At 64.7% G+C, this 54,438-nt stretch carries 59 protein-coding genes and 1 tRNA gene (2 of these 60 running past the window's edge); 20 read left to right on the top strand and 40 right to left on the bottom strand.

Annotated elements, in window-relative coordinates; all coding sequences use genetic code 11:
* Positions 1–729, bottom strand: partial view of a zinc metalloprotease gene (locus HMPREF2550_RS03405; RefSeq protein WP_070789717.1) — the 5' end (the start) only. 1,590 nt of this gene lie to the left of the window's left edge; the window shows 729 of its 2,319 coding nt (coding positions 1–729); the start codon lies at positions 727–729; its stop codon lies beyond the left edge, outside the window.
* 13 nt (positions 730–742) lie between these two features.
* Positions 743–3,943 (bottom strand): Rib/alpha-like domain-containing protein, encoded by a 3,201-nt coding sequence (locus HMPREF2550_RS03410; protein ID WP_210400207.1) that lies wholly within the window; start codon positions 3,941–3,943, stop codon positions 743–745.
* 310 nt (positions 3,944–4,253) lie between these two features.
* Here HMPREF2550_RS03410 and HMPREF2550_RS03415 point away from each other — a divergent pair, with 310 nt between their 5' ends.
* Entirely contained in the window at positions 4,254–5,450 is a 1,197-nt protein-coding gene (locus HMPREF2550_RS03415) for an NAD-dependent epimerase/dehydratase family protein (RefSeq protein ID WP_070764730.1), read from the top strand.
* Entirely contained in the window at positions 5,450–6,568 is a 1,119-nt protein-coding gene (locus HMPREF2550_RS03420) for a glycosyltransferase family 4 protein (RefSeq protein ID WP_070764731.1), read from the top strand. The genes HMPREF2550_RS03415 and HMPREF2550_RS03420 overlap by 1 nt, the downstream gene beginning before the upstream one ends.
* On the opposite strand, the gene HMPREF2550_RS03425 is transcribed toward HMPREF2550_RS03420, so the two are convergent.
* Complete coding sequence (locus HMPREF2550_RS03425) at positions 6,546–6,962, bottom strand: hypothetical protein (protein WP_070789721.1); 417 nt, start codon at positions 6,960–6,962, stop codon at positions 6,546–6,548. The genes HMPREF2550_RS03420 and HMPREF2550_RS03425 overlap by 23 nt on opposite strands.
* A gap of 3 nt (positions 6,963–6,965) precedes the next feature.
* Positions 6,966–8,417: a glyceraldehyde-3-phosphate dehydrogenase gene (locus HMPREF2550_RS03430; protein WP_070764732.1), complete on the bottom strand. Its 1,452-nt coding sequence runs from the start codon at positions 8,415–8,417 to the stop codon at positions 6,966–6,968.
* A 177-nt stretch (positions 8,418–8,594) separates the two neighbouring features.
* Here HMPREF2550_RS03430 and HMPREF2550_RS12015 point away from each other — a divergent pair, with 177 nt between their 5' ends.
* Positions 8,595–8,780: a hypothetical protein gene (locus HMPREF2550_RS12015; RefSeq protein ID WP_141757909.1), complete on the top strand. Its 186-nt coding sequence runs from the start codon at positions 8,595–8,597 to the stop codon at positions 8,778–8,780.
* On the opposite strand, the gene HMPREF2550_RS03435 is transcribed toward HMPREF2550_RS12015, so the two are convergent.
* Positions 8,777–9,763 carry a 3-hydroxyisobutyryl-CoA hydrolase gene (locus tag HMPREF2550_RS03435; protein ID WP_070764733.1) on the bottom strand — a complete coding sequence of 329 codons (987 nt, stop codon included), beginning with the start codon at positions 9,761–9,763 and terminating at the stop codon, positions 8,777–8,779. The genes HMPREF2550_RS12015 and HMPREF2550_RS03435 overlap by 4 nt on opposite strands.
* A gap of 63 nt (positions 9,764–9,826) precedes the next feature.
* Between HMPREF2550_RS03435 and HMPREF2550_RS03440 the strand changes: the two genes are divergently transcribed.
* A complete protein-coding gene (locus tag HMPREF2550_RS03440) occupies positions 9,827–10,624 on the top strand; it encodes a Cof-type HAD-IIB family hydrolase (RefSeq protein ID WP_070764734.1) in 798 nt (265 codons plus the stop codon).
* The gene (locus HMPREF2550_RS03445; protein WP_070764735.1) at positions 10,621–11,184 is read left to right on the top strand and encodes a DNA-3-methyladenine glycosylase; all 564 of its coding nucleotides are present in this window, start codon (positions 10,621–10,623) and stop codon (positions 11,182–11,184) included. Before HMPREF2550_RS03440 ends, HMPREF2550_RS03445 begins: the two co-directional genes overlap by 4 nt.
* Position 11,185: 1 nt before the next feature.
* Here HMPREF2550_RS03445 and ppk2 read toward each other — a convergent pair whose 3' ends face one another.
* The 3 genes from ppk2 to HMPREF2550_RS03460 are packed head-to-tail and all read right to left on the bottom strand — an operon-like array spanning position 11,186 to position 13,070.
* Entirely contained in the window at positions 11,186–12,046 is an 861-nt protein-coding gene (gene ppk2, locus HMPREF2550_RS03450; protein ID WP_070789723.1) for a polyphosphate kinase 2, read from the bottom strand.
* A gap of 51 nt (positions 12,047–12,097) precedes the next feature.
* Positions 12,098–12,430, bottom strand: a complete 333-nt coding sequence (locus HMPREF2550_RS03455) for a putative quinol monooxygenase (protein ID WP_070789785.1) — start codon at positions 12,428–12,430, stop codon at positions 12,098–12,100.
* A 10-nt stretch (positions 12,431–12,440) separates the two neighbouring features.
* On the bottom strand, positions 12,441–13,070 hold the full coding sequence (locus HMPREF2550_RS03460; RefSeq protein WP_141760510.1) for a hypothetical protein: 630 nt from the start codon (positions 13,068–13,070) through the stop codon (positions 12,441–12,443).
* Positions 13,071–13,296: 226 nt separating this feature from the next.
* Here HMPREF2550_RS03460 and HMPREF2550_RS03465 point away from each other — a divergent pair, with 226 nt between their 5' ends.
* Positions 13,297–13,938, top strand: a complete 642-nt coding sequence (locus tag HMPREF2550_RS03465; protein WP_070764738.1) for a GntR family transcriptional regulator — start codon at positions 13,297–13,299, stop codon at positions 13,936–13,938.
* Here HMPREF2550_RS03465 and HMPREF2550_RS03470 read toward each other — a convergent pair whose 3' ends face one another.
* The 5 genes from HMPREF2550_RS03470 to HMPREF2550_RS03490 form a co-directional block, all read right to left on the bottom strand.
* Complete coding sequence (locus HMPREF2550_RS03470; protein ID WP_070789726.1) at positions 13,939–15,735, bottom strand: ABC-F family ATP-binding cassette domain-containing protein; 1,797 nt, start codon at positions 15,733–15,735, stop codon at positions 13,939–13,941. It abuts the gene before it with no gap.
* A gap of 12 nt (positions 15,736–15,747) precedes the next feature.
* Positions 15,748–16,713: a 4-(cytidine 5'-diphospho)-2-C-methyl-D-erythritol kinase gene (locus tag HMPREF2550_RS03475; RefSeq protein WP_070789728.1), complete on the bottom strand. Its 966-nt coding sequence runs from the start codon at positions 16,711–16,713 to the stop codon at positions 15,748–15,750.
* Positions 16,706–17,557 (bottom strand): 16S rRNA (adenine(1518)-N(6)/adenine(1519)-N(6))-dimethyltransferase RsmA, encoded by an 852-nt coding sequence (rsmA, locus tag HMPREF2550_RS12020; RefSeq protein WP_070789729.1) that lies wholly within the window; start codon positions 17,555–17,557, stop codon positions 16,706–16,708. Before rsmA ends, HMPREF2550_RS03475 begins: the two co-directional genes overlap by 8 nt.
* A 6-nt stretch (positions 17,558–17,563) precedes the next feature.
* The gene (locus tag HMPREF2550_RS12025; protein ID WP_070789732.1) at positions 17,564–18,694 is read right to left on the bottom strand and encodes a resuscitation-promoting factor; all 1,131 of its coding nucleotides are present in this window, start codon (positions 18,692–18,694) and stop codon (positions 17,564–17,566) included.
* Positions 18,695–18,851: 157 nt separating this feature from the next.
* Complete coding sequence (locus HMPREF2550_RS03490; protein WP_070789734.1) at positions 18,852–19,688, bottom strand: TatD family hydrolase; 837 nt, start codon at positions 19,686–19,688, stop codon at positions 18,852–18,854.
* A gap of 12 nt (positions 19,689–19,700) precedes the next feature.
* Between HMPREF2550_RS03490 and HMPREF2550_RS03495 the strand changes: the two genes are divergently transcribed.
* Positions 19,701–20,102, top strand: coding sequence for a DUF3806 domain-containing protein (locus HMPREF2550_RS03495; RefSeq protein ID WP_070764744.1), 402 nt, complete (start codon positions 19,701–19,703; stop codon positions 20,100–20,102).
* Here HMPREF2550_RS03495 and HMPREF2550_RS03500 read toward each other — a convergent pair.
* From HMPREF2550_RS03500 to rsmI, 4 genes are all read right to left on the bottom strand, one after another.
* Positions 20,099–20,875 (bottom strand): CE1 family esterase, encoded by a 777-nt coding sequence (locus tag HMPREF2550_RS03500; RefSeq protein WP_070789735.1) that lies wholly within the window; start codon positions 20,873–20,875, stop codon positions 20,099–20,101. The two genes, HMPREF2550_RS03495 and HMPREF2550_RS03500, sit on opposite strands and share 4 nt — an antisense overlap.
* Positions 20,876–20,879: 4 nt before the next feature.
* Positions 20,880–22,715: a methionine--tRNA ligase gene (gene metG, locus HMPREF2550_RS03505; RefSeq protein WP_070789737.1), complete on the bottom strand. Its 1,836-nt coding sequence runs from the start codon at positions 22,713–22,715 to the stop codon at positions 20,880–20,882.
* A 112-nt stretch (positions 22,716–22,827) separates the two neighbouring features.
* Positions 22,828–24,642 carry a BCCT family transporter gene (locus HMPREF2550_RS03510; RefSeq protein WP_070789739.1) on the bottom strand — a complete coding sequence of 605 codons (1,815 nt, stop codon included), beginning with the start codon at positions 24,640–24,642 and terminating at the stop codon, positions 22,828–22,830.
* A gap of 116 nt (positions 24,643–24,758) precedes the next feature.
* Complete coding sequence (gene rsmI, locus HMPREF2550_RS03515; protein ID WP_070789741.1) at positions 24,759–25,622, bottom strand: 16S rRNA (cytidine(1402)-2'-O)-methyltransferase; 864 nt, start codon at positions 25,620–25,622, stop codon at positions 24,759–24,761.
* A gap of 40 nt (positions 25,623–25,662) precedes the next feature.
* Here rsmI and HMPREF2550_RS03520 point away from each other — a divergent pair, with 40 nt between their 5' ends.
* Entirely contained in the window at positions 25,663–27,267 is a 1,605-nt protein-coding gene (locus tag HMPREF2550_RS03520) for a dolichyl-phosphate-mannose--protein mannosyltransferase (RefSeq protein ID WP_371441167.1), read from the top strand.
* 4 nt (positions 27,268–27,271) lie between these two features.
* On the opposite strand, the gene HMPREF2550_RS03525 is transcribed toward HMPREF2550_RS03520, so the two are convergent.
* Together HMPREF2550_RS03525 and HMPREF2550_RS03530 are read right to left on the bottom strand one after the other, a co-directional pair.
* Positions 27,272–27,913 carry a zf-HC2 domain-containing protein gene (locus tag HMPREF2550_RS03525; RefSeq protein WP_070789745.1) on the bottom strand — a complete coding sequence of 214 codons (642 nt, stop codon included), beginning with the start codon at positions 27,911–27,913 and terminating at the stop codon, positions 27,272–27,274.
* Positions 27,906–28,313, bottom strand: a complete 408-nt coding sequence (locus HMPREF2550_RS03530; RefSeq protein WP_070789746.1) for a DoxX family protein — start codon at positions 28,311–28,313, stop codon at positions 27,906–27,908. Before HMPREF2550_RS03530 ends, HMPREF2550_RS03525 begins: the two co-directional genes overlap by 8 nt.
* Positions 28,314–28,365: 52 nt before the next feature.
* Here HMPREF2550_RS03530 and HMPREF2550_RS03535 point away from each other — a divergent pair, with 52 nt between their 5' ends.
* Complete coding sequence (locus HMPREF2550_RS03535) at positions 28,366–28,980, top strand: DNA-3-methyladenine glycosylase I (RefSeq protein ID WP_070789747.1); 615 nt, start codon at positions 28,366–28,368, stop codon at positions 28,978–28,980.
* Here the strand turns inward: HMPREF2550_RS03535 and HMPREF2550_RS03540 are convergent.
* From HMPREF2550_RS03540 to HMPREF2550_RS03565, 6 genes are all read right to left on the bottom strand, one after another.
* Entirely contained in the window at positions 28,977–29,585 is a 609-nt protein-coding gene (locus tag HMPREF2550_RS03540) for a cation efflux transmembrane domain-containing protein (protein WP_070789749.1), read from the bottom strand. The genes HMPREF2550_RS03535 and HMPREF2550_RS03540 overlap by 4 nt on opposite strands.
* A 431-nt stretch (positions 29,586–30,016) precedes the next feature.
* A tRNA-Ala gene (locus tag HMPREF2550_RS03545) sits at positions 30,017–30,089 on the bottom strand.
* Positions 30,090–30,166: 77 nt separating this feature from the next.
* A complete protein-coding gene (gene glpR / locus HMPREF2550_RS03550; RefSeq protein WP_070789751.1) occupies positions 30,167–31,276 on the bottom strand; it encodes a divisome protein SepX/GlpR in 1,110 nt (369 codons plus the stop codon).
* A gap of 116 nt (positions 31,277–31,392) precedes the next feature.
* Positions 31,393–32,046, bottom strand: a complete 654-nt coding sequence (locus HMPREF2550_RS03555) for a GNAT family N-acetyltransferase (protein WP_070764753.1) — start codon at positions 32,044–32,046, stop codon at positions 31,393–31,395.
* 3 nt (positions 32,047–32,049) lie between these two features.
* Positions 32,050–33,327 carry a molybdotransferase-like divisome protein Glp gene (gene glp / locus HMPREF2550_RS03560; RefSeq protein ID WP_070789753.1) on the bottom strand — a complete coding sequence of 426 codons (1,278 nt, stop codon included), beginning with the start codon at positions 33,325–33,327 and terminating at the stop codon, positions 32,050–32,052.
* 20 nt (positions 33,328–33,347) lie between these two features.
* Entirely contained in the window at positions 33,348–34,304 is a 957-nt protein-coding gene (locus tag HMPREF2550_RS03565) for a UTP--glucose-1-phosphate uridylyltransferase (protein WP_070789754.1), read from the bottom strand.
* Between the two features lie 118 nt (positions 34,305–34,422).
* On the opposite strand from HMPREF2550_RS03565, the gene HMPREF2550_RS03570 reads away from it, so the two are divergent.
* From HMPREF2550_RS03570 to mscL, 3 genes are all read left to right on the top strand, one after another.
* Complete coding sequence (locus HMPREF2550_RS03570; protein WP_070764756.1) at positions 34,423–35,016, top strand: 5-formyltetrahydrofolate cyclo-ligase; 594 nt, start codon at positions 34,423–34,425, stop codon at positions 35,014–35,016.
* A gap of 44 nt (positions 35,017–35,060) precedes the next feature.
* Positions 35,061–35,684: an SAF domain-containing protein gene (locus HMPREF2550_RS03575; RefSeq protein WP_070764757.1), complete on the top strand. Its 624-nt coding sequence runs from the start codon at positions 35,061–35,063 to the stop codon at positions 35,682–35,684.
* A gap of 90 nt (positions 35,685–35,774) precedes the next feature.
* On the top strand, positions 35,775–36,230 hold the full coding sequence (gene mscL / locus HMPREF2550_RS03580) for a large conductance mechanosensitive channel protein MscL (protein ID WP_070764758.1): 456 nt from the start codon (positions 35,775–35,777) through the stop codon (positions 36,228–36,230).
* Positions 36,231–36,262: 32 nt separating this feature from the next.
* Here mscL and HMPREF2550_RS03585 read toward each other — a convergent pair whose 3' ends face one another.
* The 7 genes from HMPREF2550_RS03585 to HMPREF2550_RS03615 form a co-directional block, all read right to left on the bottom strand.
* Positions 36,263–36,463 (bottom strand): hypothetical protein, encoded by a 201-nt coding sequence (locus tag HMPREF2550_RS03585; RefSeq protein WP_070764759.1) that lies wholly within the window; start codon positions 36,461–36,463, stop codon positions 36,263–36,265.
* Between the two features lie 2 nt (positions 36,464–36,465).
* Positions 36,466–37,056, bottom strand: a complete 591-nt coding sequence (locus HMPREF2550_RS03590; protein WP_070764760.1) for a MogA/MoaB family molybdenum cofactor biosynthesis protein — start codon at positions 37,054–37,056, stop codon at positions 36,466–36,468.
* Positions 37,057–37,122: 66 nt separating this feature from the next.
* A complete protein-coding gene (locus tag HMPREF2550_RS03595; protein WP_083319761.1) occupies positions 37,123–38,328 on the bottom strand; it encodes a S1C family serine protease in 1,206 nt (401 codons plus the stop codon).
* Between the two features lie 106 nt (positions 38,329–38,434).
* Positions 38,435–39,898: a sensor histidine kinase gene (locus HMPREF2550_RS03600; protein WP_246819740.1), complete on the bottom strand. Its 1,464-nt coding sequence runs from the start codon at positions 39,896–39,898 to the stop codon at positions 38,435–38,437.
* Positions 39,895–40,593 carry a response regulator transcription factor gene (locus HMPREF2550_RS03605; RefSeq protein WP_038589215.1) on the bottom strand — a complete coding sequence of 233 codons (699 nt, stop codon included), beginning with the start codon at positions 40,591–40,593 and terminating at the stop codon, positions 39,895–39,897. The genes HMPREF2550_RS03600 and HMPREF2550_RS03605 overlap by 4 nt, the downstream gene beginning before the upstream one ends.
* Positions 40,594–40,708: 115 nt before the next feature.
* Positions 40,709–40,882, bottom strand: a complete 174-nt coding sequence (gene rpmF / locus HMPREF2550_RS03610; protein WP_038589212.1) for a 50S ribosomal protein L32 — start codon at positions 40,880–40,882, stop codon at positions 40,709–40,711.
* Positions 40,883–40,905: 23 nt separating this feature from the next.
* Entirely contained in the window at positions 40,906–41,178 is a 273-nt protein-coding gene (locus HMPREF2550_RS03615; protein ID WP_038589209.1) for a type B 50S ribosomal protein L31, read from the bottom strand.
* A 185-nt stretch (positions 41,179–41,363) separates the two neighbouring features.
* Between HMPREF2550_RS03615 and HMPREF2550_RS03620 the strand changes: the two genes are divergently transcribed.
* The 6 genes from HMPREF2550_RS03620 to HMPREF2550_RS03645 all read left to right on the top strand — a co-directional run bounded on the left by HMPREF2550_RS03620 (position 41,364) and on the right by HMPREF2550_RS03645 (position 44,416).
* Positions 41,364–42,395, top strand: coding sequence for an SLC13 family permease (locus HMPREF2550_RS03620; RefSeq protein ID WP_070789757.1), 1,032 nt, complete (start codon positions 41,364–41,366; stop codon positions 42,393–42,395).
* 180 nt (positions 42,396–42,575) lie between these two features.
* Positions 42,576–42,812, top strand: coding sequence for a 50S ribosomal protein L28 (rpmB, locus tag HMPREF2550_RS03625; protein ID WP_038589200.1), 237 nt, complete (start codon positions 42,576–42,578; stop codon positions 42,810–42,812).
* Entirely contained in the window at positions 42,812–42,976 is a 165-nt protein-coding gene (gene rpmG, locus HMPREF2550_RS03630) for a 50S ribosomal protein L33 (protein WP_006841072.1), read from the top strand. Before rpmB ends, rpmG begins: the two co-directional genes overlap by 1 nt.
* Before the next feature lie 3 nt (positions 42,977–42,979).
* Positions 42,980–43,285 carry a 30S ribosomal protein S14 gene (rpsN, locus tag HMPREF2550_RS03635; protein WP_038589196.1) on the top strand — a complete coding sequence of 102 codons (306 nt, stop codon included), beginning with the start codon at positions 42,980–42,982 and terminating at the stop codon, positions 43,283–43,285.
* Positions 43,286–43,299: 14 nt separating this feature from the next.
* Positions 43,300–43,548, top strand: coding sequence for a 30S ribosomal protein S18 (gene rpsR / locus HMPREF2550_RS03640; RefSeq protein ID WP_038589193.1), 249 nt, complete (start codon positions 43,300–43,302; stop codon positions 43,546–43,548).
* A 190-nt stretch (positions 43,549–43,738) separates the two neighbouring features.
* The gene (locus HMPREF2550_RS03645) at positions 43,739–44,416 is read left to right on the top strand and encodes a TetR/AcrR family transcriptional regulator (protein ID WP_038589190.1); all 678 of its coding nucleotides are present in this window, start codon (positions 43,739–43,741) and stop codon (positions 44,414–44,416) included.
* Here HMPREF2550_RS03645 and HMPREF2550_RS03650 read toward each other — a convergent pair.
* The 7 genes from HMPREF2550_RS03650 to HMPREF2550_RS03675 form a co-directional block, all read right to left on the bottom strand.
* Positions 44,413–45,264, bottom strand: a complete 852-nt coding sequence (locus tag HMPREF2550_RS03650) for a serine hydrolase (RefSeq protein ID WP_246819741.1) — start codon at positions 45,262–45,264, stop codon at positions 44,413–44,415. The genes HMPREF2550_RS03645 and HMPREF2550_RS03650 overlap by 4 nt on opposite strands.
* Positions 45,258–45,863 (bottom strand): hypothetical protein, encoded by a 606-nt coding sequence (locus HMPREF2550_RS03655; protein ID WP_141760511.1) that lies wholly within the window; start codon positions 45,861–45,863, stop codon positions 45,258–45,260. The genes HMPREF2550_RS03650 and HMPREF2550_RS03655 overlap by 7 nt, the downstream gene beginning before the upstream one ends.
* 131 nt (positions 45,864–45,994) lie before the next feature.
* Positions 45,995–46,483: a hypothetical protein gene (locus tag HMPREF2550_RS12030; protein WP_141760512.1), complete on the bottom strand. Its 489-nt coding sequence runs from the start codon at positions 46,481–46,483 to the stop codon at positions 45,995–45,997.
* 65 nt (positions 46,484–46,548) lie between these two features.
* The gene (locus HMPREF2550_RS03660; protein ID WP_083319762.1) at positions 46,549–47,451 is read right to left on the bottom strand and encodes a serine hydrolase; all 903 of its coding nucleotides are present in this window, start codon (positions 47,449–47,451) and stop codon (positions 46,549–46,551) included.
* 120 nt (positions 47,452–47,571) lie between these two features.
* Positions 47,572–49,107, bottom strand: a complete 1,536-nt coding sequence (gene purH / locus HMPREF2550_RS03665) for a bifunctional phosphoribosylaminoimidazolecarboxamide formyltransferase/IMP cyclohydrolase (RefSeq protein WP_070789759.1) — start codon at positions 49,105–49,107, stop codon at positions 47,572–47,574.
* Positions 49,091–49,684 (bottom strand): phosphoribosylglycinamide formyltransferase, encoded by a 594-nt coding sequence (gene purN, locus HMPREF2550_RS03670; RefSeq protein ID WP_210400208.1) that lies wholly within the window; start codon positions 49,682–49,684, stop codon positions 49,091–49,093. The genes purH and purN overlap by 17 nt, the downstream gene beginning before the upstream one ends.
* 10 nt (positions 49,685–49,694) lie before the next feature.
* Positions 49,695–50,996, bottom strand: a complete 1,302-nt coding sequence (locus HMPREF2550_RS03675; RefSeq protein ID WP_070789761.1) for a cell division protein PerM — start codon at positions 50,994–50,996, stop codon at positions 49,695–49,697.
* A gap of 228 nt (positions 50,997–51,224) precedes the next feature.
* On the opposite strand from HMPREF2550_RS03675, the gene HMPREF2550_RS03680 reads away from it, so the two are divergent.
* Positions 51,225–51,953 carry a M23 family metallopeptidase gene (locus HMPREF2550_RS03680; protein WP_070789763.1) on the top strand — a complete coding sequence of 243 codons (729 nt, stop codon included), beginning with the start codon at positions 51,225–51,227 and terminating at the stop codon, positions 51,951–51,953.
* Positions 51,954–52,208: 255 nt separating this feature from the next.
* The gene (locus HMPREF2550_RS03685; RefSeq protein WP_070789796.1) at positions 52,209–52,901 is read left to right on the top strand and encodes a M23 family metallopeptidase; all 693 of its coding nucleotides are present in this window, start codon (positions 52,209–52,211) and stop codon (positions 52,899–52,901) included.
* Positions 52,902–52,918: 17 nt separating this feature from the next.
* Here the strand turns inward: HMPREF2550_RS03685 and pcrA are convergent, their stop codons facing one another.
* On the bottom strand, positions 52,919–54,438 hold the 3' portion of the coding sequence (gene pcrA / locus HMPREF2550_RS03690; RefSeq protein ID WP_070789764.1) for a DNA helicase PcrA. It continues 799 nt past the right edge of the window; 1,520 of the gene's 2,319 nt are visible here — the last part of the coding sequence; the start codon falls outside the window, past its right edge — the gene reads right to left on this strand; the stop codon is at positions 52,919–52,921.

Raw genomic sequence — 54,438 nt, forward strand, 5'->3', positions numbered from 1 at the left:
GGACACCGCGATGTCCACGCCGCCTTCGAGCACCTCGCCGGGGGCGAGGGTGTTTTCCCAACGTGCCATCTGGTAGCGCGGGGTATCGCCACTCAGCACCCCGGTCTTGCCCACTTCGATCTCCCCGCGCATGTCCTCCATGGAGGCCGAGCTTGCGGGCTCAGCAAAGGCAACCGTCGTGTCGTAACCCTCGGATTCCGCAGCCACCTCGAAGGCACCGCTTGCATTGACCTGTGCCTGCAGTCCGCGGGGGTTGACGAACTCGTTTGCCAGGTCAATCGTGATGTCGGCCGGGGCGTTACTCACGTTGCGCACCTGCACGGTGGCGCGCACGGTGCCATCCTTGATGCGGAACGTGCGCGTGACCTCCAGCTCGGTACGTGGGTCGGTGAACTTAAACTCCACCACGTCCGCGCCGCCTTCGGTGTCCGTCTTAGTCTTGGCCCCCCAGAATGGCGGCAGGCGGTACCCGCCGGTGCGGATCACCGTGTGCAAATTGAACTCGTGCAGCCCCACGGCCGCTGCCGGGTGGACGAAAGCAAAGCGGGAACGAGAGTCCTTGCGCAGCTCTGCGTCGATCCGCTCTCCCGTCGGCTGCGAGGTCTCGCCGGTCACGCTCACCGTGATTTCAGACTGCTTGGTAGAAGCGCCAGCTGGCGGGGCAACCACAGCGCCGAATGCGAGCGACGCACAGGTGGCAATGGCAATGGTTTTCAGTGAGAAATGCATCTTCTCCTACCTTTTAGATCCGGATGCCGTACTTAGACAGCAGCTGGCGGATATGGTCTTGGTTCACAAAGGCGGCATAGCCTGCACCGCCGAGTGCGGCGAGCAGCCCAAGCACAATGGGCAGCCACGTCGCGGTTGAGGAGGTCTTCGGTGCGGGCGCAGGTTTGACCGCGTCCTTCGCGTGGAGGGTCACCCGCTGCGTGCGCTGCGAACCGTCCGGGTACGTCACTACGCGCGGCACCTCAATTGAGGCGTGCTCAGCGACGCTCGAATCCACGCGCGCGGTGATCTCGCCGGTTGCCGGGTTGATGTCGATTTTCCAGCCGGGGGCGGAAAAGTCCGCGGCGAGCCCGTAGGTCGTCCCCTTCGGCGCCGTTGGTGCGGTGGCCGACTCCTGCTCACGCGCCTGCGAGTTGGTCAGCACGGTGACCGGCATCAGCGATTCCGACCCATCCGGGTACTGCACCCGGACCAGCACCGTGTACGAAGCATCGACCGGCGCGTTGTCGGGAATCTCCGCACGCACTTCGCCTGTGCGCTTATCGACGCTCACCTGCAAACCCGCATCATCAGCCAGCGTAAATTCGGTGCCCGCCGGCACCTTGCCAGTTGGAGCAGCCGTTGCTGACTTGCCCACGTTGACCACAGAGACCGGGAACTCCGGTGCGTCGCGCTTCGTCGGGGCCTTCGCCGCTGCGACTCCTACGTACGCCTCGATGGTGCGCGTGGAGCCGTCCGGGTAGCGTGCTTCGACCTTCACCACCACGGGCTTTGCCGTCCCGGTCGGCGCGGTCATCCGCAAGATGCCTGTTGTGGCGTCCACCGACGCGGACCAGGCCTGGAGGTCCCCCGGTGCAAGCGCGAACTCCGTGTGCGCTGGTAGAGAGTCAGGGTTGGCAATTTGCACTTCAGCGCTCTGACCTGGCCCAACGAGCACCCCGGTCTCGTAGCGCGGCGCGGTGACCTGTGACATGGAGGCCGCGGCGACCTCGAAAGGAACCCGTACCGTCTGTGTGGAATCATCCGGGAAGGTCACGCGGACATCGACAGTATGGATTCTCCCCACCTTCGATCCGCGCGGCGCGTTGAACGTCACCCGGCCGTCCACGTCAACCGTGGCACCGGAGGTATCCACAACGTCGAACGTCGTGCCAGCCGGAAGCGGCTGCCAGTCGTACGCGCCACGGCGCGCAATCGGGGCCGCACTCACGGCGCTTCCACCCGCACGCACAATGCGCGGCGCGTAGGACACCTTGTACAACGAGGCCAAGGAAGCAGGCTCCGTCACCGTCACCGCGACCGTACCCGACCCCTCAGTGGAGTTAGGCACCTCAACGACGTACTCGCCCGGGGTCACGACCTCGGGTGGCGCGATCACCACCGTGCCAGCCGCATCAACGGTGACCCAGTCGGCTCCCTTGATGGTCAACCCGGAGCGCTGCACCAACGGTTCACGGAAAGTGATCCCCGCAGCCACGTTTTCCTTCGGTCGTGTTTTTACGACATCACCCGGAGCCACAGTCACGGCGTCCCAAGTGAAGTTCACTGCCGGTTTAGGGGTTGGCTTGGGTTTTGGCGTTGGCTTGGGTTTGGGGGTTGGCTTTGGTGCCGAGGTTGAAGTTGGCGTTGGTGTGGAAGTGTGTGATGGTTTTGGCGCTGGTGCCGTCGTAGAAGTTGGTGTGGGGGTTGGTGTCGGCGTTGGCTTTGGCGCCAAGGTGAGAACTGGGATGGGAGAAAGTTCCTTGTCTACCTTGGAAAGCTCGTCCATGTGGATCGAAAACTTGGCCTCCGCCGGGTCGTAGCCCTTGGCCTCAAAACGTACCGTGTACTCCCCCTCCAGCAGTTCCTGGACGGGGAAGTCGCCGTTGTCGTTTGCGACAAGTTTAATATCACCCGGAGTAATGCGCGCCTCCGCGTGCGGCAGGGGCTCGCCGCCCTCCGCTACAACGTGGAATTGCACGTTGCCCTTACGTTCCTTTGCCTCGAGGTAAAAGTCCTCACCGGTCTCCTTGCCGGAGCGGACGTCGACGCCCAGCCGCACCTCGCCCTCTAACAGGTCGTTTCCTTCAACGGTGATCTCGGCGATACCGGGAAGCAGGTTGCCCAGCGTGTAGTACCCCTGCTTATCGGTCGTGGTCTTGCGTGGTTTTTCACCATCGACGGTCACAGTGACGGGGACACCGGCGACAGGGTTACCTGCTTTGTCGAACACGCTGCCTGTGACGGAGCCGAACTGGGCGTGCACATAGACATCCTCCAACTCGTTGACTTCCTGTTCGTGGATCTCAACGGTCTTTGCATCGCCGCGGGTGTCGTGTTTTTCCGACGCCGCAATCTTCAGCGTTGTACTACCCGCCGGCACCCCGGTGATCGTGTACCTTCCCTCGCTGTCTGTGGTTGCCGTGTGCTCCCCGATGGACACTTCGACGCCTTCGAGCAGCGAATTGTCCGGGCCAATCACGCGGCCCGTCACAGTAATCGGGATCAGGTCCTTGTCTGGGACCGCAACCCCCGCTTTGGCTTCAACGGTAAAGGACTCGGGCGCGAGGTAGCCCGGCACGGTGCCGAGTTTGAGCGAGTACGTACCTGGCTTGACATTGGTGAAGGTGTAGGTGCCGTCCTTGTCGGTCGTGGCGGTGTCGGTGACGGTGCCGGCACCGTCGAGAAGCGAAACCTCGAGTCCCTCAGGGAAGTTCCCGTTTTCTCGATCAACGGCGACGTTGCCGCTGAAGCTTACAGATTTGGGATTGATCGGGTCGATGAAGCCTCTGCCGCCTGCGCCTTGCGCCGAACCAAATCCTCGCACCGGGAGCTTGCCCGCCCCACCTTTCTTGTCCACGATCAGCGTTTGGCCGTCTTTGAGCGTCACATCCTTGTCGAAGGTGAGGTCCATCCAGCGGGTGCCCGTATCGTCGATATGGCCGTAGCCAGTCACTTCACCGAAGTCTGCCACCTGCTTCGTTCCGTCGGTGAGCTTGACCGAATACGTGTCCTCGGCCGGGAAGTTTATCCCGCCGCCACCGATGACGTAGAAGTAGAGGCGCACGGAGCGGAAGGTCTTCGGTTCGTAGTCGCCGTCGGCAAGCCGGAAGATGGCGCGCCAATCCGTCGCCGTGGCCGGGAAGTTACCTGTAGAGACGGTAAGACTGAAGTCGCCGTCGTTCACGTCAAACTTCTCGGCCGCGTGGGCGACAGTCAGGGGTACGACAGGCACCGCAGTGACCCCGGAAGCAGCACAGGCTGCGATCGCGGCAATGGCGATAGAACGGCTCCAGAAACCACGCACCATGCAAACTCCCAGACTCTCACATTCTTTTAACAATGCTAACCACACCATTGAACTACATCTGCGTAAAAAACGCACGTCACAAAGCATCCACGTGCATATTCACCCCTAAAATGTTGCTCCTTTCTCGCTGTATTTTTCCTCAGACGCAGATAGCCAGCACAACGGGCAATTGCTAGGTATCGTGAACAAAAGCGCGTAGCGCATAAAAACACCAATGTGGAAAGGTTTACTCGACGTGAAGATTGCGGTACTCGGCGGAGATGGGTTTTGCGGTTGGCCAGCAACGCTGCACCTATCCGACCTCGGACACGAGGTGGCGGTAGTAGACAACCTTTCCCGCCGCGCCATCGATGAGGAGCTAGGCGTAGAGTCCCTCACTCCCATCGTCTCAATCGAAGAGCGCATCGCCGCGTGGAAGGAAGTCACCGGCCGAACCATCGGCTTCCACAACATCGACGTCGCCAAAGACTACGAAGGCCTGCTCGAGTTCATCACCACCTTTCAGCCCGATGCGGTGATTCACTTCGCCGAGCAGCGGGCCGCGCCGTACTCGATGAAGACGCCGCGCACGAAGCGCTACACGGTGGACAACAATGTCAACGCCACCCATAACCTGCTTGTCGCGATCGTGGAGTCCGGCTTAGACGTCCACGTAGTCCACCTCGGCACCATGGGCGTGTACGGCTATGGCACCGCCGGGATGAAGATCCCGGAGGGCTACCTGGACATCACGGTGCACACGGATGAGGGCACCACCGTGGAGCAGGAGATCCTCTACCCCACCAACCCGGGTTCCGTGTATCACATGACGAAGGTGCTCGACCAGAACCTGTTCGCCTACTACGCAAAGAACGACGAGCTGCGCATCACGGACCTGCACCAGGGCATCATCTGGGGCACCCACACCGAGCAGACGCAGCGCGACGAGCGCCTGATCAACCGCTTCGACTACGACGGGGACTACGGCACGGTGCTCAACCGCTTCCTCATGCAGGCGGCCGTGGGGTACCCGCTCACCGTGCACGGCACCGGCGGTCAGACCCGCGCCTTCATCCACATCCAGGACATGTGCAAGTGCATCCAGATCGCGCTGGAGAACCCGCCGGCAAAGGGCGACCGCGTGAAGATCTTTAACCAGATGACGGAGACCCACCGCGTCCGCGACCTGGCCCACCTCATCGCGGAAATCTCCGGTGCCGAGGTACAGATGGTGCCCAACCCGCGCAAGGAGTCGGCCGAAAACGAACTGTACGTGAAGAACGACACCTTCATCGGCCTGGGCCTGCAACCGACGAAGCTGGCCGAGGGCCTGCTTGCGGAGGTCGAAGACGTTGCGCGCAAGTACGCCGACCGCGCGGACCGCACTAAGATCCCGGCGCGCTCGCTGTGGACTCGGAACCAGGCCGCCGGCGTGCCCACGGGCGAACGCTAATGCGCATCGCCATCGTCACCGAGGTCTTTCTTCCCAAAATCGACGGGGTGGTTACGCGCGTGACTCGCCACCTCGACCAACTAGCGGAGATGGGGCACGAAGTCCTCATCTTCGCACCGGGCAATCCCCCGGCGGAGTACGCGGGCTTTGAGGTCGTGTCCATCCCGTCGCGAGATCTCAAGGTCTACCCAGAGGTCAAGCACGGCATGATGGGCCCGAAGACGTTTCGCCGCTTACGCGAGTTCGACCCGGACATCGTGCACGCAGTGAATCCCATTTGGACCGCTGGCTGGTCCACGCTCGTCGTCGCGCGACGCTATCCAGTGATCGCATCCTTCCACACCGACGTGCCAGAATACTGCCTCAAGCTGGGCATCCCGTGGGTCAAGCCCATCGCGAATTGGGGGGTGCGCACCTTCCACGGGCGCGCGGCGGTCAACCTGGTCACCTCTGGGCCCATGATGGATAAGGCCGCTGAGTACCAGATTCCCAACGTCAAGCTCTGGCCCAAAGCCGTGGACACGGAACGTTTTACCCCAGCGGCGCGCTCGGACTCGATGCGTGAGCGCCTCGGCGGCGGCCCGCTCGTACTCTTCGTTGGCCGCATCTCTGCCGAGAAGTCCGTCGAGCGCTGCATCCCCATCATGGAGGAGGTGCGCGCACGCATCCCCGACGCGCGCATCGCGTTTGTCGGCGAAGGCCCGCAGTACCAGGCACTTCGCAAGAAGGCACCCGACTGGGCCACGTTTACCGGCTATCTTTCCGGCGCGGAGCTTGCCGCAGCCTATGCGTCCGGAGATGTGTTGCTCTTCCCCTCCACGACCGAAACGCTCGGCTTCGCCGCGTTGGAGTCTTTTGCCTCCGGTGTTCCTGTGGTGGCTGCTAACGCGGGCGGCCTGCCCTTTGTAATCGACGACGGCAAAACCGGCATCCTCGTCGACCCCGCAGCCCCCGATGCAGCCTGGGCCAACCAGATCGTGCGCCTCCTGCAGGACGAGGCCGCCCGCGACCAGCTGGCCTCTGCTGCCCGAGCCGAGGCCCAACGCTGGACGTGGCGCGCTTCCTCAGAACAGGTGGTTACCTACTACGACGAGGTCATTCGAAGCGCAACACGGTGACGTCGCCGCGGTCAATGCGCACCGTGGCGGTCGGGTCAACCTCCTCGATAGGGCTTGAGCCCGGTTCGCATGCGAAGATCTCGCTCGGATCGAACCACTCGATCTCGGCCCTGTCGGCGGAGATGACGCCGATGCCCGAGGCTGTCTCCCAGGCCTGGTAGTCATCGTCGATCCCCGGCACATCGTCGGGGTTGAAGCCAAGCTGTTCTGCCTCCTCCTTGCTGGAGTACGGGCAGAACACGTAGGCGCGCTCGACGCCCGGGCCGACAACCTCAGCAATGGTGAAGTCCTCCCCGGACTCCGCCGCCTCCCGCAGCCCCAAATCCGTGCCATGCGCGGCGCAGCCCGCAAGGGCGAATACGCCGGCGATGGCAAGAACTCGAGCGCGGACCATGATCTACTTGATGCTCTCCGGTGCCTTGCGCTCCGGGTAGATCTTCGGGCGCACGCCCGCGATCTCTTCGACGACGCGGACCACCTGGTGGGAGTAGCCGTACTCATTGTCGTACCAGACGTAGAGCACGAGATGGTTGCCAGAGGCAATCGTGGCCAGGCCGTCGACCACGGAGGCGTGGGTGGTGCCAAGCAGGTCGGTGGAAACCACCTCAGGTGACTGGATGTAGTCGATCTGCTGGCGCAGGTTGGAGTCGGTGGACACGCGGCGCAGGAAGTTGTTGACCTCTTCCTTCTCCACGTCCTTCTCCAGATCCAGGTTGAGCACCGCCATGGACACGTCCGGCGTAGGCACGCGGATCGCGTTGCCGGTCAGCTTGCCCTCGAACTCCGGCAGCGCCTTGGAGACCGCCTTCGCGGCACCGGTCTCGGTGAGCACCATGTTCAGGCCGGCTGCGCGACCACGACGGTCGCCCTTGTGGAAGTTATCGGCCAGGTTCTGGTCGTTGGTGTAGGCGTGGACGGTCTCCACGTGGCCGTGCTTGACGCCGTAACGGTCGTTGATCACCTTGAGCACCGGGGTAATGCCGTTGGTGGTGCAGGACGCTGCGGACAGCACCTTGTCGTCACCGATCATGTCCTCGTTGATGCCGTAAACGATGTTGGGGATGTCGCCCTTGCCCGGCGCGGTCAGCAGCACACGATCGACGCCCTTGGACTCGAGGTGCTGGGACAGTCCTTCGCGGTCGCGCCATGCACCGGTGTTGTCCACCACAATGGCATCGTTGATGCCGTAGGCGGTGTAGTCCACCTCAGACGGGCTGTTGGCGTAGATCATCTGGATCGGGGTGCCGTTAGCCCAGATGATTTCGTTCTCCTTGTCCACGGTGATGGTGCCGTCGAAAGGACCGTGGACGGAATCGCGGCGCAGCAGGGAGGCACGCTTGATGATGTCGTCCTCGCCCTTCTTGCGCACGACCACCGCGCGCAGGCGCACACCGCCGTACGCCGCCTCGCGCGCGATGAGGATACGGGCCAGGAGGCGACCGATGCGACCGAAACCGTAAAGCACCACGTCGCGAGCCTGCAGCTCAGAGGAAGTACCGACGACCTCGGACAGCTCCTCCTCGAGGAACTCGCGCAGGTCCTTGCCCTCGGTGCGGGAGTAGTTCTTGGCCAGGCGGCCCAGGTCGATGGACGCTGTGCCCAGGTCCATCTTCACCAGTTCCTGCAAGATGGGCAGCGTGTCGTCCAGCGGCAGCTCGCGCTCGACAATGCGGCGCGCGTAGCGGTGCGCCTTAATAATGTCGATGTCGGTCGCGCCCAGCAGCAGGCGACCGTAGATGGAGGTCACGGCGTTGTGCTCGCGGTGCAGCTGGCTGATCAGCGGCAGCATCTCCTGCGCGAGGGTGAGCTTGTGGTTCCAGTCGGCGGCGGGGGTAGTCGATTGTGTCACTGTAGTCCTCAAATACGGTCGTGGGTGTACAAGCAATGTGCCTTTCGGGGGCATTCCGAGGGCCCATATGCACCCTAGCTTAGCGCGTTTCCCAAACATTCAGGCCGCGCGTGCACCCGAAATTACACCCGCGCGCCCCCACTCCCGGCCTCGCTACGTCGGCGTAGCATGGCAGGCATGGATTTAAGCTCTCAATTGAACGCCAACATGCACTCCGGGGCGCAGGATCTGCGCGACGCCCTGTTTACCCCGAACACCGCTTTTCTCCCCACATCTTGGCAGGCTTCGCTCGATCAGCTCAGTTACTCGGTGATCGGTTTGTGGGACTCCATCGTGCGCGCAGTCGAGATGTTCCTGTTCTAGCGAAGCACCGAACGGTACTTCTCCGGGTCAGGCTGCGGCGCGAACTTCGGCTTCTGGTCCTTGTCCACCAGCACGGCGCGCACGCCCTCGGCGAAGTCGGGTTCGTGGCGCATGAGCTCGCCGAGCACACGTTCGTTTTCCAGCGAACCGGCGAGGTCGAGGGCAGCGTTTGCCTCGAAGAGCTCGGTTGCGGCCACCAGTGCCGAGGGAGAGGCCTGGGCGGTGAGCTCTTTCACCTTCTCGCCGAACTCCCCCACGCCGTCGAGACGCGCGTGAATGTCGGCCCACGAGCCGACAAAGACCTCTTCAATCTGCTCGTACCACTGCTCCAGGCTATTTTCCCCTGCGGGCAGCGCGACCTCGTCGAGCACGCCGACCCCTTCCTCGACGATCCGGTCGAGCAGCCCCTCGAGCGTTGCCACCTTGTGCGAGGCAAGCCCCAGCGCGAGCATCTCGTCGGTCTGAAGGCGGTAACCGGTCAGCCCCAGGAACTTGCCGAGCGCCAACGAGGGCTTCCCGGGCAGGTTCTGTAGTTTCCAGGACTGACCCACGTCGGTGACGTAACCGATGTTCATCTCCGGCATGGAGGCGAACGCGCCTTCCTGCACGACCATGTGCGACCCCAGCGCCGAGATCCCCATCCCGCCTCCCATGTTCACTCCAGAAACGAGCGCGATATAGGGCTTCGGGTAGTTCGCGATGTAGTTGTTCATCTCGTACTCCTCGGCGAAGAAGGCGCTGACCTCCTCCCCGTTGCCCGCAAGCACCCCTTCTCGCGCAAGCTTCACATCACCCCCGGAGCAGAAGTGCTTTCCGCTCGAATGCACTACCACCTGAGCCACCGCATCATCGTGCTCCCACGCTTTGAGCGTGGTGTAGATGCCGTGAATCATCTCGTCATTCAGCGAGTTCAAGGCCTTGGGTCGGTCGAGCATGATGACACCGGTGGTGCCGCGGACAGATGTGTTCAAGAATGCAGTCATGCCACCCAGTGTTACACATCACAGCGGCTGGGTCGAGCATTTTTCGCGGGTAGGGTGAGGGCAATGAATACTCCGCGTCTTGTAGCCCTGGATATGGATGGCACCCTGCTCACCCCCGCGGGGGCGATCCCCGAGCCCTTTTGGTCCACGCTCGAGGCAGCCCACGCCGCCGACATCACCGTCGCGCCCGCTTCGGGCCGCCAGCTGGCCACCCTGCGCGACATGTTCGCCCGCAACGCGCCGGAAACCTTCATCGCGGAAAACGGGGCGGTCGTGCAGCACAAAGGGAAAATCGTCGCCACCGCCACGATCCCCGAAGACACCGCCCGCCGCATCGTCGAAGCGCTCGAGCACATGCCCTTTTCCGCCCATCCGGTGCTGTGCGCACCCGAGGCCTCGTACACGCGCGCACACACCCCGCCCGAGGTGCAGCGCGAGGTGGACAAGTACTACCTGGCCAATGCACAGGTGCGCTCGCTTCTCGACGCCCCTTTGCACGAGCTCGTCAAAATCGCCCTCTTCGTCGACGGAGACGCTGAGACACTCGGCCTGCCGTGGGTCCAAGAACTCGCCCCAGAGCTGCACGCGCTGGTCAGCTCGACGCACTGGCTCGACATCATGCCGCCCGCCGCGTCGAAAGGCGCGGCGCTGCTCGCGCTTGCCGACACGCTTGGGATCGCGCAGGAAGACACCGCCGCGATCGGCGACTACCTCAACGACTACTCCATGCTGGAGGCAGCAGGGTATGCCGTCGCGATGGGCAACGCGCACCCGGAGCTCAAAGAGGTGGCCGATGAGGTGATTGGGACCAATGGGGAGCACGCGGCCGTCGCAAAGCTGGCGCAGTGGGCGGGCAAATGATTGACTTTTCGCAGCCTGCCGATATCGTGGCACCGCAACTGTTGGGCTGCCTGGTCACGCACAACGGGGTGACCGTGCGGCTCACCGAGGTCGAGGCCTACACCGGCGACAACGACCCGGCGGCGCACACGCACCGCGGGAAAACCGCGCGAAACGCCGCGATGTTTGGGCCTGGGGGCACGCTGTATGTCTACCTGTCCTACGGGATCCACCTCAACGGCAACATTGTGTGCGCGCCGGAAGGCCAGGGGCAGGGTTGCCTCATGCGCGGCGGCGAGATCATCGAGGGCGAGGCGGTCGCGCGAAAACGCCGACAGCGCCCGGACAGGAAGCCCATCCCCTTTGAAAACTTGGCGCGCGGGCCCGGCAACCTGGGGCAAGCCCTAGGGCTAGGCCTGGAAGATAACGGCACGCCGGTCGAGCTGACGATGCGAAATGCTGAACCCGAATGGGTGGCGGGCCCGCGCATCGGCATCAGCAAGAATGCGGATGCGCCACTAAGATTTTGGATCCCCAACGCGCCCACGGTCTCCACCCCGCGTGGGCGCCCAAAGCTGTGACCTACTTGTGCTTCTTTTTCTTCGACTTCTTCTCGACGCGGCGCTTCTCCAACTCAGCGGCAGCGTCGGGAACGTAGCGGAACTCCTCGCGCGGCGGGCGGGAGTAGTCCGTGATCTCCGGGCGCTCCGGGATCTCAGGCAGCTCAACCTCCACGTGCTCGTACGGCACGGTGGACAGCAGGTGGGAAATCACGTTGATGCGGGAGCGCTTCTTGTCCTCGCTCTCCACCGTGTACCAGGGAGCCGACGGGATGTCGGTGTGGACGAACATCTCGTCCTTCGCGCGCGAGTAGTCCTCCCAGCGAGTGATGGACTCCAGGTCCATCGGCGAGAGTTTCCACTGGCGCAGCGGGTCTTCCTTGCGGGACTGGAAGCGCTTGTACTGCTCCTCGTCCGAGACGGAGAACCAGTACTTGCGCAGCATAATGCCGTCCTCGACAAGCAGGCGCTCGAAGATCGGGGCCTGGTGGAGGAAGCGGCGGTACTCCTGCGAGGTGCAGAAGCCCATCACGCGCTCCACGCCCGCGCGGTTGTACCAGGAGCGGTCGAAGATGACGATCTCGCCGGCCGCGGGCAGGCGCTCGACGTAGCGCTGGAAGTACCACTGGCCGGACTCGCGCTCCGTGGGCTTCGGCAGTGCCTCGATGCGGCAGGGGCGCGGGTTGAGGTACTGGGTGATCCGCTTAATCGCGGAGCCCTTCCCGGCAGCGTCGCGCCCCTCCATCACGATGACGAGGCGTGCGCCAGTGCGCACCACCCACTGCTGCATCTGGACGAGCTCTGCCTGCAGCCGCAGAAGCTCCTTCTCGTAGGCCTTCTTGGAAAGCTTCGGCGGCTTCTTCCCCGCAAATTCTTCGCTCATACACTTCACCGTACTCAGGCGTTATGCATGTAAGCAAAGCGTGTGCACAGGTTAATCCTGGGCAGGCACCTGAAATTCCGCCATCGTGTCCCACTCGGTCTTGCCCTCGATGAGCGTGTTGATGATCGTCGGGGTCTTCTTCAGCACCTTGGGGAAGAGCTCCTGCGCGTCCTTGAAGTGCTGGGAGTTCACGTGCGCCTCCGCGGCATCGTCCTTGAATGCCTCGATGAGCAGGTACTCGTCCGGGTTATCGGTGGAGCGGTACCAGTCAAAGAACAGGCAGCCGTCTTCCGCGCGGCTCGCCTCGGTGAACTCGGCGACGACCTCACGGAAGTTCTCGACGTATTCGGGCAGGGGTGCAAAACGGACGTTAATGAGAATCATGTGCCCCACCCTAGCGCAGGAAGTACTCCACCAGGTATGCAGTGTTGCCGTCCGCACTACGCGCGATGGCCACGCCGAAGCCGGTCGGGTTCGGGTGCGGAGTCGTGCTCAGGTTCTTGCGATTGAGGAAGTCGAGGCGCTGCTGCGCGGCTGCATCGTCCAAGCGATAGATCTGGCCGGTCCCCTCTTCCGTATGGGTGACCCCGCGGCCGACGTCGCCGTTGAACTTCGCCTTGCCGTCGACAGCCTGCTGCGCCCACTCGGCGGCGATCTTCTCGGCCCGTGCGTCCTTGTGGTGCCCCTCCCGCGTCAGCTGGGCCTCGGAGTCCGCCACCAGCTGGGCGTCGACCTTGGCGCGCGAAGCCTCTTGGTCCTTGGTGCGTGGGTCGACGACGATGCGCTCTGGCACCTCGATACCAGCGCGCCCGGCCGCGTCGCGCACCTCCTTTGGCACCTCGATCGGCGGTACCGTTGGTACCTTGAAGGTGTTGGAAGATGACAAAGTGTCGAGTTGGAGCGAGACCAGCGGCGCGGGTTCACTGGAGCCTTCCTGCGCGGTGGCGACGCCGGTGCCCGCGAGCATCAGTGCGGTGGCCGCAGCGAGCACCCGGCGGCCCTGTCGAAAGTTATGTCCGTTCATTCTCATAAGTTATATTCTGTCACACTTTCCCCAAAAGTGGCAGGAGAAGCGCGGGTGGCGTTGTCACAATTCCAATTGTTGAACAATTCTGGGATAGGCTTGGACGCGAGTGAAGGCTTGAGGCGCAGGCACCGTTACAATGTTGCTTTACGCCTTTTGTTCGATCTTTTGTACATCAGAGCGCTAACTCAATATTGTCCTTGTTCCCCCACTACACACGGATGCCATGCTTGCCCAAAACGTCGCTGCTGAAATTCGCCGCGCCATCTCGCGCGGTGAGTTTTCACCCGGCCAGAAGCTCAATGAAGTAGCTCTGGCCGAGCGCTTTGGCGTTTCCCGCAATACTCTGCGCGAGGCATTCGCCATGCTCACCTCCGAGGGCCTGTGTGAGCGCATCCCCAACCGCGGTGTCTTCCTTGCCACCCCTTCGCCGGAGTTCGTCACCGACACGTACCGGGCTCGGGCAGCAATCGAGCCCGCCGCGCTCTTGTGGGGCGAGCACCTCGATGTGGATCGCTTGGTCGAGCTCAACGAAGAAGCTCGCGAGGCAATCGCGCAGGACGACGACGACCTCGTCGCAGCAATCAACCAGGCTTTCCACCACGTCGTGCTTTCCGCGATGGGCTCAAAGACACTCGGCGACACGATGGATCAGCTCGACGCCTTCCTCCGCCTCGCCACCCTACCGATCGTACAGCGCACCCCGACGTTTAATCGCCAGTTCATCTCCGTGAATGAACACCTTGTCGAGCTCCTCTTGGACGGTCGCCGCCAAGAGGCCTCCGACTACCTGCAGGCCTCCCTGGAAGAGCAGGGCCGGATCGTCAACGAGCTCATCGCCAAGATCAACGACGGCGAGCCCATCTAACTACCCCTCGAGCTCCTCACCGAGTTCTAACCACTGCATCTCCAGCTCGTCGCGCCCCTCTTTCAGCGCGCCAAGCGCTTGAGTCTTTTCCCCGATGGCCGCAAAATCGGGCGCGTCGGTGCTCGACATCGTGGCAATTTCAGCTTCGGCTGCCTCGATCTCCTCGTCGGCCTTGCCGAGCTTGCGCTCCAGCGCCTTCATCTTCTTGCGCAGCTCCCGTTCCTCTTGCGAGCTCAGGCCGGTAGGTGCCTCCTGTGGGGCTTTCTCCCCCAGGTCGAGCGGGCCTGTGTCCTCGGCAGTTGCTGCGCGACGCTCAAGGTACTGGGCGATGCCGCCAGGCAGGTTGGTCAGCTTCCCGTCGCCAAACAGCGCATAAGTGACGTCGGCAATGCGCTCGATGAGGTAGCGGTCGTGCGAAATCACCACGAGCGTGCCCGGCCACGTATCGAGCAGGTTTTCCAGCTCCTGGAGGGTGTCGATGTCGAGATCGTTCGTCGGCTCGTCGAGAAGCAGCACGTTCGGTTCGCTCATGAGCACGCGAGTCAGCTGCAGGCGACGACGCTCGCCGCCCGAGAGATCCTTCACGGGCGTGCGCTGCCGCTTCGGGCTGAAGCCGAGGCGCTCGGCCAGCTGCGAGGCGGAGACTTCCTTGTTGCCGATATGGACGTAGTTGGCCACGTCCTCGACCGCGTCGAGCACGCGGCGGGAGGGGTCCAAGTCGTCGAGCTCCTGGCGCAACCAGCCGATCCGCGTGGTCTGGCCCTCGATCCGCTTGCCCGCGGCAAGCTCGTATTCCCCGGCCAGCGCGCGCAGCAGCGTGGTCTTGCCGGAGCCGTTCACTCCAACCAGGCCGATGCGCTCGCCTGGAGCCAGTCGCCAGGTGAGGTGGTCGACTAGGGTGCGGCCGTCGGGTGCGTCGATGCGGGCGTCCTCCAGTTCGATGACGACCTTGCCCTGACGCTGCTTGGAAAAGGCCATGAGCTCGACCTTGTCGCGCGGGGCGGGTACGTCCGCGATCAGCGCCTCAGCCGCCTCGATGCGGTAGCGAGGCTTGGAAGTACGGGCCGGTGCGCCGCGGCGCAGCCACGCGAGCTCCTTGCGCGCCAAGTTCTGGCGGCGCTGCTCGATCGCATCCGCCTGACGGGCGCGTTCGGCGCGGGCGAAGGTCCAGTCGTTGTAGCCGCCCTCGTAGACGTCCACGGTGCCGTCGTGGACCTCCCAGGTCAGCGTGGCGACGGTGTCTAGGAACCAGCGGTCGTGGGTGACCACCACCACTGCTACCTTGCGCGCCAGCAGGTGCTCGGCAAGCCACTGCACGCCCTCGACGTCCAGGTGGTTCGTCGGCTCGTCCAACACCACCAGGTCCAGGTCCTGCACCAGCGCCGCGGCGATGTTCACTCGGCGCCGCTCACCGCCGGAGAGGTTTCCCACCTGGGTGTCCAGTCCGAGGTTTGCAACGCCGGTGCCTTGCAGCACCTCGCGCACCTTGGCATTCGACGCCCACTCATACGTCTGCAGACCCAGCGGCTCCACCACCGCCTGGCCCACCGTCAGCGTCTCATCCAGATCAAAGCGCTGGGTGACCACCGCCATGCGCAGGTCCGAATTGTGGGAGACACGGCCCGCGTCCGGTTCCTCCAGGCCGGTGAGCACCTCGAGCAGCGTGGTTTTGCCGCCGCCGTTGACGCCAACGATGCCGATACGGTCGTGCGATTGGACGCCGAGCGAGACGCCGTCCAGCAGCGTTTTTAAGCCCCAGGTTTTGGACACATTTTCCAGATTGATCAGGTTCACCATAGGGGCTCAAGTCTACTGTGCGCCCGGCGACGGCCCGGCGGCGGTCACCACCTCGTAGTCGGGAAAACGCTCCCGCAAGCTGGCCCTTGCTGAATTGGCGGCGTCTGCATCCGTACACAGCGCGGCGATTGTTGGGCCCGATCCGGAGATGATCGCGCGGAGCACCCCGGGTACGTCTTCCGCGGTGCCAATCACCTGCTGCAAACGAGGTTGCATCCGCAGTGCAGCCGCCTGCAGGTCGTTGTGGAGACTCTTGGCTAGGGCTTCCTGGTCGCCGCGGGTGAGCTGTTGGCTCAGCGAGTTAGTGCTCAAGTGCGGGACGAGCGCCGGGTCGTTGTGGCGCATGTCGTCCAGCAGTCCGAAGGCTTTTCCAGTGGAAATGCCGACCTTGGGGTTGATAAATACCCAGTGCGTGGCACCTCGGGTGAGCACGTCGACCAGCTCGTCGCCGCGGCCGGTGCCGAGTGCGGTGCCACCCCGCAGACAAAAGGGCACGTCGGCCCCCAGCTGAGCCCCGAGGCGGTGGAGTTGTGCGCGGTCCAGCTCCACGCCCGTGTAGGCGGCCACGTAGCGCGCCGCAGCAACCAGGGCGGCAGCGGCGTCAGCGGAGCCGCCCGCCATGCCGCCGGCGACGTAGACGTGCTTTTCCACCTCGATCCGCACAGGAGGCAGTGCCTGTGCGACCTGCCTGCACTCATCGACGACCGCGTCCACGGCGCGCCAGGCGAGGTTCGCCGGGGTGTCGATGTCCTCAGCCGGGCGCTGGACGAAGAACTCGGTGCGCATCCCGCGCACCACGCTGCCGGTGGTCACCGCCGGGCCGTCTTCGACGTGCAGGGTGACGTACTCGCGCCGGTCGACGGCCTGGAAGACAGTCACCAGTTCGTGGTAGCCGTCCGCGCGGGCCTCGCCCACTCCCAGGTGCAGGTTCACCTTGCCGGGAGCGGAGGCGCGGAAACTTTTTGGTACCTCAGGCATCGTGTTCCCCCAGGCGGAGGAAGTCGTCGACGCTCAGCTTTTCGCCGCGCAGGCCCGGGTCGATTCCGGCTGCCCGCAGAGCTTCCTCGGCGGCCTGTGGCGTGCCGTAGACCTGGGCGAGCGTGGATCTTAAGATTTTGCGGCGCTGGGAAAACGCGGCGTCGATAAGCGGGAAGACGGCCTCGCGTTGGGCGCGGCGATCACTGTCAGCAGTGACATCGATGCGCACCAAGCCCGAGGCGATGTTCGGGGCCGGCCAAAAGACGTGCTTGCCGATCGTGCCGGCGCGCGAGACCTCGCCGTAGAAGGCGGCCTTGACACTCGGTACGCCGTAGATCTTCGATCCCGGGGTGGCAGCCAGGCGGTCGGCGACCTCTTTTTGCACCATGACCAGCACGCGGCGGATGGAGGGGAACTGCTCGAGCAAGTGGAGCAATACCGGCACGGAGACGTTGTAGGGCAGGTTGGCCACTAGCGCAGTCGGTGGAGTCTCCACATCCGCGGGCGTGACAGTGAGTGCGTCGATGTTGGTGACGGTGAGCTTGGAAGCATGTGCGGGCGCGTAGGTGCGCACGGTCTGGGGCAGCCGATGAGCCAAGCGCGGATCGATCTCCAGCGCCGTGACCTGGGAGGCCACCTCAAGCAGCCCAAGGGTCAGCGAGCCCAGTCCGGGGCCGACCTCCACCACCTTATCCTCGGGCGAGAGCTCGGCCGCGGCGACGATGCGCCGGACGGTATTGGGGTCGTGCACAAAGTTCTGGCCGAGCTTCTTCGTCGGCGTGATATTGAGCTCCTCGGCGAGCGCGCGGATCTCGACGGGGCCCAGCAGCTGGGAGGAAGCCATAAGCGCTTAGCGCAGGCCGAGCTTCGCGGTGCAGGCAGGCCATGCGCCCCAGCCCTGCGCCGCCTGGGTCTTCTCCGCGATTGCGATCTGCTGCTCGCGGGTCGCCTGGTCGGCGGTCGGGGCGTAGGCGGTGCCGCCGTAGGCAGCCCAGGTACCCGGGTTGAACTGCAGGCCGCCGTGGTAGCCGTTGCCAGTGTTGATGGACCAGTCGCCGCCGGACTCGCACTGCGCGATCGAGTCCCACACGGAGCCGTTCGCCACAGCCGGGGCCGCGGCACCGGTGTTGCCTTCAGCCTTCTTTGTACCGCGGATGATCACGGCGGGCTTGGCCTCGCGTGTCTCGTGCGCGGAGGCGACGAAGGTGTCCTCCGGCTGGCCGTTGACCAGCACGGTGTGGCGGATGACCTGCTTCTCGCCCAGGACGCCCTCCTCGCGGATCTCCTCGGTGCCCTCTTCCATCTCCGGGTCGTCGATGTACTTGGCCGGGGCCTTCACGTCGACGATCTCGCGGTCCTTGACAATCTCCACGCGGTCCAGGTTGATCTGCATGTTCGGGGTAACCGGTGCGTCCAGCGGGACGTTGAGGCGATCGTTGGAATCGAAGGTAATCCCGCGCTCGGCGAGCAGGTCGCCCACCGTCTTCGCTGCCGCGGAGGTGTAGGTCACCGCGCCGCCGTCGTTAATCGCGACGATCTTCGGGGTGGTCACGTCCACGTTGAGGCCTTCAGTGACAGGCTGGTCGCGGTCGACATCCGTGGCGGCGTTGGCGGCCATCCCGGCCTCGTCCAGCAGGTCGCCCACGGTGGCGGCGGTAGACGTCAGCTCCTGCGCCACGCCATCAACGACGACAGCGACCGGCTTGGCCGTGCGCACGGTGAGCGTGTCGCCGTTGGCCAGCTTCTGGCCAGGTGCGGGGTAGACCAGGTCAGCGTCCGTGACCTCGACGCCCGCGGCCCGAAGCGCCTTATCCACATCACCGGAGAAGGTGGAGACAGTCGTTGCCTCACCGTTGACGTCGACGGTGATCTCCTTCTGTGCGGCGACAGCGGCGGTGGCGCTACCTACAATGGCCGCACCGGCGACGGTGCTGGCGACAACGCGCTTAACGGCGGGGGTGCGGGAAGAGTTGCGGGACATAAGCGAAAAAGGGTTCTTTCTGCGAGATACAACCGTGTACTAATGCGGTAACAATACGGTAACAACGCGGCGTTTACAAGATTGTGACCATTGCGCGTGTCGCATCACACACTTGTGCCCCCACAGGACTCTTCCCGCACCTCAGGCACAACTTTGGTCACAGATTAAACACGCGATCGAAGGTCGTCGAGACCTCCTCGGCAAGCGCCTCCACCGGCATGTCGCGGGCTTCTGCAACGACCTTCGCCGTGTGCCCAATCAACGCCGGCTCGTTCCTCGCGCCCCGAAACGGCTCGGGCGTCATGTACGGCGCGTCGGTCTCGATGAGCAGCTGGCCGGCCGGGGCGAGCTTCGCGGCTTCGCGGAGCTCGTCGTTGCGCTTGAACGTCACGTTGCCCGCGAAGCTCAACACGTAGCCGCGCTCAATCGCCTCCTTCGCCACCTCCACCGGCGAGGAGAAGCAGTGCAGGATCACCTCGCGCGGAGCGGGCGCGTCCGTGAGGATCCGCATCAGCTCCGCATCCCCCTCGCGGTTGTGGATCATGAGAGCTTTGCCACTTTCCACCGCCAGGTCGATGTGGAAGCGCAGCGCCTCCTCCTGCACCTCAAGCGGGGCGGTCCGCTCTGCGTCATGCTTCAGCCAGTAGGTATCAATGCCGGTCTCCCCCACCGCCACGCAGCGCGCATCTGCCGCCATCTCGCGCAGACGGGTGCGAGCGGCGTCGTCAAGCTCGTGCGCGCGGGTCGGGTGGATCGCGCAGGCGGCGAAGACTCGCTCGTTCATCTGCGCAGCAGCCAGCGCCAGCTCGGCCTCCTCCAGCCCATCGCCGACGGTGCACATCCGCTCGACGCCGGCGTCGAGCGCCCGGTTCACGATCGCATCCACTTCCGCTTGGGTGCGGGCGCCGGTGGAGGCGAGGTGCGTGTGGGCGTCGACAAGCATGGCGATGCGCTCGGCGGGAACTGGTGTGGGGCGTGGCTTCTTTTTGCTCATACAGTAGAGCCTATGGCATTTACAGATTTGGACCCGCAGACCCGCGCCCAGCTCGACCGCGACCTGGCCGAGGCTGCGGGCCGCGGCATCAACGGCGACGTCGACGCGGTGGTGCGAAGCTTCGAGGACACACTCGCCTACTACCTCGGGCTTCCCGCCGACGTGCGCCGCAGCTACCCGCGCGGCGAGACCGCCCGCATCTTCGGCACCGCGCTCGGTGCGGCGCTCGTGCGCGACCACGGCTTTGCGTGGCGCTTGCTTATCGACGACTACGGCACCGACCTCGTCGTCGCCCGCAATGTAGACGACGCCGAACCGAAATACGCCGCACCCCTCGTGATCGTGGACACCCGCTTCGAGGACGAGGAGCCCGGCAAGCTCACCACCTTTGTGCAGCAGTTCCTGGATCGCTAGAGCAAGAGGTTCTCGACGAGCCCCGCCCCCGTCACCTCGCGGGTTCCCGGGCCCAAGCGCGGGTCGAGTTCCTTGGCGCACGGCACCATGTGGCCAAACCCCTCGATGGTGACCAGGTGGACCGGGGCGGTACCCTCCCAAGTATCTAGGGTGACGCGCTCGCTCAGTTGGGTCTTGCCGTGCAGCTGCGCTCCGTTAAGATTCGCGAAATACTCAGCAGAGTCGTGCGCCGAGCGGGTCATGCCGCGGTTGTTGCCGCCGATGCCGGCCATGCCGCCTTCGTAGGGAACGAGCGGGTCTGCAGTGCCCTGTACGCACAGGATCGGGGTGGGGTGCCATGAGCCGGCAGCGGGCAGCGTGTTGTCCGCGGTGGGCATGGAGGCGCCAAAGAGTGCGGCGGCGGACAGGGTGCGCGGGGCGTCGAGAAGCAGGCGAATGAGCATCTGCCCGCCGTTGGAGAAGCCGCAACCGATGACGCGCTCGTGCGGGTAGAGCGAGAGCAACTCGGTGAGAAAACCGACATCATCGATGCCGAGCGTGCGCGCCGATTCCTGGAAGCCGCGGCGGGCGTCGTTAAAGTGCCGGCCCACGCCATCCGGGTAGATGACGGTGTGGCCGAGCGACTCGAAGGTGCGGTCCGTGAAGTTGCGGGCGACGTTGCCCGATTGGCGCGAGCCGTGCAGAAACAGGATCAGGGTGCCGGTGTCTTCGCCGGGCACCTCGATCCACGTGCGCGTGCGCCCGCCGAATTCCAGCGATTGCTGCTCGGGCATCGCGCTACTGCACGGGTGCCCACTCGGGGCCGGTCTCACCCAGCTCCGGGTCGAGCTTGGCCACCAGCGGCTTCGGCTTGGCAAGCTCGGTGCCGGCCTCGATGTCCACGCGGTCCCACACGGCCTGCTGGCCGGTGTAGTCGCCGGTAATGGTCAGGTACTTCTGCCCCTTCTCCGGCAGGCCCGCGCCGACAAGCTCGTAGTCCGCGTCGTCCGTGACCTCTTCGATGCGCGGGGTCGCAGCCCACACGCCGGTGCGGCCCAGGGTCTCGTGGACCTGCTGCGCGATGTGCGGCAAGAACGGGGTGAGCATGGCGTTGCAGTCGGAGACCACCTGCAGCGCGGTCCAAAGCACGGTGGCCAGGCGCTCGCGCTGGGTGTCATCCTTGGCAAGCTTCCACGGCTCCTGCTCGGCGATATACGCGTTCGCCTCGCCAACGACATGCATGATCTTGGTAATCGCCGCCTTGAAGTGCGCCTTGGCGAGGTCCTCGCCTGCGGTAGCGAAGGTCTGCTCCGCCAAATCCAGGATGCGGCGATCCGAGTCGGTGAGATCGCCCGGGGTGGGCACGGAGCCGAAGTTCTTGTGCGCCATCGAGACGGTGCGGTTAACCAGGTTGCCCCAGCCGTTGGCCAGCTCGTTGTTCACGCGGCGGACGAACTCGTCCCAGGTGAAGTCCGTGTCGTTGTTTTCCGGACCGGCCACCGCGATGAAGTAGCGCAGCGGGTCCGGGCCGAACTCCTTGAGGAAGTCCTTGACGTAGATCACCACGCCCTTGGATGAGGAGAACTTGGAACCGGACATGGTGAGGAACTCGGAGGAAACCACCTCGGTGGGTAGGTTCAGCTCGCCGTACGCATGAGTTTCGCCGCCCTTCGCGCCCTTGCCTGCGTAGCCGAGCAGCTCGGCGGGCCAGATCTGGGAGTGGAAGGTGATGTTGTCCTTGCCCATGAAGTAATAGCCCTCGGTGGCGGGGTCCTGCCAGAAGGTCTTCCACGCATCCGGGTCGCCGGTGTGCGCGGCCCACTCGATGGAGGCAGACAAGTAGCCCACGACCGCGTCGAACCAGACGTAGAGTTTCTTCGACGGGTTGTCCTGCCAGTCCTCCACCGGGATCGGGATACCCCAGTCGATGTCGCGCGTCATCGCGCGCGGGCGCATATCCTCCAACAGGTTCAGGGAGAACTTCAGCACGTTGGGGCGCCATTCCTTGCGGGTCTCCAGCCACTGTGCGAGCGCGTCGTGCATCGCGGGCAGGTCCAGCATGAAGTGCTCAGTCTCCACGAACTCCGGGGTCTCACCGTTGATCTTGGACACCGGGTTGATCAGGTCCGCCGGGTCGAGCTGGTTACCGCAGTCGTCGCACTGGTCGCCGCGGGCACCGTCGGCACCGCAGATCGGGCAGGTGCCCTCGATGTAGCGGTCCGGCAGGGTGCGCCCCGTCGACGGGGAGATCGCGCCCTTGGTGGTCTCCTTGAGCATGTAGCCGTTGGCGTACAGGCCCTTGAACAGTTCCTGGACCACGGCGTAGTGGTTGCGCGTGGTGGTGCGGGTGAACAGGTCGTAGGACAGACCGAGGCCCGCCAGGTCCTCGACGATCTGCGCGTTGTAGCGGTCCGCGAGCTCTTTGACACTCACGCCCTCCTTGTCCGCCTGCACCAGAAGCGGGGTGCCGTGCTCGTCGGTACCCGAGACCATGAGTACGTTCTTGCCACACATTCGCTGGTAGCGGGCAAATACGTCGGAGGGGACGCCGAAGCCAGCAACGTGACCGATGTGGCGCGGGCCGTTCGCGTAAGGCCAGGCAACGCAGACAAGAACGTTCTCAGATGCAGTCATGGTAATTAAGCATAATCAACCCTCAGCCTGGGTCGAATCCGGGCATAGAAAATCCCCAACGCCTTCTTCACGAGGACGCTGGGGAGATTCACAATCGGGGCAGAAGCTAGTGTCACTTTCCGCCAAAGGCGCGCTTGACTTGCTGCTTTTTCTGCTCCAGCTCGAGCTGGTCGCGGTGCATGCGACGCTCGATGGCCAGCTGGCGTGCGAAGCGCTCCTGTTCCTTCTGGTCCAGGTAGATCGTGTCGTTAGACAGATCCTTCACGATCGCGAACATCAGCAGGATGAGGATGAGCAAGAACGGGGTCGCGGCGACAATGGTCACCGACTGCAGCGAGTTCAGCGCATCCTCGCCGCCCGAGATCAGCAGGGTCAGGCCGACACCGGCGGTGGCCACGCCCCACATCGCAGCGATCCACGGGTTCGCATCCGACTTACCGTTCTGCGACATCGACGCCATCACCGTGGAGGCGGAGTCCGCCGAGGTGATGAAGAAGGTAGCCAGCAGGATCAGAGCGAACACACCCATGATCACGCCACCAGGCAGGTTGTGCAGCAGGTTGAACAGCTGCTCTTCCGAGGTGCCCTCGCCCAGGATGGAGTTGCCCTGCTGCTCCATCTTGATCGCGGTGCCACCGAAGATGGCAAACCACACAGTGGACAGACCAGCCGGAACGAGCATGACGCCGAGGCAGAACTCGCGGATGGTGCGGCCGCGCGAGATACGCGCCAAGAAGGTGCCCACGAACGGCGACCAGGAGATCCACCATGCCCAGTAGAAGATGGTCCAACCGGACAGGAACTCGCCTGCCTCGCCGTCAGCGCTCTCAGCGGTGCGGGCAGCCATCTCGAAGAAGTTCTGCAGGTAGGTACCCACGGCCGTGGGCAGCATGTTGAGCTGTGCCACGGTCGGGCCGAAGACGAAGACGAAGATGGCCAGCACCGCAGCCACAACCATGTTTGTGTTGGACAGCCACTGGATGCCCTTGGACACGCCAGACATCGCCGACAGCAAGAACGCCAGCAGCAGAACCGCGACGATACCGATGATCAGATTGTCAGAGGGGTTGTCCACAAAGCCGGAGGCTTCCAGGCCAGCGCTAATCTGCAGCGCGCCCAGGCCCAAGGAGCAGGCGGTACCGAAGATGGTGGCAAAAATGGCGAAGCCGTCAATGACCTTGCCAAGCGGGCCGTCTGCGGCCTTCTGGCCGATGAGCGGGATAAAGGCGCTCGACAGCAGCTGCTTGCGTCCGAGACGGAACGTGGAGTACGCGATCGCCAGGCCAATCACGGCGTAGACCGCCCACGGGTGCAGCGTCCAGTGGAACATGGTCTGCGCCATACCGGTGCCCACCTCGCGCGGCTGGTGACCCGGCACGCCGTCGAGGTACATCGCCAGTGGCTCGGAGGCACCGTAAAACATCAGGCCGATGCCCATACCAGCGGCAAACATCATGGCGATCCAGGAGCTTGTCTTAAACTCCGGACGCTCGTCGCTCGTACCCAGCCGGATCGTGCCGAACTTGGAGCAGGCGATCACGATGACGAAGAGGACAAACACAGTCCCGCCGAGCACGAACGCCCAGCCCAAGTTGTCAATCACCCAGCCGAACGCCACGTCGGCAAAGTTGGAGAAGTTTTCCGGAGCAAGCAGGCCCCAGGCCACCATGGCAACAACCAGCACGGCGACCGGAACAATAATGCCCCAGTCCACCCGGGCATCTGCTGCGTCGGCCTTGCGCTCGATCTGCTCCTCTGGGTCGAGGTAGTTGCCGCGCTTGCCCGCGTTGTCAGCGTCCAGCAGCGAGGCAAGCTCACCAGCTGCTGAGGGCTTGGGGGCTGTGGAATCGTTTTCAATCTGCGGATCTTCGCTCCGCGGCTCTGCGTCTGGATCGTGCGGATCCAGACCAGTCTCACGCTGAGACATTGATCACTCCTTGAATTTTAGCGTTAAAATCGTATGACTTTTGCAGGGTAACGTAAACGAAGTCCAAGTTCGAACTGGGTACAAACAGGCTGTGTCCCGCTAGGGTGTCACGCCACCTATTTCTTCGCTGCAAGCACCTCGTCATACAGCTCGCCAGTTTTTACCCCGTACGCCTTGGCGACGGCCTTGCACGCATCCTTCATCCGCTCGCCGCCCTCCACCCGCGCGAGCACCTCCCCAACCAGGTCAGCAGGCTCTTCCACGGCGGCGCTGCCCCCTTCAATCACCACAGTGACCTCGCCGCGCACGCCCTCTTCTGCCCACTGGGCGAGCTCCGCGAGCGTGCCGCGCTTGACCTCTTCAAAGGTCTTGGTCAGCTCGCGGCAGACGGCGGCGCGACGATCCGCGCCCAGAATCTCCGCGGCGCGCGCCAGGGTGTCGGCGGTACGGTGCGGCGAGTCGAAGAAGCAGATGGCGCGCTCTTGCCCCACCAGCGAGCGCAGCCAGGTCTCTTTGGCGCCTGGTTTGCGGGGCGCGAAGCCGTCGAAAAGAAAATGCCCTACGTTGAGGCCAGACAGCGCAAGCGCCGTCGTCACCGCGCTCGGGCCGGGCAGGCAGGTGACCGGGATGCCCGCGTCGTGCGCCGCGGCGACCAGGTTCAGGCCTGGGTCGGACACGATCGGCATGCCAGCATCCGTGACCACCAGTACCACCCCGGAGCGCGCCGCGCGCAGCAGCGAGTCGGTGCGCGCGGCTTCGTTGTGGTCGAAGTTGGAGACGAACTTGCCGCGCGGGTTCACACCGAGTGCTGTGGCCAGCGCCCGGGTCCGCCGCGTATCTTCCGCGGCGATCACCTCGGCGCGCTCGAGCATCTCGCGCAGGCGCTGGCTGGCATCACCGATGTTGCCCAGCGGGGTTGCGGCGAGCACCACGCCCGAAGTGGGGAGCGCGTCCTGGGGCAGATCTGTCGAGGCAACCATAAACCTCAAGCATACGCACGACACAGTAAGATCCTTGTCCGTGAGTACCCAAGTGTCCCCCGCTGCCCCAGCCCCTGCCGCGAAGCGTTGGCGGCCGAAGCGCCCCGAACCCGCCGCGCCGAACACGGTGCCGTGGGCCCGGCGCGACACGATCGCCGCGAGCGTGATCGGGGTCTTGGCGCTCTTTACCCGCTTCCTCGGCCTGACGCAGCCCACCTCGGAGGGCACGCCGGTCTTTGATGAGAAGCACTACGTGCCGCAGGCCTGGGACATGGTGCGCGATTACATCAACCCGGTCCTCGGCGGTATTGAGTCCAACCCCGGCTACGGCCTGGTCGTGCACCCGCCGCTGGGCAAGCAGCTGCTGGCGTGGGGCGAGCAGTTCTTCGGCTACACGCCGCTGGGGTGGCGCCTGTTCACGGCACTCTTCGGCGCGGCGACCATCGTGTTCGTCTTCCTCATTGCGCGCAGGCTCAGCCAGTCCACCACCATCGGTATCTTCGCGGGCACCATTGCGCTTTTCGACGGGGTGCTGCTGGTCGCCGCCAAATTCGGCATGCTCGACATGTTCCAGGTCTTCTTCGTCGTGGCCGCGGCCTGGACGCTGGCCGGCGACATGCAGCAGGTGCATAGGCGCTGGCACGACGCCTACCTCACGGGCAAATTGGATGAGGCGGGCCCGCTCGGTCCGCGCCTGGGTTTTCGCTGGTGGCGCTTCGCCACGGGCGTGCTGCTCGGCCTCGCGCTTGGGGTGAAGTGGTCGGGCCTGTACTACATCGCCTTCTACGGCCTGCTTTCTGCCTTCTGGGATCTGTGGCTGCGCAAGCGCTACGGCGTGGAGAAGCCGCTGGCGGGTGCCCTGCTGCGTGATGTGCCTTCTGCGCTCGCATCGATCGTGCTGGTTCCGGCACTGCTGTACATCTGGTCCTGGCGCGCCTGGTTCGCCTCCGAGACCTCGGTGTACCGCCACTCGGTCGCAGACGGCACCGTGGCGAACTCTGAGTGGCCGTGGCTTACCTCGCTGCCGTCGCCAGCCGCGGAATGGCTCTACTACCACTTCTCGGTCCTCGAGTTCCACGGCTCCCTGACCTCCTCATCCGGGCACTCCCACCCGTGGGACTCCAAGCCCTGGGCCTGGCTGGTGGCCTCGCGGCCGATCCTCTACTACTCCAACACCGACTTGAACTGTGGTAATGGCAACACGTGCCGGGAGATGATCTACCTCTTCGGCACGCCCGCGATCTGGTGGCTGACCATCCCGGTCCTGCTGTGGGCCGCGTGGGTGTGGATCACCCGCCGCGACTACCGCGTCATCCTGCCGCTCGTGGCGTTCATGGCCGGTTTCCTGCCCTGGCTGGCTGCCTTTGACCGCCAGATGTACTTCTTCTACGCCACCGCCCTGGTGCCGTTTACCGCAGTGCTGCTCGGACTTGCGCTTGGCAACATCGCGAAGAAGGGCGCACCCACCGGCAATGCGTTCGTGCGTCGAGTAGCGGGGGCTGACTTGCGCACCGGCCAGCTGGCGGTGCTTGCCTACCTGGCGCTGGTGGTGGCCAACTTCCTCTACTTCTCGCCCATCTTCTACGGCTACATGATCCCGGAGGGCTACTTCCAGTCGCTGATGTGGCTGCCCAGCTGGAAGTAGCGCGCTAGCTCGGGTTGGCGTCGAGCAGGTGCCAGGCGCGGCGGATCTCGATCCCGCGGTCCGCCACCCAGGTCCACACCAGCCCCAGCAGCGTAAACAGGGGGATGAACACGATGCTGGGCACGAACTCGCCAATCGAGAGCACCCAGTCGCGCACCGCGAAGCCCGCGGTAAAGGTGAACATCGTGCCCACGATGAGCAGCACGCCGGGGATCTGCCGCGGCCGCCACGCGCTCACCCCGAGCGCGAGCGCCACGCCGAAGCGCACCGCCGCAGTCGAGGTCATCAGCCCATCCGACGCATCGGTGCCCAGCAGTGGTTGCACCGCCCACCAGGCCCACACGAGCGCGGCAATGACGAGGATAATTCGCCCAATCGCCAGGGTGACCAGGCGACGCTGCGCCAACTTGCGCCACTTCTCGTCCACCCCGGCCAGGATCACCTCGGACAGGTCTCCCGGCGGGGCCATCCCGCCATCGACCTCGGCGAATCGCACCTTTTCCGACAGCGCGAGCGAGCGCTCCCAGAAAGCGGTGCACTCGGCGCAGGAGGCCAGGTGGGCGTCGATAAGCGAGTCCTCTAGGCCCGGTGCCTCGCCGTCGATGCGCGCCGAGAGCGCGGCCTGGACTTGTTCGTGGCTAATCACGGGTCAACACCCCATCCAAGCTCGCGCGGCCAGTACCAAAAACGACGAGCGAGAACAGCGCCGCGGCGAGCACCAAGGTGTACTCCACGCCCCCATCGGCGACGAAGAAACCGTTGCCCAGGTGCACAAAGTAGGTGGCGGCGACAGTGAGCAACAGCAGCAGCGAGGCCGCGATCGTGGTGAGCAGGCCGATGACCAGGAAAGTACCGCCGATGAGCTCCACGGTGCCCGCGACGTAGGCGCTTAAGACGGGCTGCGGCACCCCAAAGCGGGCGAATTCCTGGGCGGTTGCGCTCATGCCGGAGGCGAACCAATGCTGGTAGCCGTGGGCGATGAACACTGCCCCAACGACCAGGCGCATCAGCAGGAGGGCGAAGTCTCGAACGGCGGGCCTGTTCATGCCAATTACCCTACCGATGGAACCGAAGCGCCATAAATTGAGTCAAATATATATGAACAATTTCTACGAAGAACCCAAGTCCCTGCCCATTACCTGCGACGACGGCCTGGTGCGCCCGCCCTGGGCCGCCACCGACCCGCTGCTGCGCACCTACTATGACACCGAGTGGGGCATGCCGCTTTACGACGAAGCGTCGCTCTACGAGCGCCTCTGCCTCGAAGGATTCCAAGTCGGGCTGTCCTGGCGCCTCATCCTGTCCAAGCGCGAGGCCTTCCGCGAAGCCTTCTTCGGGTTCGATCCGGACAAGGTCGCCGCGATGGAATCGGTCGATCACCTGATGGACAACGCCGCACTCATCCGCAACCGGCAGAAACTCAGCGCCGCCGTCACGAATGCGAAGGCAACCATTGCGCTTCGCGACGAAGGCACGCACCTCGGCGAACTCATCTGGTCCTACAAACCCGAAACGACTCCGCGGCCGCGCACGGCGGAAGAAGTACCCAGCTTTTCACCCGAGTCGAAGGCGCTAGCGCGGGATCTGAAGAAGCGCGGTTTTACCTTCGTCGGCCCGGTGACCATGTTCGCGCTGATGGAGTCCGTCGGCATCGTGGACACCAACCTCGTCGGCACTTGGCGACGCGGCGCGTCCGGTGTGTGGAGCGACTAGCAGTCGCCCATGTCCTCGAAGGCCTCCTCGACCGAGGCGTGCTCCTCGCGGGACTCCTCCCACACCTCCTTGGCTGCCGAGAGGTTGATCGCGGCGATGATCGCGCCGACCACGATGTCGAACCAAGCAGTCGGCCACACGAAGGTGAGCAGTCCCGCCACGATGATGAGCACGTTGGCCAGCGCGTCGTTGCGCGCCGCGAGCCACGCTCCCTTCGCCAGCGACGATCCCTGGTCACGCAGCTTGAGCAGGATGACCGCGCAGATGAGGTTGACCACCAGCGCGCCAAAGGCCACGCCGGTCAACCCCTCCGGCGAGGGTGGGACCGGGTTGAGGATCTTGGTCACCACCATGACGATCGCCGCGACCGCCGGAATGAGGATCAGCCCCGCGAGCACACTGCCCGCCACCCGGCGGCGGTGCGCCGGCCACGCCACCGCGAAGAAGACGAGCAGGTTAATCGCCGTGTCCTCGAGGAAGTCGGCGGAATCCGCCGCAAGCGACGCCGACCCAATCGCCAGCGCTGCGATGAACTCCACGAAGAAGTACGCCAAATTCAGCAGCGCAACGATAAGGACTGCGCGGCGAAGCTTCTCAGTGGTCACGGGTTCCTCCTGTCAGGGGCCGGTAATAGCGCTGCAAGGATACGCCGACGTATCTCTTTGCGGCAAACAGCGGGAGCCTGCGGGGCTACGTAGTAATCGTCGTTGGAACCTTGGCTTCGCTTCTTTCCCATCGTCATGCGTAACTGTTGCCTAACTGTTGCTTAACGGCCTGCCTACTCCCTTATTCCCCAAATGGAGCTAGCTCCATTTAGACGCGAGCCCCCCACAAAACGCCAGGTCGCGCAAAACCGGACACCCTAGATGGAGCTAGCTCCATTTGGACCAGCGCCACCGCCAAAACCCCAGGTCGCGCGAAACCGGAACCCCTAAACGGAGCTAGCTCCTTTTAGACCCGACCGTCAGTTCCCCCACCACCGCCTGCACGAACACGAAGAAACCTCCAGGCCGTGCGACCTGGAGGTTTCATCCAGTGGAGCTAAGGGGAATCGAACCCCTGACCTTCGCATTGCGAACGCGACGCTCTACCAACTGAGCTATAGCCCCGTGCTGGGAAGCAACGTTACTCCTCCGTCACCAGCTGGTGAAATCCGCTGGTGAGGGAGCCGCAACGCACCCGCAGGCTAGCTCGCGCGCGGCGTGTAGTTGCGTGGCTCGCCGTAGTACTCGTCGCGTTCTTGCTCGCGTCGGTAAACCGGGAGCGCCTCGAAGTCAGGGTGCTCTTCGTCCATGTCCAGGATGACGGAGCCGACGCGGCGGCGCTCGCCAGGCGCGGCCTGCGGGCGCTGGGCGAGGTCCACGCCCATGCGTGCGCGGCGCAGCTGGCGTACGCGTCGCTGGTGGAGGGCACGCTCCTTGCGCACCGCACCGCGGGCGGCAATGAAGAACCACGCATTGAGCCCGACTGCGATCGCAGGCAGGATCCAAGTCCACCCACCCGCGACGAAGGCGATGACGAAGGTGGCCACGAAGAAGATGATCAGGCCAAGGAAGGTGCGCTGACGGCGACGGAAACGCTCCGCGCGCGCGGCACGCTCGCGCTCCGGGTCGTAGCCACCGCGGCCGCGGCGCGTCTTGGCGAAGGCAATGTCGCTGTCGTCCGGCTCGAGCGAGTCCGCACCTACCGGTGCCGGCTCGGGCGTATCCTCCTGCGCGCGCTCGACCTTTGGTGCGTCCTCGTCGACGTAGCCGAAGTCGGCCGGGGACTCGTAGGCCTCGCGAAGCTCGTAGTGCTGATCGTCAGCGTCCTCAGAGTCTTCAGCGTCCTCGGAGTCCTCAGAGTCCTTCATGTCTGCAGCATCCCCCGTGGACTCACCATCCAGCTCCACGCGGGTCGAGCCACCCTCTGCCGTCTCGTCCTGAGTCTCAGCGTCTTCAGCCGCCTCCTCAACCGGCTCGGCGTCGATCACCATGGGGGTTTCCTCGGACGGTTCGACATCTTTGCGGAAGATGGTGCGCAGGGGTGGCGCGTCGTCGATAAGCACCTGCTCATCCTCGGCCTCGACGAGCTCGACGTCCTCATCGGCCTCGGCGTGCTGGTGCACATCGGCGGCGGTGAGCTTCGGGCGACGGCGCGACACCATGGGTTCGGTGCCGCCCTCGTGCAGCACGCGCGTCTCCTCGTAGCCTTCGCCGGAACGGCGGATCTTTTTCACGCTGCCCGAGAGCATCGGGGCAAGCACGATGATCCACACGACGAGGATGAGGACGATGATCAAGCTCAGGCTGCCCATGGGCGAAGCCACCTTTCAACGCGACAGACGACGGCGATGGAGATAAGAAACTGCACTAACGCTAACCGCGCTAGCCTCGCACAACCGCCAGGCACGCCGTGTGCCGGCGGAAGAATTTAGCGTACGCGTCCTTGCTCCCGCAGCCGCGCGACCGCGCTCTGCGGAAAGTCCTCGGCGTTGAGCGCCACGAAGTGATGATCGCGCCATTGCCCGTCGATGTGCAGGTTCTTGCGGAAGTAGCCCTCCTCGCGGTAGCCGTTCGCCGCCAGCACGCTTCTCGACGCCGGGTTGTCCGGCAGAAAGGTCGCCGTCACCCGGTGCAGCCCCACCCTGCCGAGCGCATGGTCCGTCCCCAAAGCACAGGCCGCCGTGGCGATCCCGCGCCCCATAAATGGCGAGTGGACCCAGTAGCCGATCCAGCACTCCCCGACCGCGCCGTGCTGGATGTTGCCAAGGGTGACCTGCCCGGCGAAGTGGCCGTCGGCCTCGATGACTAGCGGGATCACCACCCCGCCGAGCGCCAACTTGCGCAGGTTCAGCCAGTTGGCACGCCAGGCCTGGGCCGAGTGCGCCTCCTCCCACGTCCCGGAGACGGTCGGCTCGACTGGTTTGAGCCACTGCTCATCCAGGATGCGGGTTTCGCGCCAGGCGCGTCCGTCGCTGGATTGTAGGGGGCGGAGTTTGAGCGTGGTGCCGTCGGCAAGCTGCAGCGTGGGTGTGTCTTCGGGCCAGCCGGGCGTGGGCTCGCGGAACAGGGACAGCAGCGACATTGGTTAGCTGCGCTGTTGCAAAAACTCGACATCCACCACATCGCCCGGGCGCACGTCGGTGATGTCCTCCGGCAGGCAGATCATGGCGTTGGCCTCGGCAAAGCCGGCCAGCAGGTGGGCCGGTCCGCCCTCGGCGGTGCCGAGCGACTCCACCAGGTATTCGCCGGTTTCAATATCCCGCATCAGGCGGGCACGGATGAAGGCGCGGCGGCCCGGGATGGACTCGATCGCGCGCACCGAGCGCGCCTGTACGAGGCGGCGCTGCACCTGCGCCTTGCCAAGCGCCTGCCGGATCGCCGGGCGGACGATCGTCTCCGTGATCACCAGTGCGCTGACCGGGTTCGCGGGCAGCAGGAACACCGGCGTGCGCTCCTCCCCCAGCAGCCCGAAGCCTTGGACAGAGCCCGGGTGCATGGCTACGCGCTGGGTGTCAATCTCGCCCATCTCGCGCAGCACGTCTTGGACCACGTTGGCACCGGAGCCGCCCACGGCACCGGTGATGATGACCATCTCCGAGCGGGTGACGTGCCCGGCGATCGTCTCGCGCAGTCGGCGCGGCTCCGCCTGGATCAGCCCGGCGCGCACCACGTCCGCCCCGGCCTCTTCGGCGGCGGCGGCCACGGCGTAGGAGGCCACGTCATAGACCTGGCCCAGCCCGGGTGTGCGGTCCACGTCGACGAGTTCCAGACCAAAGCTGATCACAGTCACGCGCGGGCGGGGGTACACCAGCACCTTTTCGCGGCCCGCGGCGGCGACTAGTCCGATCTGGGCGGGCCCGAGCACCGCGCCCTGGCGCACGGCGACGTCGCCGGGCTGGATGTCCGCGCCCGGTTTACGCACGAAATCGCCGGTGTGCACCGTGCGGGTTGGGGTGAGGCGCTTGCGGCCGCGGTCGGTCCACTCGAGGGGCAGGACGGCGTCGGCAAGCGTGGGCAGCGGCGCACCGGTCGCCACGCGCACGGCCTGGCGCGGCTGCAGGCGCAGCGGCTTCTGCGAGCCCGCCGCGACCTCGCCTACCACCGGCAGGGTGCGGTCGCGGCCCGCGGGGACCTCCTCATCTTGAGCCTCACGGGAGCCGCGCAGGCCAGCGGCACCGCCCACGTCAACCGCGCGGACGGCATAGCCGTCGACGGCGGCCTGGGCAAAGCCGGGAAGCGGTGCGGTGGCGGTGATCTCCTCGGCGCACATCAGGCCGAGGGCATCTAAAATTCCGACGCGGATCGGCTCAGGCGTCACCGCCGCGTCAACCACCATTGCTCGCTGGTCTTCAACGCTGCGCATTCGACCAATCCTAGTAAGAGTTAACGGATAACATCGGGGTTCTCTGCTTCGAAGTCGCTGATAATCTGCTTCAACGCAGTGTAGAGCGCCGGGCCGTACTTCTCGCTGCGCAGACCGAAGTCCACGTTCGCCGGAATGTAGCCGCCCGGGTTACCCAGGTCGTGGCGCTTGCCGTCGTGGACGACTACGTGCACCGGGTGGCCCTCGGTAATCATCAGCTCGATCGCATCGGTGAGCTGCAGCTCCCCGCCCTTGCCCGGTGTGATCCTGCGCAGGGCGTCGAAAATCGCGCGGTCAAGCAGGTAGCGGCCGGTGGCAACGAGCGTCGACGGGGCGTCTTCCACCGCGGGCTTTTCCACCATGCCAAGCACGCGCTTGACCTCAATGCCCTCGACCTCAGCATCTGCCTCGGCCACGTCGAACACACCGTAGTTAAACACCTCTTCGGGCGTGACGTTGAAAGCGCACAGCACCGAGCCGCCAAGCTGCTCGCGCACCTTGACCATCTTCTCCATCACACCGGCCGGCAGCACCAGGTCGTCCGGCAGCATGACGGCCACAACGTCCTCGTCCTCATCGAGAGCAACCTCTGCGCAGCCAACCGCGTGGCCCAAACCGAGCGGCTTGTCCTGCGTTACCGAGATCGCGTCGATCAGATCAGCGGCGCGCGCCACCTTCGCCACCTGCTCGTCCTTACCGCGGGCGGCAAGGGTTTCGCGCAGGGTGGAAAACTCCCCGAAGTGCGCCATGATCTCCTCTTTTTGCGGGGCAACCACAATGGCCAGGCGCTGCGCACCCAGCTGTGCGGCCTCCTCCGCAATCAGCTCAATGCCCGGGGTGTCCACCACGGGCAGAAGCTCCTTCGGCACAGTCTTCGTCGCAGGCAAAAAGCGGGTCCCCATACCTGCCGCCGGCACCACAACTGTCTTGACCGCGCCAGAGGTCGACGCGGCGGTCGTTTCGCTAGAATTCCGCATAAATACCCAGCCTACATCGCGCAAAACTGCTATTTCGTTCCGACTCCCGCCCGCACGAAACTTCCCGGGCGTTTTACAAGCATTCACAGTCACCACCAGCACGAAAGGATCCCGATCGATGTCCCCGCGATCTTCCTCAGCAAAGCAGGCACTGCGCGCGCAGCTCACTGAAGCCCGCCGCGCACTGCGCGATGACCCGCAGCGCAAGGCGCTTCTCGACGCCGCGCTGCTCAAACACACCGTGTCGTTTTTACACGACATAGGTGCCCAGGACTCCAACATCGCGGCATACAACCCGCTGCCCACCGAACCCGGCGCGGACAACTTCGCGGACATGTTGCGCGCGCACGCCCGCAGAGTCTTCGTGCCGCTCTCGCTTCCCGACGGCGTACTTGCGTGGGCGGTACAGGACGATGCACCCGCAGCGGAAGGCGCGCTCGGTATCAGCGAGCCCGCCGGGCCGCGCTACACCTCGCGTGTACTCAGCTCCTGTGGCGCGCTCATCGTGCCCGCTTTGGGTGTGGACGCTAGCGGCATGCGGCTGGGCAAAGGGGCCGGGTACTACGACCGGGCCCTGTCAGTCACCGACGCCCCGACCGCCGCGGTGGTTTACGACGACAACGTGGTCAATGCCGTGCCGCACGACGCACACGATGTGGCAGTTCAAGCGGTGATCACCCCGTCTGGCTGGTGGTGGGCAGAAAGAAAGTAGCCAGAAAAAGGGAACCTCGGGGGCGGCCACTGCGTCTAATAGGCATGGATCTTGCAACGCGCCTGCGCACCCCAGGCTATCGCCGCACCGTACTGCTGCGGCGGGTGCTCGCCGCCCTACTTATTGCCGCCGCCTGCGTCAGTGCGCTGGTGCGCGCCACGCACACCGACCCGGTCGCCGTCGTCTTTGCGCGCGATGTGCCCGCCGGCACCCGCTTAAACCCGGAGGACGTCACGCTGCGCCGCGTGCCCGAAGAGGTGCTGCCGGACCGTGCCTTAAGCGAGGAGGCACTCGCGCACTCCCACATTCTGGCCGCCTCGGCCGCGGCGGGTGAGGTGGTCACCACCACGCGGCTGGTCGGCCCCGACCTGGTCAGCGACCTCATCGCCGACGCTCCCTCCGGGGAGCCGTTTACGATGGTGCCGATCTCACTTGCCGAGCCCGACATCCTGCCGATGCTGCACCACGGTGCCCGGGTAGAAATCGTGACCGAGGGACCGCGCACAGTGGCCACCGGCGGGCGCATCGTCACGGTCAGCGATGAAGACTCGGGTGGGAAAGACACGGTGCTGGTACTGCTGCGCCAGTCTCAAGCGGCGGCGGTCGCGGCGTCGTCGTTAGCCGAGCCGCTCGCGGTGGTTTTGACTCCGGATGAAACTTCGGCATAGACTCCGTACTCTTGACATTTGCCATGGATGATCGCGCAACTTCGCCACCATGGTGACTTTCCCCCATGACTTAAAACAAGGAGTGTTTCCATGCTCAAGGGCTTCCGCGACTTTATTCTCCGCGGCAACGTCATCGACCTGGCCGTCGGTGTGGTTATCGGTGCCGCGTTCACCGCCGTGGTCACCGCGTTCTCTGACGCAATCATCTCCCCGCTACTGAACATCTTCGGCGACGCCGAGGTCGGCGAAGGCTGGAAGATCCCGATCATCCCGGGCCGCCCCGAGACCGCGCTCGACCTGGGCATGCTGATCTCCGCGATCATCAACTTCCTGCTCATCGCGGCAGTGGTCTACTTCTTCATCGTCGCCCCGATGAACAAGCTCGACGAGATGCAGAAGCGTCACCGCGGCATCTCCGAGGACACCCCGGCACCGACCGAGACCGAGCTGCTCACCGAGATCCGCGACATGATGGCTGGCCAGACCCCGCAGCAGGCTGGCAGCTCCACTCCGCCGGCAACCGGCGAGAGCCCAGAAACCAAGTAGCTTTTCCAGCTGCTCGTAGCGCCCGCTCGCACCTACTCACCGTGGTGCGGCGGGCGTTCGTTTTCGTAGAAAGCCCGGCCGGTCAGCTCCGGCTCGGCGTCTTCTTCCAACGCAACCTCGCGCAGACTGTCTGCACCGGCGGGCTCGTCCTGGAAGGTGCCCGTCGGCGCGTCTGCGGTGCGGTCGTAGTCCACGTCCGCGACGCGGCGTGCCCTGCGGCGCTGTCGTGCCATCCCTACTGCACCGTGTAGCTGTTGAGTTCGCCGATGAGGTGCTCCACCAGCGGGGCGATCGTGGCAACACCGTCCCGGATGGCCTGGCGGCTCGGCGCCAGGTTCACCACCACCGTCGAGCCGGAGACGCCGCAGATGCCGCGCGAGGTCGCCGCATCTACCGCGCCGCAGGACTGCCCCGAGGAGCGGATGGCCTGCGCTACGCCCGGCACCATCTTGTCAATCACGGTGCGGGTGGCCTCCGGCGTCTTATCGCGCGGGCCCACACCGGTGCCGCCGAGCGTGAGCACCAGGTCGACGCCGCCGACCACGCCGGTCTCGATCACCTTGCGGATCTCCGACTTCTTCGACTTGGTCCGCACGACGCCATCGACGTGGTAGCCGTACTCCCCCAGCAGCTCGGCGACCATCTTGTCGGTATTGTCCCCCGGCGACTCGTAGCGGTGATCCCCCACGAGCACCACGATCGCACGGGTCTGCGCCGGAGCGGACTGCTCGAGCTCCACGGCGCGCAGGAACGTCTCGTCCGGCTCCGCGTCGTCAAACGCACCCAATGTCTTGGTCGTCCCCGTTGTCCCCGTTGTCTCTGCCATAACCTTCTTCCTCGACGTCCCACTCCGGCAGGCACCGGAATTTTTGCCCATAATGTAGCCCTTAACTTACTCGGAACTGAGCGCCACATCTACGGAAACGGGATCCTCCTCCCCCGGGCGCTCCACCTGCAGGGTGACGGTCTCCCCGAAGTCGTGCGAACGCGTCGCGGCGATCAGCGAGTCGGCCGAATCGATGAGCCGGTCGCCTAGTTTCACGATCACGTCACCGGCGTGCAGTCCGGCCTGTTCCGCGGGGCTGCCGGGTTCGACGGCGGCGACCCGGGCACCCTCGGTGCCGTCGTCGAGCGCGTTGACTCTGACCCCGAGCATGGGCTGGGTGGCCACGCCGTCGTCGATAAGCTGCTGCGCGACGCGCTTGGCAAAGTTCGAGGGGATGGCAAAGCCCAAGCCGATCGAGCCGCCCTGCTGCCCGCCGAACGAGCCTGCGGACAGCGAGGCGATCACCGAGTTCATGCCGATGAGGTTGCCCTGCATGTCCACTAGCGGGCCGCCGGAGTTGCCTGGGTTGATCGCCGCGTCGGTTTGGATGCCGTCCATGAGCGAGCTTTCGCCGCCGCCCTGGTTCGCGCGCACCGGGCGGTTCAGGGCGGAGACGATACCGCTGGTCACCGTCGCGGACAGGCCGAGCGGCGAGCCGACGGCGACGACCTCCTGGCCCACGGCGAGCTGGTCGGAGTTGCCGAACTTCATCGTGGGCAGGTTGCTCACGTTTTCAATTTTGAGCACGCCGACGTCCGTGTTCACGTCGCTGGCCACGTAGGTCGCGTCGTGCCGCGTGCCGTCGTTGAGCGTGACCTGGATGCGCGCCTGCGGGCTCTGCGCATCCGCGATGACGTGGTGGTTCGTCAGCACATAGCCGTCCGAGGAGATGATCGAGCCGGAGCCCTCCGAGCCCCCGCGTGGCGTCTGCACCATGATCGAGACGACCGCGGGGAGCACCTGCGCCGCCACGTCCTCCACCGAGCCCTTCGGTGCCTGCGTTTTCTCCCCCTCAGGCTCGTTTGCCGACTCGGCGGGCTGTGCCTCGAGCGCATTGTAGGTCTCACCCGACTGCTCAGCCCCGCGGCTTCCGGCGACATACCCCGCCCCACCGCCGGCGATCAGCGACGCAACCAGGGCCGTGGCGATCATCGCGCCCGGACCGAAGCGCTTCCCGGATGACGCCTGCTGCGGCGGGTTCGCAACGTGGTAAACAGTCTGCTGGGTGTGGTTCGCGCCTTCTGGGTTGCGCGGTTCCTCCGGAAAAGTCATGCGTCCAATTATGCGGGACCGCGCTGCGCGTGAACTTGAGGCACAGCGCTACCCAACGTAGCACTTCCTGGACACTTCCTGTGCGCGATGCGCTGGGTGAAGTGCCCTACTCGCCCTCTTCAGGGCGGCGGCCCGGGAAGACCACGCGCATACGCGTGCCGCCGTCATCGGACTCCTCCACGAAGATCTGCGCGCCGTGGCGGTCGAGCACCTGCTTCACGATCGCGAGCCCCAGGCCAGAGCCCGGCATTGCGCGCGATTCCGGGGCACGGTAAAAGCGTTCGAAGACGCGCTCGCGCTCGCGCGGAGCAATGCCCGGGCCGGAGTCGTCCACAATCAGGACGGCCTTGGTGGTCGCGGCCTTCAGGGAGATACGCACGGTGCCGCCCTGCGGTGACCACTTCGCGGCATTATCGATCAGGTTGATCGGCGCGCGCCCCATGGCAAAGTGGTCGCCCTGCATGATCCACGGGTCCGCATGGAACTGGAAGGTCACATCGGGGCGACGGCGGCGCACTCGGTCCAGGGCTTCCTCCAAGATGGCGTCCAAGCGCAGGTCCACAAACTCGGTGTTCGGGGAGTCCTCGCGCGCCAGGTCAACCAGGTCGCCGATGAGCGTGGACATCTCCTCCATCTGCGCGAGCACGTCGTGTTCGAGGTTGTCGCGCTCCTCCTGGGAGATCATGTCCTGGTGCCCGGATTTGTACATCATCATGAACAGCTCGATGTTCGTGCGCATCGACGTCAGCGGAGTCTTCAGCTCATGGCCCGCATCGGCAACGAGCTGCGTCTGACGCGTGCGTGAATCCTGCAGGGTACGCATCATCTCGTTGAAGGAACGGCTGATCTTTGCCAGCTCGTCGTCGCCCTCCACCGGCAGTGGCTTCAGCTCCTCGGTCCGAGTGACCTCATCCACCGCGCGGTGCAGCCGCCGCAGCGGGTAGAGTGCTGCCGCAGCCACAATCGTGGACACCGCCCACGCCATCGCGGCTCCCAAGGCCAGGATCACGAGCAGGGCCGCACCGGAGCTGCCCTGCAGACGCCTCGAGGGGTCGACCTGCTCGGCAAGTGCAACGGATGCTCCACGTTCCGAACGCAGCACCAAGATGCGCTCCCCGCCCGCAGTGCGGGTGGAAATCTGCTCGCCTTCCTTCTGCGAGTGGAAGGTACCACCGACCGGGACGGCGTCGCCGAAGTACTTGTTGGAGCCCGCCGGAGAGACGGCGGCCTTGATCCCCGGGTTGTACTTCTTGAACTGCGCGATCTCCGCTTCGAGGTCAGCCTCTGAACTCTTCTCCGCCTCCCGGGCAATGGCATAAGCCTTCGAGCTCAAGTCATTGTCCATGGAGTTAGTAATCGCAGTCGTGGCAGCCCAATAACTGACCATCGCGGTGACCAGCACCGCAAAAGCTACCATCACGCCGGTGAGCACCACCAGCTGTTGGCGCAACGAAAGGCCGAGCCCTAGAAAGCGCGAATTCTTAAACTGCGTCGGCTGCATCTCCTCAGGAGTAAGCTGCCAGGCGTCCTGGTCGCGCTGAAAGGTCTCGGCGGATTGCCGCAGGATCACGGGGCAGTCTCCCGCAGCACGTAGCCGACGCCACGCACGGTGTGGATCAGACGGGCCTCGCCTGCAGCCTCGGTCTTGCGGCGCAGGTAGCCGATGTAGACCTCAAGCGCATTGCCCGAGGTGGGGAAATCGTAGCCCCACACCTCCTCCAGAATGGTCTGACGCGACAGCACGCGGCGCGGGTTCTGCATCAGCAGGTGCAGCAGCGCGAACTCGGTGCGGGTGAGCGAAATCGTCCGGGTCCCGCGAGTCACATCGCGCGTTTCCGGGTTCAACGTGAGGTCCTCGAACTTCAACGACGAAGACTCATGCGAATTCTCGTCAATCGAGTCCGCCCGGGCGCGACGCAGCAGCGAGCGCACTCGCGCGAGCAACTCCTCGAGCGCAAAAGGCTTAGGCAGGTAATCGTCCGCGCCCGCGTCTAGGCCGGCGACCCTGTCAGAGACGCCGTCGCGCGCGGTGAGCATGAGCACCGGCCGGTCGTACCCGGAAGAGCGCAGCGTACGGCACACGCCGAGACCGTCGAGCTTGGGCATCATCACGTCGAGGATGGTCAGATCCGGCTCCTCGGTGCGGATCATGTCCAAGGCCTCTTCCCCATCTTGGGCCAGGCACACCTCGTACCCGTTGAAGCGGAGAGAGCGCTTGAGCGAATCGCGGACGGCCTGCTCGTCGTCAGCCACTAAAATTTTCATGTATCTATTATGGCCTATCAGTTATCTTCTCGTACACAACATCACAAAAGGCCGGATCCCGAGAGCGGAATCCGGCCTTTTCGCGTGCTTACTTAAGCAACAACGCGAGCACTCACTAGAACTGCTCGACGTCGATCAGGCCAGCCTGAGCAGCCTTGACCAGACGACGCGGGATGCGCACTTCCTGGCCGTCGATCTTGACAACCTGCAGCTGGGCATTGTCAGCCTTCCACTGCGAACGGCGCATACGGGTGTTGGCGCGGGACTTCTTAAACTTCGGTGTAGCCATTTCTCAATTCCTCCTTCTACGCCTTACTTAGCGGTCTTCTTCTTGCGGCGAGCCATGCCACCGAAGCGCTGGTTGAACTTCTCAACGCGGCCAGCGGTGTCCATGAGACGCTGTGCGCCGGTCCAGAACGGGTGGGACTCGGCGGTCACATCGACGACGATGAGCGGGTACTCGTTGCCGTCTTCCCAGGTATCGGTGCGGTCGGAGGTCTTGGTGGAGCGCGTCAGGAACTTGTGGCCCGTGTTCGCGTCCTGGAAAATCACCGGGTGGTAATCCGGGTGAATATCCTTCTTCATATGCTTCGTCTCCCTCAGGATTGAACTTCAGGTCGGTTCCCGTTTCTCAAGGGATCGTGCCTGAGTTGGGTGCGAAAATGGTCAAGTGCACAGCGATTGCTGAACAACCTGCAGAATTATACTTCTTAGAGGTACTTTCTCCTAATCGCGCCTACACCCGCCTGTGAACCCTAGACTCTTTGCTCGTGCGCCTTACCTCTATATTTTGGCCCGCGGCGGCCGTCGTACTGTTTGTCGCCCTGGCACTGACGGATACCGCTGCCGCCACGTCAGTGGCCGGGCGGCTGCTGCCCGTGTTGGTTTTTGCCGCTGCGATGTCTGCCATGGTTAACCTCGCGTCACAGGCGGGAGTGTTCGAGGCGCTCGCCGCGTGGATCGAGCGCACGCGCTTTGTCTGGCCTGCCTTTCTCGTGCTGTGCGTCTTGGTCACCATCTTCCTCTCCCTAGACACCACAGCGATCATGCTCACGCCCCTGGCCGTAGCGGTGGCGCGGCGTAACGGGCTGAGCGTCGTGGCCTTATCACTGTCGGTAGTGTGGATCGCCAATCTTGGCTCAATGCTGCTCCCGGTCTCCAACCTGACCAACCTTTTGGCGCTGAAGCACTACTCGGGCACATACGACTTTGTCGCTGCATCCTGGAGGTCAGCACTCGTCGGCATCGCAGTCGCGGTCGCGGCTTCCTACGTTGCGCGCTTCATCTTTGGTGCGGAAAAGCAGCAGCACTCCCCGAGCGCCCCGCCCAGCCCAGGAGCTGCACTGTGGATTCTCGGGCTGACTGTCGTCGCACTACTCACGCCAATCCCCTTTTGGGCGACCAGCGTGGTCGGGGCTGTGGCGATGGCGTTGGCGGTGGGCGTCGAGAAGCGGGGCGAGCTTGTGCCGTGGCAGTCGCTGGCGCTCGTCGTCGCTATTTCTTCTGCCGTAGCGCTGCTGCCTCCGCTGCACATCAACGCCCCCGCTGCACTTTCGGGCACGGTTGCCGCCAACCTGGCGAACAACCTCCCTGCGTACTTGCTTTTGGAAGGCGACGAGCCGATGCAGCTGCTCGTCGGTGTGAACTTCGGGCCGCTGATTACGCCCTGGGCTTCCCTGGCTACACTCCTGTGGCACAGCCAACTGGAGCGCGCGGGGATACAGATCCCGTGGCGGGTGTTTATCGCCTTCGGGTGCGTGCTGGCGCCGCTGGCCGTGTGGCTGGGAACCGCGGTCGCCTGAGATTAGGAGATTTGGCACGAAACATGTATTGTTGACTCTCGCTGTTGTCGAAGTACACGTTTACGCCTACGTCAACCGATTGCACTCGACGCTTTTCGCGGACCCTCACACCGCTTTGTTAGTGGCGTCATCCTCACAAGTGATCAGTGCGTGGGCGGCAGAAGAGAAAGAAGTCAACCCATGTCGGCACATTGCCAGGTCACGGGACGGAAGCCGCAGTTCGGCAAGACCGTCTCGCACTCGCACCGCCGCCACTCGCGCCGTTGGAACCCCAACGTGCAGAAGCGCCGGTTCTACCTGCCCTCCGAGGGCCGTACCATTACTCTGACCGTTTCTACCAAGGGTCTGAAGATCATCGACCGTGACGGCATCGAGTCCGTCGTGGCAAAGATCCGCGCACGAGGTGAGAAGATCTAATGGCACGTAACGATATTCGCCCGATCATCAAGCTGAAGAGCACCGCGGGCACCGGTTTTACCTACGTCACCCGCAAGAACAAGCGCAACAACCCGGATCGCATCACGCTGAAGAAGTACGACCCGGTTGTGCGTAAGCACGTTGAATTCCGCGAGGAGCGATAAACAATGGCGAAGAAGTCCAAGATCGCTAAGAACGAGAAGCGCAAGGAAATCGTTGCTCGCTACGCTGAGCGTCGCAACGAGCTCAAGGCAATCATCCGCAACCCCGAGACCTCGGACGAGGATCGCCTGGAAGCACAGTTCGAGCTGAACCGTCAGCCGCGTGACGCTTCGCCCGCGCGCGTGCGCAACCGCGATTCCCACGACGGCCGTCCGCGCGGTTACCTCCGCAAGTTCGGTCTGTCCCGTGTCCGTATGCGCGAGATGGCTCACCGTGGTGAGCTGCCTGGCGTTCGTAAGTCTTCGTGGTAAGGAGGATTTGACCAATGAAGCGCAATAATCACCGCAAGGCGCGCATGGAGCAGTCCCGCCGCCCGAAGAAGAACCCGCTCAAGGCCAAGGGCATTGAGTCGGTCGATTACAAGGATGTAGAGACCCTGCGTCTGTTCATCTCGGATCGTCACAAGATCCGTTCCCGCCGCGTCACCGGCTTGACCCCGCAGCAGCAGCGTCAGGTTGCTACCGCAGTCAAGAACGCACGCGAGATGGCTCTCCTGCCGTTCACCACTCGCTAAGCAACGGTTGACAGCAGCGTAGAGTCTTTCGACTTAAAAAGCGCCCGCCCCGTACTCACGATGAGTACGGGGCGGGCGCTTTTCGTCCGTACACCAACGCATCTACAGGCAAAACTACCTTTCAACCGATTGAAAGCTGAGCATGCAGTAGACTGGTCAGGCACGTAAGGCACATGGAGAGGAGCAGCGCATGACGCGAACCGTAGGGCGCCCCCGCAAGAACCGGCCCCGCCGCCGCGGGAAGACCGCCCGCGAGGAGATTCTCGACGCTTCCTCGGAGCTGTTCACCCGCCGCGGGTTCTCCACCACCTCCACCCACCAGATCGCGGAGGCCGTGGGCATCCGCCAGGCGTCGCTCTACTACCACTTCCCCTCGAAGAACGACATCTTCCTCACGCTGCTCAAGGGCACGATTCAGCCCGCGCTGGACTTGGCCTCGGACCTCGCGGAGTCAGATGCTTCGCCCGCGCTGAAGCTGTGGGCGCTGTGCGCGGCGGAGACACGCATCCTTCTGTCCTCGAATTGGAACATTGGTCGCCTCTACCAGCTGCCCACCCTGGACTCGGAGGAATTCAAGGAGTACCACGAGGACCGCGCGAAGCTGGAGGGCATCTACCGCGATTTAGCCGCGCAGATCGTCGGCGATGACGACCCGCGCATTGACTTGCCCTTCCACATGACGCTCGCCGCGATCGAGATGCGCGATAACACGGGCACCGCGCCCTACCCGCTTGTCGACGATGCGTTACCCGCCCCCTCCGTCATGATCGCCGATGCCGTGCTCGATGTCCTGCACGCGGAGCTGCCCTCCTGCCGCGGTGAGCGCACTCTCGAGCTGGTGGCCAAAGTCTCCGGGGAGCAGGCCTAGCCGCCGGAGTGCTGGCAGGCGGCAGGCGCAAAGGCGTCCGCCTGCTCCCCCAGGTTTTGTGCCATCGCGGAGAGCATCTGCTGGCCCGTCTCGTAGGTTCCGTCGGCAGGCAGCGCGGTGAGTGCCACGGGGACGTACGTGCCGTTGCCACGCGGCAGCAGACCGAACTGGCGTACCTGGTACATCCCGGACTCGTCCGGGCCCCATCCGCCTTTGAACAGCGCGCCCTGGGTGCCGAGTCCGTAGGACTGCCCGGGGTCGACCTGTCCCATCAGCCCGAGGACCTCACCTGCCCCGGACACGCATGCCAAGGTGTTAGCCATGGTCGCCTCATCCGCCACGCTCAGGGGCGTTTGGCCGTAGGTGGAAAACTCGGGGCGAAGCGGGGCCGTATTCACCCCGGTTCCAAGTCCGAGTTCAGCAAGCACTGCGTTTGTCCCGGCTTCGCCCGCGACCGTGTAGAGGCGCTGGGCGGCATCGTTGTCCGAGGCGGTGATCGCGGCTGCGGCGTCCGGGCTCAGCGACGGGTCGGCGCGCAGGGCAGCGATCGCGATCGGCGCCTTGATCGTCGACCAGGCCGGGGTGGGTTCAGTGAATCCTGCAACCACGATCCCTTCCGGCCCACCGACGGCTGCGCCGGCGGTGCCGAGGTGTGAGGCGGCCTGCACCGCGGCGTCGACAAGCGGGCGCACATCCGCGGGTGCTGGGGCGGGCTCAACGGATTGGGCGGGCGGCGAGACGAACTCGGTGGAGGTCACCACCACCGTCGGAGGTGCTTCGCTCGGCCCGCAGGCGCTCAGGCACAGGGCCGCCGCAGCAACCGCGCCGAGCGTGCGACGCGCTACCAAATCTTCACACGCGCGTTGTCGCCGCCGTAGCAGTACACCGTGGCCCCGCCGCTGCACGACATGGTGTAGGTGGAGCCGGTGACCGGACTGTAGACGTTGACCGTGACGTTCGGGCTACCCGTGCTGTTGTAGGCGTCCACGAAGGCGCTGTACACGTTCGCCGCGAACGGACCCGAAGTATTGCTGGACGCCGCCGCATAGTGGCCATACGCCTGGCGCGACGCAGCCGGGGCCGACACTGGCTCCGCCGCGGGTGCCGGGGCCTGCTGCTGAGCCGGTTCCTGCTTGAGCGTCTGGGTCTCTACCTCGGTGACCACGACGGGGTCCTGCTGTGCGCTCGAGCGCTGGAAGGCACCCGTGCCGCCCAGGTAGGCCACCACGCCGACGACCGTGGCGAGCAGAATGCCGAGCACACCAATGATCCACGGCAATGCCTTGTTACCGCTCTGCTGCGGGTAGGGCTGGGCGTAGACCGGCTGTCCGTAGACGGGCTGCTGGGGCGGATAGCCCTGGGAAGGAAACTGCTGTCCTCCGGCTTCGGGGACTGCCCACTGCTCAGTGTCTGGGTTGGGGGCACCCTGTCCGTATTCTCTACTCACTATCGGCCTTTCCCCTCGATGTCAGCTACTGCCTCGGGGTATGTCTGCAAATGGATACGAGTAGATCATAGCCAAACCCTGGACACATCATGACAATTACCGAAAAACTTTCCGGCAATGCTGTGCGCACGCTATCGCGCCGTCGTCGGTGTCGCGGTCCTTTTCGGGGTCCTTTTCGGGGTCTTTTTCGGGCTTGTCGTCGTCGCTTTAGCCGAAACCGATCCGCCCTTCGTGGTGCTTTCAGCTGTCTTCGTCGCTGCCTTCTTTGTCGCAGGGTTTGAAGAGGTTGGTGGCTGCGTTGTCACGACGCGCGTCGTGGTAACTTCAGTCAGTCGCGTAGACGTCACCACGACAGTATTCGTTACAGGGTCGGGTGTCTTTCCGCCCTTGGCAAGGCTCGTGGCGGAGGCTGCGAGAAGTACGCCAATCACGATGGCTGCGAGCGCAACTATCCCTCCGATAACCCAGACACCGGTGCTTCGAACAGAGGCGCCCTCGCCCGCATCGTCGTCCATATCGTCGTCCCACAGCACATCCTGCTCGAGGGTGCCCTCAGGGGAGAGTGCAGGAAGCTCTGCGGTCGGCGGGGCGTCGCCCTGATGTTCCTCGGGGTCGACCACGCGCTACCGCCTTCCTCCGCACTCTTTTGTCAGCGCGCTTGTCTTCGTCCGGATCTCGGAAGAGGTTAGCAGCGTGAGGTTGGTAAACCGCCGCGCATTCCCTCAATGCCGCGTGCGAGTTCGTTGAGCATCTGCGTACTCTCGGCGTAGCCGCCGTTGCTGAACGCGGTGATCGCCACCGCGATGTTGCCATTCGGGCCCGGGATCAGGCCGAACTGGCGCGTGAGGTACCCGCCTTGGTGAACGTTCCAGCCGCCCTTGAAGCGGGCACCGCCGATCTGGCCCAGCCCCCAGCGCTGGTCGCGGGTGATCTGCCCCATCAAATCCAGGACGGGCTCGTGGCCGCGCACGCAGCGCAGGCCGGAGGCGAACTGTGCCTGGTCCGCGGTCGTCCACAGCGTGCCCATCTCGTAGCCCGCGGGCGTGGTCGTCTTCGAGCCAGCCTCGGCGATCACGCCGCCGTAAGCAGACGCCGGGACCTGCGCGAACATGCGGTGCGCCGCCGGGTTGTCCGAGACGGTGATCGCCAGGCGCGCGTCACCTGCGAAGGCCGGGTTCTGGCGCAGCGCGGCAATGGACAGCGGCACCTTCATCGTGGAGAAGGCGGGCTCCGCCCGGTTGTCCCCCACCGTGATCTGCCTGCCCGCGCCCGCCACGGAGATGGCCGCGCGCCCGCCGTGTCGGCCCACCACGTCCTGGACCAGCTGGTGCAGCTTCGCCTGGGCATCCGGAGCGACCGGTGCCGGTTTCGCCGGGGCCTTCTTCTCCTGCCCCGGCTGCTTGGGGCGCAGCTGCGGCGGCACCTGCTGCTTCACGTTCGCGGGCAGGTTGTTGTAGGCCTGCACGTACGCATCCCCGATGACGGGGAGTTCCTCCACGCGCGGGACGACAGGCAGGGCGATGCCCATGGCCGTCAGCGCAGCGATGATCTGCTTGGCCCAGGGCTGGGAAGAGAGCTGGGAAGACACGGGCGTGCTCCTTTAGTACAAACTGCAAAGACACGTGCATGGTAGCAGGAAAAGCACATGCCGCCTATGCAAACGCCGCGTGACCTTGAAACAGGCTACGCGGCGTCGAAAAGCGGCGATTTAGTGCGCGAAGTGGCGGGTGCCGGTGAGGTACATGGTCACGCCAGCTGCCTCCGCGGCGGCGATGACCTCCTCATCACGGATGGAGCCGCCCGGCTGCACCACGGCCTTCACGCCGGAATCCGCGAGCAGCTGGAAGCCGTCGGCGAACGGGAAGAACGCATCGGAAGCGGCCACGGCACCGTTGGTGCGGTTCTTGCCCTCGTCCAGGGTGTTCGCGCGGTCGACGGCCAACTTGGCCGAGTCGACGCGGTTGACCTGGCCCATGCCGATGCCTACCGACGCCCCGTTGTCCGCAATCAGGATCGCATTCGATTTCACGCAACGCACGCTGCGCCACGCGAACTCCAGGTTGGCCAGGGTCTGCTCGTCGGCGGCCTCGCCGGCGACCAGCTTCCAGCTTGCGGCGGCGTCGCCCTCAGCCTGGTAGGAGTCGCGCTCCTGAACGAGCCAGCCGCCGGAGATCTGGCGACGCTCCTCGCCCGGCTGCTCCGGCTCGACCTGCAGGATGCGCAGGTTCTTCTTCTCCTTGAGCACCTCGATCGCGCCGTCCTCGTACGACGGGGCCAGGATGACCTCGGTAAAGATCGGCTGGACCTGCTTGGCCATCTCTACGGTCACCTCACGGTTTGCCGCAACCACGCCGCCGTAGGCGGAGACCGGGTCGCAGGCGTGCGCCTTCGCGTGCGCATCAGCAATGGAGGTATCGGAAACGGCTACGCCGCACGGATTCGCGTGCTTGATAATGGCCACGCAGGCACGCTCGTGGTCCCAGGCCGCGCGCCAAGCGGCGTCGGCGTCCTGGTAGTTGTTGTAGCTCATTTCCTTGCCGCCGAACTGGGTGGCGTTCGCAATGCCCCAGCCCTCGTTGACCAGGCGGGCAGCCTGGTGGGGGTTCTCGCCGTAGCGCAGCTCGTCGCCTTCAGTGGACTCAGCAGCGCCATCTGCGTCGAGCTGCTCAGCCAGCCAACCGGACACCGCCGCGTCGTACTGCGCGGTGTGGGTAAACGCCTCCAGGGCGAGGCGCTTGCGGTCTTCCAGCTCGAAGCCGTCGCCCTTGACGGCCTCGATGACCTCGGCGTAGCGCGCGGGGTTGGTCACCACGGCCACTGACGGGTGGTTCTTCGCGGCGGCGCGCACCATGGACGGCCCGCCGATGTCGATCTGCTCCACGCAGGCGTCGAAATCCGCGCCGGAGGCCACGGTCTCCTCAAACGGGTACAGGTTCACCACGACCAGCTGGAAGGGCTCAATGCCCAGCTCCTTGAGCTGCTCCGCGTGGCTTTCCTTGCGCAGATCCGCCAGGATGCCGGAGTGCACGCGCGGGTGCAGGGTCTTCACGCGCCCCTCGAGCACCTCAGGAAAGCCGGTCAGCTCGGCGACCTCGGTCACGGCCACACCGGCGTCCGCGATGCGCTTTGCGGTGGAACCAGTGGAGACGATTTCCACGCCGGCCTCACCCAGCGCGCGGGCGAGGTCCTCCACGCCCGTCTTGTCATAGACGCTGATCAGCGCGCGCTTAATCTGAATTCCCATTGAAGACTACCTTCCCGTTGGAAATGGAGGCGCGACGCAGCAGATCCACAATCTGCTCGCGCTCGGCCTGTTTGATTCTTTCGTGCAGAGTGGATTTCGTGTCGCCCTCCTCAACGCGCACCGCGCGCTGCGCGATGATTTCACCGGTATCCATTCCGGCGTCCACGTAGTGGACCGTGCAGCCGGTGACCTTTACGCCGTAATCCAGCGCATCATCCACGGCGTGCGCTCCCGAAAACGCCGGCAGCAGGGAGGGGTGAGTGTTGATGGTGCGTCCCTCAAACTTGGCGAGGAACTCCGGCCCAAGAATCCGCATGAAGCCTGCGGAAACCACCACATCCGGCCGTGCTTTCGCCACGGTCTGGGCAAGCTCCGCGTCCCAGGCGGCGCGGTCTGCTCCCACCGGGACAACGGCGGTGCTCACCCCGGTGTTTTTCGCGCGCTCAATACCTGCGCAAAGTTGATCCGCGACGACCAGGTCGACGCGGTAGGGACTGTCAATATCGTCCAAAATCGCCTTGAGCAGGCTACCGGTGCCGGAAACCAGCACCACGACGGACAAAGGTTGGCTACTCACGGCCCATAGCTTAGTCGCCCTCAGGCTTTGTGGCTTCAGGGGCCGGATGCTTCTCGACGCCACGTGCACGCACCCACGCCACACACCACACCAACAGCGCGATCACGGCCACCCACGCGAACATGAGCCCGCCGAGCATCCAGTAGGTCGGCCCAACCATGCCGTACGCGCCCGCCACACCGGAGGCCAGCGCGCCGAGGACGAGTCCGTAGATGCCGGCCCACGCCCCGATTGCGCCGGCGGTGGCCGCACTCGGGCGCACCTTCCACAGCGACGCGAGGATCACGGTCGCCGGAATCACCATCGCCACCGGCGCCCAAGCAGGCACGCTCGCGGGCACCGCGGCGAGCAGCGGCAGCGGCGGCAGCGCCACATTGCCGGTGGCGAACAGGGAGGTCGCCACGCCCGCGTACTCGAAGGCGCCGCCGAGCAGCACCGCGAGTGTGGCGATCGCCGCATTCGGCAGGTAGAGCAGGCAGACGAGCAGAAGCCAGATCCCACCTACGGCCCCGAGGTTGGGGAAGCTTCCGATCAGCTCGCCGACGCGCTGGTAATTAAACGCCAGCAGGATGAGGAACACTACCCCACCGGCGGCGAGCAGGTTGCGGGTGGCGTGTGCGGCGGTGAGCGCGGCGTCGATAAGCATTGGCGGGACGTTGGTTCTTTTCGCCAGCGCGCGCCACAGCACGGTGCGCAGACCGAAGCAGAATCCGATGAAGTGCAGCGCGAGCGGGTAGCTCAGGGCCTGCCACGCGGGCGGGGCGCTGGTGGCGTAGACCTTCGAGGCATCCGCGACCATGAACAACGCGATGGCGGAGAGCACGAGCGGGATGGCGAGCGTGAGCCCGAGCAGCGCCCACAGGTCCAGCACGCTCACGCGGTGCTCGGTGGCCGCGCGCACTCGGGTTGCTACCAGCGCGACGACACCTACGGCAGGCAGCAGCGGGACCGCCCCCAGGGTGACCCCGTCGATGGTGGCGGGCACACCGTGGCCGACGAGCCAGAACTCGCCGATCGTCAGCGGCAGATACGGCAGGGGCCAGCCGCCGATCAAAAGTACCGCGAAGCACACTGCGACGGCACCGAGTGCGAGCACCGCGTTCGGCACAATGGCGAACACGAAGTAGTGGCGGAGGCGCTCCTGCCAGGTCTCCGGCGCTTTCGTGTTGTCGCGCTTCTGGACGCGCGCAGCGGTTCCAGCACGCTGCAAACGTGCCTTGGAGCGGCTGCGGGCGGCGGCGCGGTCGCGGGTGCGGCCTTCGCTGCGCGCGCGTGACGACGGGGCGGACCGGGGATTCGAATTCGTGCTCATCGTCAACTAACTCTGCCACCTCTCCCCTTATCGCCTGAACTACAACACTCCACCGGCCCGCTACACCCGGATGTGTAACGAAAAGTGAGGTGGGCAACGATTAAGAATTTTTTGAGGAATCCAGTTGCCTTACCGAGACCAATTCGTTACAGTAACCACTCGTAGATAACAGGAAGGTTACAATCCGGGGCCGCCAAGGTCACGGAGTCGGATTTTCTAAGGGGACCTATGTTCAAGGCATCGAAGCAGGGCGGCAAGCACCGGAAGCAGTCTCCCAATAAGGGCCGCGTCGCCATGGTAGCCGTGGCAACTGGTGCAGTCTCCACCGCCGGCCTGAGCGGTGCCACAGCAGCAACGCTCGCCTCCGAGGACACCACTGCAAACGACGCGAACGTCACCCTGGCGGCAGACACCGACCAGCTGGTCGCCGATGCAACCTCCGCCCTGGAGTCCGCCCCACAGATCCTGGCGATTGCCGAGTACAAGCCGGTAGTCAACCTGGCCGACCAGCTGGACAAGGCAGTCGCCCACTCCGACGAGGTAGCGAAGGCCGACGAGGCCGCTCGCGCACCGCAGGTCGCTCGCCCGGCCGAGGGTGCTTTCACCTCCGGCTTCGGCCCGCGCTGGGGCTCCTTCCACTACGGCGTCGACATTGCAAACGCCCCCGGCACCCCGATCCTGGCTGTCATGGACGGCACCGTCATCGACTCCGGCCCGGCACAGGGCTTCGGCAACTGGATCCGGATCAAGCACGACGACGGCGCTATCTCCGTCTACGGCCACATGCAGAGCCTCGACGTTGCCGTCGGCGAGCGCGTGACCGCCGGCCAGAAGATCGCCGGCATGGGCAACCTCGGCTTCTCCACGGGTTCCCACCTGCACTTTGAGATTTACCCGGACGGCAACACCCGGGTCGACCCGGCCCCGTGGCTGGCGCAGCGCGGCATCCAGCTCTAGGATAAGGCGTTTCTTTTCGCCCCGGCACTGTTGTGTCGGGGCGTTTTTGCGTCTCATGCCGGTGACGCACCACCCCCGAGCACCCGTCACATTAATAACAAATTTCACTTCAGCAACAGCGCGCTGGCCTGCACCAACGGTGGAGAATGACACACCTTTTCGACAAAAGCGCACGTCAAGGCGTTGCTTGGGCGGCAAATGCGCGCTAGATTCTAACGCGGTATTCGCTTTCCTAAAAGAAAAGGTTTGGAGCACATGCATCGTCGCCTGCTTCCCGCGGTCCTTGCCGCGGCGCTTGCGTTTTCCGCCACGCCGGCCATCGCGGCCCCAGCGTTCACGCTCAACGGCGCACCCATCGCCACCCAGCAGGAGGCAGTGCAGCACCTCGCTTCCGCCGCCGACTCTATCCTGAAAGACGGCGCGACGCTGACCGTGGGCGACTACAGCATCGTCTACGACCCCCGCGCCCTCGGCCAGGAGATCAGCAGCCAGTTCACCCCCGACGCCGGCACCAGCAACGGTGGAGTGACCATGCAGCGCGGCCGCACCGCCGACGGCCGCACCGTGGTCACCCCGACGACGGGTACCTTTACGTCCGGCTACGGCCAGCGCTGGGGCGCGATGCACCGCGGCATCGACATCGCCAACAGCCTCGGCACCCCGATCTACTCCGTCATGGACGGCACGGTCATCAACGCTGGACCCGCCCAGGGCTTCGGCAACTGGGTCGTGATCCAGCACGACGGCGGCGAGGTCTCCGTCTACGGCCACATGGCGCACTACAACGTTTCCGTTGGCCAACGCGTCCGTGCCGGCGAGCAGATCGCCCAGATCGGCAATGAGGGTCAGTCCACCGGCCCGCACCTCCACTTTGAGATCAAGCCGGACGGTGTCAATCAGGTCGACCCGGTGCCCTGGTTCGCGCAGCAGGGCATCCGCATCGCCTAAGAAGCCGCTTAAAGCCGCTAGAGCTTCTCCATCGGCACCCCACCGATGAGCATGAGCCGCACGGTGCCGGATGAGCCGAAATCCACCGTCACCGTCTCGCGTACACCGGACCCCTCCACGGTGAGCACGGTGCCAAGTCCGTACTTCGCGTGGTTGACGCGGTCGCCGGCTGCGAGGTCGAGGTGCTTGTTCACCCGCACCCCGCCGCCGCGGCCGGTACTCGGGCGACGGTGGGTGCGTTGCCCGCCGAGCGGGGCGGGCTGGCCCCATGCATCGGTGCTGCCGGCAGGCTCGGTCCTGCGCCAGTCGATGAGGTCCTCCGGGACCTCTGCGAGGAAGCGACTGGCGGGATTGGTCACCGGGTTGCCCCAGGAGGAGCGCAACATCGCGCGGGTCAAATACAGCCGCTGCTTGGCGCGAGTAATACCCACGTACGCCAGGCGACGCTCCTCGGCGAGCTCGTCCGGGTCACCCAGGGCGCGCAGGTGCGGGAACTGCCCGTCCTCCCAGCCGGTGACAAACACGGTGGGAAACTCCAGCCCCTTGGCGGTGTGCAGGGTCATCATTGTCACCACGCCCTGCTCGTTGTCCGGCAGCTGATCCGCGTCTGCGACAAGCGAGACTTTCTCCAGGAAGGCCTGCAGGGAGCCTGGGGCCGGCTCGCCCTCCTCCATGACGGAGTCCAGCTCCTCGTCCGTCATGTAGGCGATTTGGTTCGCGGCCTCGGAGGAGAACTCGCGCGCCACGGAGACCAGCTCGTTCAGGTTGTCCAGGCGCGCCCCGTCCTGCGGGTCGTTCGAGGCTTCCAGCTGCTCGCGGTAGCCGGTCGCGTCCAGGATTCGGGAGACGAGCTGACCGAGGTCCGGCATGCCGGTGACCTCGTTGCGCATTTCGGGCATTTCTTTGCGCAGCCCGTCCATCAGCTCCACAAAGCCGGCGATGGCGTTCTTGCCGCGGGATGCGAGCATGTCGACCTTGCCCGCCGCGGCGTCGATAAGCGCCTGCCCAAAGCTGATCCCCTGGTTCTCCGCGTGCAGCGCGACCATGGCCTGCGCCTTGTCGCCGATGGCGCGCTTGGGCACGTTGACGATGCGGCGCAGGCTCACCGTGTCATCCGGGTTGTCCAGCACCTTCATATAGGCGACGATGTCGCGGATCTCGCGGCGCTCGTAGAAGCGCGTGCCACCGACAACCTTGTACGGGATACCGGAGCGGATGAAGATGTCCTCCAGCGCGCGGGAGGCGTTGTTGGTGCGGTACATCACCGCCATGTCCGAGTACGGCACGCCTCTGTCGGCGAGCTCGTCGATCTCGGCGGCGATGAAGCGGGCCTCGTCGTGCTCATTGTCTGCGACGAACCCGATGATCTTCTCGCCCGCGCCGTGGTCCGTCCACAGCTTCTTCGGCCGGCGGCCCTCGTTCTGCGCGATCACGGCGTTGGCCGCGTTCAGGATGTTCTGGGTGGAGCGGTAGTTCTGCTCCAGCAGGATGGTGCGGGCGTTGGGGTAATCACGCTCGAACTCCTCAATGTTGCGGA

It is taken from the genome of Corynebacterium sp. HMSC074A01, assembly GCF_001831515.1.
Taxonomy (GTDB): domain Bacteria; phylum Actinomycetota; class Actinomycetes; order Mycobacteriales; family Mycobacteriaceae; genus Corynebacterium.

Bases quoted from the DNA above. Each gene is read 5' to 3' on its own strand.
- HMPREF2550_RS03420 (WP_070764731.1), top strand. From the start codon at position 5,450: ATGCGCATCGCCATCGTCACCGAGGTCTTTCTTCCCAAAATCGACGGG.
- HMPREF2550_RS03425 (WP_070789721.1), bottom strand. From the start codon at position 6,962: ATGGTCCGCGCTCGAGTTCTTGCCATCGCCGGCGTATTCGCCCTTGCG.
- HMPREF2550_RS12015 (WP_141757909.1), top strand. From the start codon at position 8,595: ATGGATTTAAGCTCTCAATTGAACGCCAACATGCACTCCGGGGCGCAG.
- HMPREF2550_RS03435 (WP_070764733.1), bottom strand. From the start codon at position 9,763: ATGACTGCATTCTTGAACACATCTGTCCGCGGCACCACCGGTGTCATC.
- HMPREF2550_RS03440 (WP_070764734.1), top strand. From the start codon at position 9,827: ATGAATACTCCGCGTCTTGTAGCCCTGGATATGGATGGCACCCTGCTC.
- HMPREF2550_RS03445 (WP_070764735.1), top strand. From the start codon at position 10,621: ATGATTGACTTTTCGCAGCCTGCCGATATCGTGGCACCGCAACTGTTG.
- ppk2 (WP_070789723.1), bottom strand. From the start codon at position 12,046: ATGAGCGAAGAATTTGCGGGGAAGAAGCCGCCGAAGCTTTCCAAGAAG.
- HMPREF2550_RS03455 (WP_070789785.1), bottom strand. From the start codon at position 12,430: ATGATTCTCATTAACGTCCGTTTTGCACCCCTGCCCGAATACGTCGAG.
- HMPREF2550_RS03460 (WP_141760510.1), bottom strand. From the start codon at position 13,070: ATGAACGGACATAACTTTCGACAGGGCCGCCGGGTGCTCGCTGCGGCC.
- HMPREF2550_RS03465 (WP_070764738.1), top strand. From the start codon at position 13,297: ATGCTTGCCCAAAACGTCGCTGCTGAAATTCGCCGCGCCATCTCGCGC.
- HMPREF2550_RS03470 (WP_070789726.1), bottom strand. From the start codon at position 15,735: ATGGTGAACCTGATCAATCTGGAAAATGTGTCCAAAACCTGGGGCTTA.
- HMPREF2550_RS03475 (WP_070789728.1), bottom strand. From the start codon at position 16,713: ATGCCTGAGGTACCAAAAAGTTTCCGCGCCTCCGCTCCCGGCAAGGTG.
- rsmA (WP_070789729.1), bottom strand. From the start codon at position 17,557: ATGGCTTCCTCCCAGCTGCTGGGCCCCGTCGAGATCCGCGCGCTCGCC.
- HMPREF2550_RS12025 (WP_070789732.1), bottom strand. From the start codon at position 18,694: ATGTCCCGCAACTCTTCCCGCACCCCCGCCGTTAAGCGCGTTGTCGCC.
- HMPREF2550_RS03490 (WP_070789734.1), bottom strand. From the start codon at position 19,688: ATGAGCAAAAAGAAGCCACGCCCCACACCAGTTCCCGCCGAGCGCATC.
- HMPREF2550_RS03495 (WP_070764744.1), top strand. From the start codon at position 19,701: ATGGCATTTACAGATTTGGACCCGCAGACCCGCGCCCAGCTCGACCGC.
- HMPREF2550_RS03500 (WP_070789735.1), bottom strand. From the start codon at position 20,875: ATGCCCGAGCAGCAATCGCTGGAATTCGGCGGGCGCACGCGCACGTGG.
- metG (WP_070789737.1), bottom strand. From the start codon at position 22,715: ATGACTGCATCTGAGAACGTTCTTGTCTGCGTTGCCTGGCCTTACGCG.
- HMPREF2550_RS03510 (WP_070789739.1), bottom strand. From the start codon at position 24,642: ATGTCTCAGCGTGAGACTGGTCTGGATCCGCACGATCCAGACGCAGAG.
- rsmI (WP_070789741.1), bottom strand. From the start codon at position 25,622: ATGGTTGCCTCGACAGATCTGCCCCAGGACGCGCTCCCCACTTCGGGC.
- HMPREF2550_RS03530 (WP_070789746.1), bottom strand. From the start codon at position 28,313: ATGAACAGGCCCGCCGTTCGAGACTTCGCCCTCCTGCTGATGCGCCTG.
- HMPREF2550_RS03535 (WP_070789747.1), top strand. From the start codon at position 28,366: ATGAACAATTTCTACGAAGAACCCAAGTCCCTGCCCATTACCTGCGAC.
- glpR (WP_070789751.1), bottom strand. From the start codon at position 31,276: ATGGGCAGCCTGAGCTTGATCATCGTCCTCATCCTCGTCGTGTGGATC.
- HMPREF2550_RS03555 (WP_070764753.1), bottom strand. From the start codon at position 32,046: ATGTCGCTGCTGTCCCTGTTCCGCGAGCCCACGCCCGGCTGGCCCGAA.
- glp (WP_070789753.1), bottom strand. From the start codon at position 33,327: ATGCGCAGCGTTGAAGACCAGCGAGCAATGGTGGTTGACGCGGCGGTG.
- HMPREF2550_RS03565 (WP_070789754.1), bottom strand. From the start codon at position 34,304: ATGCGGAATTCTAGCGAAACGACCGCCGCGTCGACCTCTGGCGCGGTC.
- HMPREF2550_RS03570 (WP_070764756.1), top strand. From the start codon at position 34,423: ATGTCCCCGCGATCTTCCTCAGCAAAGCAGGCACTGCGCGCGCAGCTC.
- HMPREF2550_RS03575 (WP_070764757.1), top strand. From the start codon at position 35,061: ATGGATCTTGCAACGCGCCTGCGCACCCCAGGCTATCGCCGCACCGTA.
- mscL (WP_070764758.1), top strand. From the start codon at position 35,775: ATGCTCAAGGGCTTCCGCGACTTTATTCTCCGCGGCAACGTCATCGAC.
- HMPREF2550_RS03585 (WP_070764759.1), bottom strand. From the start codon at position 36,463: ATGGCACGACAGCGCCGCAGGGCACGCCGCGTCGCGGACGTGGACTAC.
- HMPREF2550_RS03590 (WP_070764760.1), bottom strand. From the start codon at position 37,056: ATGGCAGAGACAACGGGGACAACGGGGACGACCAAGACATTGGGTGCG.
- HMPREF2550_RS03595 (WP_083319761.1), bottom strand. From the start codon at position 38,328: ATGACTTTTCCGGAGGAACCGCGCAACCCAGAAGGCGCGAACCACACC.
- HMPREF2550_RS03605 (WP_038589215.1), bottom strand. From the start codon at position 40,593: ATGAAAATTTTAGTGGCTGACGACGAGCAGGCCGTCCGCGATTCGCTC.
- rpmF (WP_038589212.1), bottom strand. From the start codon at position 40,882: ATGGCTACACCGAAGTTTAAGAAGTCCCGCGCCAACACCCGTATGCGC.
- HMPREF2550_RS03615 (WP_038589209.1), bottom strand. From the start codon at position 41,178: ATGAAGAAGGATATTCACCCGGATTACCACCCGGTGATTTTCCAGGAC.
- rpmB (WP_038589200.1), top strand. From the start codon at position 42,576: ATGTCGGCACATTGCCAGGTCACGGGACGGAAGCCGCAGTTCGGCAAG.
- rpmG (WP_006841072.1), top strand. From the start codon at position 42,812: ATGGCACGTAACGATATTCGCCCGATCATCAAGCTGAAGAGCACCGCG.
- rpsN (WP_038589196.1), top strand. From the start codon at position 42,980: ATGGCGAAGAAGTCCAAGATCGCTAAGAACGAGAAGCGCAAGGAAATC.
- rpsR (WP_038589193.1), top strand. From the start codon at position 43,300: ATGAAGCGCAATAATCACCGCAAGGCGCGCATGGAGCAGTCCCGCCGC.
- HMPREF2550_RS03645 (WP_038589190.1), top strand. From the start codon at position 43,739: ATGACGCGAACCGTAGGGCGCCCCCGCAAGAACCGGCCCCGCCGCCGC.
- purH (WP_070789759.1), bottom strand. From the start codon at position 49,107: ATGGGAATTCAGATTAAGCGCGCGCTGATCAGCGTCTATGACAAGACG.
- HMPREF2550_RS03675 (WP_070789761.1), bottom strand. From the start codon at position 50,996: ATGAGCACGAATTCGAATCCCCGGTCCGCCCCGTCGTCACGCGCGCGC.
- HMPREF2550_RS03680 (WP_070789763.1), top strand. From the start codon at position 51,225: ATGTTCAAGGCATCGAAGCAGGGCGGCAAGCACCGGAAGCAGTCTCCC.
- HMPREF2550_RS03685 (WP_070789796.1), top strand. From the start codon at position 52,209: ATGCATCGTCGCCTGCTTCCCGCGGTCCTTGCCGCGGCGCTTGCGTTT.